This window comes from Rathayibacter sp. AY1A4, assembly GCF_002930955.1.
Taxonomy (GTDB): domain Bacteria; phylum Actinomycetota; class Actinomycetes; order Actinomycetales; family Microbacteriaceae; genus Rathayibacter.
This window is the reverse complement of the sequence record NZ_PSTN01000016.1, coordinates 1-55,352: the sequence shown is the minus strand read 5'-3', so window position 1 is coordinate 55,352 and position 55,352 is coordinate 1. Positions and strand designations below refer to the sequence as shown.

The following is a 55,352-nucleotide window of genomic DNA, read 5'->3' as shown; positions in this document are numbered from 1 at the left end:
GTGTCGGTGCGGGTCATGGTGTGGTCCTCTCAGCGATTCAGGAACGGGGCGACGCGGCGAATCGCTGCGCGGCGGGCGTGGGCGACGCAGTGACGGAACGAGCCGCTGGTGATGCCGTGCAGCTGGTCGGAGTGCCACGCCTCCCAGACGCCGGACTTGCGGCGGGTGACGTGCACCGAGGGCGTCGTCTTGGGGTCGGTGCCCACGACGCGGACGTCGACCGCGCGGGTGCCTCCGAGCGTGAGGTAGGTCTTCGCGGTGGTGTGCAAGTCGGTGGTGATCTGCATGGTGTGGGTGCTCCCTCTGGCTGATCGTTTTTCTTTGCCTCTCCGGCGGGGAAAACCGTTTGAGTGGAGGCGGCGCAGTGACGCCGATAGCGGGCGAAATAAGCCCGCAGGGCGCGTCCGATAGCGGTGGCACGGAGCCGGTGGAGCGAAATAGGTTGAAACCGCGGAGAGGTGAAGAAAACAGGTGGAACGGGCCGCCTCGCGGCCTCCGACCCGCGGCGCTCCGTCGCCGCTGCGCGAGTGCAGCTCGCGCCCCGGAACGGGATCCTGCACAGAAAACGACAATTGCCGATTAGAGCCGAAACTGTCGTTTATATATGCCCCTGCACTGGGGTCAAGACCTGGGCCATCGAGAGGCATTGCTGTTACGAAGTATGCAGACACATACTTCTCGACGACCGGAGCCCGCATGCTCGCCACCGCACGACCCCAGACCCGAGCCGCCGCTCCCGCCGTACTGCTCGATCACGCGACCCTGCCCGCGCTGCCGATGGATTCGGACCGGGTGCTCGTCATCCGCGCCGCGTCGGGTGATGACCGAGCTTTCGCGGCGATCGTGAACCGCTACTCGCGTCTGCTGCGAGCGATCGCGTCGCGAACCCTTGGGAGCTCCGCTGACGTCGATGACGTGGTGCAGGAGACGTTCCTTGCTGCATGGACGCACCTCGACAGCGTGATCGACGGGGACACGATCGCCGGCTGGCTGGCGACCACGACTCGCCGGCGCAGTATCGACCGCCTTCGCGCCCCCGCATCCGCGCGCCGGTCGGAGCTGGACGAAGAACTGCCGGCGCTCGAGAACGGCGACCCTGAAGCCGCCGGCCGATGCGCCGCTCTTGCAGCGGACGCTCGGCGGGTGCTCGAGAAGATGTCGGCGCTGCAACGTCGCTGCTGGGAGCTGCGGCAGCTGCACGAGCTCAGCTACGACGAGATCGCTCTCGACCTCGACCTGACCCCCGCTGCCGTGCGCGGGCTCCTCGCTCGCGCTCGACTGCTGATGGCGAGCGAACTCGCGCACTGGCGCTGACGAGCGCGAGGAAAGAACACGGCTGCTCCCTCGAGTATCCGCTTCAGGGGGAATGTGAGGGGATCGCCCCTCACGGGCCGGTGACCCCAACCCACTTGCTCGAGCAAGTCGTATCGGCGCAGTGCGCGGCGATCGCGGAAGTGCGCGCGTCGATTCCGGAGGATCACGTCATCCTCCACGTGCTCCGGATCGCGGACGGCTCGGAGTAGAGCACCCGGGCGGTTCCAAGCCACTAGCGTTGCCATCCAGTCCTGAAGGTGATGGTTCCGTGATGGCAACAGCGTTGAAGCTCGTCGGGAAGTCCGTAGCGTTCGTCGCCCGCGTCTTGGGCGCGGCGGTGTCCGCCGGACTGGCCTCACTCGGTGTGGGCAGTTTTCAGCAGCCGAATCCGGGGCCGCCGCCCTCGACCACGGACAATCGCGAGTATCGCCCGTAGAAGAAGATCAACGCGCTGACGTCGGCTTCGGCGATCGCGGAAGAACGCGCAGCGATCCTGGAGGATCACGTCATCTTCTACGTGCACCGGCTCGGCCGCGACCCGCGCTGACACTCACCACTCCTTGTGGTCACTCCTCGGCGTTTGCGCGCGCGAGCTGTCGCCGCGCAAGTATCAGGATCGAAGGAAGCATCACGACGGTGCCGATGGAGGCGCTGATCTTCCCCGATAGCTGACCGTCGGCGGGTAGCCACACCCCCGCCAAGCCGATGAGTACGGCGGTAAGGACGAGCCCGACACCCCAGAACACGGTGCGCTTCGCGCTTTCTCGTGATGGTCGGCGATGCGAGCGGCTGATAACCACGATGCCCACGATCAGCAGCGCGAACACCAGGACCAGAAGCAGAAGGAGGAGGAAGTCGGAGCCCACCGGTTGGATGTCTCTCTACTCGGACGCGACAGCGCTGCGGCGCGGCACGCGCTGGGTGGTGGTGGTGACGACGGCGGTCGCGCGGGTGAGATTGGGGCCGATGGCGTCGGCTTCGAGGACGCGGCCGGTGCGGCGGTTCTCCCCTTCGCCCCAGCTGACGGTGCGCTCGTAGCCGACGACGATCACGCCGTCTCCCTTGTGGAGGGAGGCGAGCACGTGCTCGCCCAGTTCGAACTTCGCTTCCACGTAGTGCGTGGTCGGGGCCTCGTGCGGGGTCCACTCCCCCGCGCGGTATTCGCCGGTGTTCTCGATGACGCGCAGCTTCACGATCTGCACGCGGCCCGCCTGCACGGCCTCGGGGTCGGCGGCGAGGTTGCCGGTGATGGTCCTGGTGCTCATCTGTCGTCTCCTGCTCGTGCGGTTGGTGGGTCCCGTCGACGTCGACGGGTTTTCGTTCGCGGCCGCGGCCGCCGGGGTGTCGGTCGGGGGTGTCTCGATGCCCCAGGACGCCAGAGCGTCGCGGCGGGTGACTTCCACGGGCGGCTCGGACAGCGCTCTGCGCTGTTCGAGCTCGGCACGCGTGACGGTGAGGTCCGGGACGCGGCGCTCGTCGCCGTAGGCGAGGCGGTAGAGCCGGTCGGCCTCGTTCTCCAGCCAGTCGACTTCGCCTTGCCGGTCGGCCTGTCCGGCGAGGTACCCGGCCCGGTAGTCGTCGCCGGTGACGTTCGGGCCGGTCATGCGGCGTGCTTCTCGATGAGGTCGGGGCGGAAGCCCGACCAGTGGTCCTGGTCGCTCGCGACGACCACGGGGGCGGCGGAGTAGCCCAGCTCCTCCGTGACGTACGCGAGCGCTGCGGGGTTGGTGGTGATGTCGACGGTGGTGTACTCGATGCCCTTCTTCTCGAGCACCCGGTAGGTCATGGTGCACTGCACGCATGACGGCTTCGAGTAGACGGTGAGCATCAGTCGTCCCACCGGTCGCCGCGGTGCGGGTCGTGCTCGTCGTTGACCGGGGACCAGGCGTGCAGCTCGGCCCACTTCTCGGCTGCGTCGGTGTGTCCGGCGTGGGTGAGGAGGTCGATGATGCCCGTCGCGCGCCAGCACGGCAGCGTCGGAGCGATCGCTTCCGTGACTGCCGGTACTGGCCACTGGACGCTCAACCCCGACCGACGATCCTCAATCGAGACGGCGTTCTCTTGCCATGAAGCTCGAAGGGCCTCGTGACTCGCACCGACGAGCAGGTGCGAGAAGGTCACTCATGAGCACTGACGAGGAGCGGTGGAACCACACGGGGCTGATTCGAGTGTTCACCATCACCGCGTGCGCCTCTCTCGCCGCCGCCATCGCGTTCATGATCCTCGAGCTCACGACGGACCTCGACGCCGCGACGGGCGCGTTCATCTTCCTGACGCTGTTTGTCCTGAATGTCGGGCTGATTCTCGCCAGGCGACGACAGGAGGTTGCAACGGACACACCGGTCGTTCCCTTCTGAAGCGCACTGCTCCGTATGGGGATCCTTCAGCGGAACGATCAGGCGTTCGGTGCGGGTGCGAGTGTTGCGCTTCCGGAGACGACCATCCAGCGCCCGGCGATTCGTCGCCATGCGCGGACGTAGTGAAGCCGAGCCTCGATCCGTGTGCCGTGGTCGATCACAACGACGTCTACGACGGACGTGGTCTGGGCGCCGCCGGCAGAGGCCAGCGTGCTGCGACTGATTTCATCGATCGACTCGAACTTCGTTGTGCCCGACGAATGTGCTCCGAGATCTTCGTCCCGGCTGATGATCGAGCCTTCGGGTGTCGTGAAGATCAGCTCGGGTGCGAGCAGTCGACCAAGCGCATCGACGTCACTTGCGCGCATCGCGTCCAGCAATCGATCCTCGGCAGCATCGACGGTTTCGTGGAGCATGGATGGGAACGACATCCGGAAAGAGTATCTCTGCTCGTTGCGCGGCCTGCGTCCGTAGGGGGATCGGGTGCCGGGACCCTCTTCTCTCAGGCAGGCGTGTCGGAGCTCGATACTGATGTCATGGCATCACCGCTCGTCTCCGACGTCGCTCACTCCGGTCTCACCGTGGCCGACCTCGACGACGCGCTGGTGCTGTGGTGCTCCGGTCTCGGGTTCGTGCTCGAGCGCACCTTCACGCTCGACGTCGACGTCACGGCGGCGACCACCGGCGTCCGTGGAGCCGTGATCCGCGCAGCGACGGTGGTACTCGGCCCCCACCGGGTGGAGCTGCTGCAGTACGACCCGCCCCGACAGCTCGACTCCGCCGGCTCGCCCGCACAGATCGGCACGGTGCACATCGCGCTCACGGTCTCGGACCTCGATCGTGTCCTCGAGCTCTGCGCTGGACACGGTTGGAGACCGGTCGGGACACCTCACCGGATGACCGCTGGCGCCCGAGCCGGCACGCGCATCATCTACCTCGAAGGTGCCCTCGGTGGATTCCTCGAACTGATCGCACCCCCGCAGCTCCCGTAGTCCGCATCGGCCCATCGCCGTGCGCGCCCGACCTCTCAGCCCGCCAACCTCGCCATCCACTCCTCCACCGCGTCGGGCGTGCGCGGCACCGCCGCCGAGAGCAGGATCGACGACGTCTCCGTGACCACGAGGTCGTCCTCGATCCGGATGCCCAGGCCCCGCAGCTCGGCGGGGACCGTCAGGTCGCCGGGCTGGAAGTAGAGGCCCGGTTCCACGGTGAGCGTGTGGCCGGCCGCGAGCACTCCGCCGAGGTACGTCTCGTGCGGAGCGTGGTTGCAGTCGTGCACGTCCATCCCGAGCATGTGCCCGGCGCGGGAGATGCTCCACCGGCGGTGGTACGACGCGGACGGGGCCATGGCCTCGTCGACGGAGCAGCGGATCAGGCCGAGGTCGATCAGCCCCTCGGTGAGGGCTCGCCCGCACGCGTCCTGGTAGTCCTGGAAGCGCACTCCCGCGCGCAGGGAGTCGATGCCGGCCTGCTGCGCGCGCAGCACGATCGAGTACACGTCCCGCTGCAGCGGGGTGAACTCCCCGCTGACCGGGAAGGTGCGGGTGATATCGGCGGCGTAGAGCGAGGGCAGCTCGACGCCCATGTCCATCAGGACGAGGTCGCCGTCGGCGAGGGGCCCGGTGTTCCGCGTGTAGTGGAGGGTCGTGGCGTGCGCTCCCGAGGCGACGACCGATCCGTAGGCCGGCCCCTGTCCCTCGACCAGGGCGCGGCGGGCGAAGGTGCCCTCGAGGTAGCGCTCGCCGCGGGGCATCGCGCGGGCGACCGGCCACGCCTCGAGGCAGTCGTCGAAGCCCCGCGCCGTGCCGTCGACGGCGAGCTGCAGCCGTCCGATCTCCCAGTCGTTCTTGATCAGGCGCAACTCGTCGAGCGTCGCCTTGAGCACGAGGTGCGGTCCGAGCTCCGGTCCGCAGATGCTCCGCACCAGCTCGTCGACGCTCTCGTCGAGGGTGGGCAGCACCCGGATGCGCCGGGCCCGCCGCGCGGCCCGCTCCACGTCGCGCGTGAAGTCGGCCAGCGGCCGGGTCTCGATGCCCAGCGCCGCCTGCGTCTCGGCGAGCGACGGCCGCGGCCCGACCCAGAGGTCGCCGAGCGCGTCGTTCTGCCAGAACTCGTCGCCGTCGCGGCCGGAGGGAGCACGCAGGTACAGGATCGAGCCGGCCTCCCCTCCCGTCGTGTCGACGACGAGCACGCTCTCGGCGACTCCGTTGCCCGTCAGCCACACGTGGTCGGTGCCCGGGCGGAAGCGGTGGTCGCTGTCGTTCGAGCGCACCCGCGGCAGGCCGGCGGGGATGATCAGCAGCTCGGCGGGCAGCGCCTGCGCCAGTCGCGACCGGCGCTCCGCGGTGTAGGCGAGCACCGGCTCGTCGGGGTCGATCACCGGCTCCGGATCGGCCCAGCCGGCGGTCATGAACGCGCCGTCCCCGGGGAGCGGGCTGCGGTTCACGGCCCTCGGCATGCTCCAGAGAGCGGACTCCTCGGCCCGGGCCTCCTCCACCGCGCTCACGCGCCCGTCCGCTCCAGCGCGTCGGGCAGCTCCTCGAGCCAGGCCGCCCGGTCGGCGTCGAGCGGGGCCAGCGGCAGCCGCCCCAGCCCGTCCGGCAGCGGGATCGCCGCGAGCAGCGCTCGCGTGTACGGATGCAGCGGGCTCTGCCACACCGTCTCGGTGTCCCCCGACTCCACGACCCGGCCGCGGTACATCACGAGCACCCGGTCGGCGATGCGCCGGACCACCGAGAGGTCGTGCGAGATGAACAGCATGCCCGCGCCGGCCTCGACGCTGAGCGAGCGCATCAGCGCGGCGACGCTCGTCTGGGTCGAGGCGTCGAGGGCCGAGATCGGCTCGTCAGCCACGAGCATCCGCGGCCTCGCCGCCAGTGCCCGCGCGATGGCGATGCGCTGCTTCTGGCCGCCGGAGAACTCGTGCGGGAACCGGCTCGCCATCGCCGGGTCGAGCCCGACGCGGCGCAGCCAGTCGGCCGGGTCCGAGCCCTCGGCGCCCCGGGCGAGCGCCGCCCGGACGCCGTCGCCGATCTGCTCGCCGATGCGGCGACGGGGGTTGAGCGAGGAGTTCGGATCCTGGAAGACCATCTGCATGCCGGTCATCACCGGACTGCGCCGACGGAGTCCGAGCGCGGGCACGTCGACGCCGTTCAGGCGCACGTCCCCGCCGCGGCGCTTCTCGATGCCGACCACCGCGCGTGCGAGGCTCGACTTCCCGCAGCCGCTCTCGCCGACCAGCGCGACGACCTCGCCCGCCGCCACCCGGAAGCCGACCCCGTCGACGGCACGCAGCGGCGGTCTCCGCCCGTACTCGACGACGATGCCGTCGGCCTCGAGAACCACTCCCGCGCTCATCGCGCACCCCTCTCGACGTCGCCTGCCGTGGCCGCGCCCGGATCGTCCGCGGCGGCGGCCCTCTCGTGCCCCTCGACGAGCTCGGCGACCAGCTCCTCCGGGCTCTCCTCGAAGCTCGAGCCGGGCAGAGCCGCGAGCAGCGCCCGGGTGTACTCGTCCTCGGGCGCGGTGAACAGCCGCTCCCGCGGAGCCGACTCGACGACGAGCCCCTGGCGCATCACCGTCACCTCGTCGGCCACGGCGCTCATCACGCCGAGATCGTGGGTGACGAGCAGGATGCTCAGCCCGCCGTCGTCGACCAGCTCCCGCAGCAGCTGCAGCACTCCGGCCTGCACGGTCACGTCGAGCGCGGTCGTCGGCTCGTCTGCGAGCAGCACCGAGGGCTCGCACGCGAGAGCCACCGCGATCGCGATGCGCTGCCGCTGACCCCCGGAGAACTGGTGGGGATAGCGCCCGAGGGAGGCCCGGGCGTCCGGGACCCGCACCCGCTCGAGCAGGGCCTCGGCCCTGGACCGCGCGGCCTCCTTGCCGAGACCGAGGTGGTGGCGCAGGTGGTCGGTGAGCTGGCGGCCCACGGTGAGCTGCGGGTGCAGGCTCGTCGACGGGTCCTGGAAGACCATGGCGACCCGGCGTCCGCGCACCGCGCCGAGCACCTGCCGGGACGCGCCGACGAGCTCCGTCGTGCCGTCGCCGGTGTCGTCGGCGAGGCGGATGCTCCCGCTGGCCGTCATCGCTCCGGGCAGCAGTCCGAGCACCGCCAGGGCGGTCATGGTCTTGCCCGAGCCCGACTCGCCGGCGAGACCGTGGATGCCGCCGCGGCGCAGCGCCAGATCGATGCCGTCGACGACGGCGTGGCTGCGGGTGCGGATGCGCAGCCCGCTGATGGTCAGTGCGTCGCTCACAGCGTGGCGCCTCCTCCGCGGATCGTCTGCGACCGCGGGTCCAGGGCGTCGCGCAGGGCGTCGCCGACGAAGTTGAACGCGATGACGACGGTGAGGATGGCCAGGCCCGGGAAGACCCCGATCCACCACGCGTCGAAGTTCTGGATGGCGTCCGACACCATCGAGCCCCACTCGGCGGTCGGCGGCTTCGCGCCGAGCCCGAGGAACGACAGGCCCGACAGCAGGAGGATGGCCGTGCCGATGTCGAGGCTCGCCAGGACGAGCACCGGGCCGACGATGTTGGGCGCGATGTCGCGGACGAGGGAGCGCAGCGGCGAGAAGCCGAGCAGCTGGCCAGACACGACGTAGTTCGACGAGCGGAGGCCGAGCACGAGACCGCGGGTCAGCCGGGCGTAGGACGGCCACGACACGATCAGCGCCGCGAGCACCGCGTTCAGGAGCGAGGCTCCGAGCGCGGCCGCGATCACCATCGCCAGGATGACCGTGGGGAACGCCATCACGAGGTCGGTGATGCGCATCGCGACCTCGTCGACCGCACGGCCGAGGAATCCGGCGACGGATCCGACGATCGCGCCGATCAGCACCGACATCACGACGAGCAGCAGGGCGAGCGGGATGGTGACCCGGGCACCCCAGATCACGCGCGAGAACACGTCCCGGCCGAGCGCGTCGGTCCCCATCAGCGTGCCCTCGCCGGGCGCCTGGAGGAGGGGCAGGTCCTGCGCGAGCGGATCGTGCGGAGCGATGACGGGGGCGAGCACGGCGATGAGGATCCAGAGCACGCCGACGGCGGCGCCGAGGAGTCCGAGCGGCGCCGACCAGCGGCCCAGGCGCAGGCGGGGGCGGCGCAGGCGGAGGCCGGGGGCGGCGACCGGGTCGAGGACTCCGGCACCGACGCCGTCGCGCGGACCGGCCGGAGCGCCGTCGCGCGGACCGGCCGGAGCGCCGTCGCGCGGGTCGGACCGGGTGGTTCGCGGATCCGTCACGAGGCCAGCCTCACTCTCGGGTCGAGCACGCCGTACAGCAGGTCGACGATCAGGTTCACGAGCAGGTACATCACGCCGATGAGCAGGCCGACGCCCATGATGCCGCGCAGGTCGAGGTGCGAGGCGGCCTGGTAGGCGTAGGAGCCGATCCCGGGCCAGCCGAAGACCGCCTCGACGAGCACGGTGCCGCTGAGCAGGCTGCCGAAGGCGAGGCCCACGACGGTGAGGATCGGGATGCTCGCCCCGCGCAGCACGTAGGAGAAGGTGACCGCGCGGTTCGGCAGCCCCTTCGCGCGGGCGGCCCGCACGTAGTCCTGGTCGAGGATCTCGAGCACCGCGGTGCGCACGAACCGGGTCAGCAGGCCCACCGTGTAGAGCGTCAGGACGAGGACGGGGAGGAAGAGGTGCGACGCCGCGTCGAGGAAGGTGTCGAGCTGGCCGGCGAGCAGGGCGTCGACCGTGTAGAGGCCCGTCACCGTCGGCGGCGTGGTGAAGTCGCTGCTCAGCCGGCCGGAACCCGGCGCGATCCGCAGCTGGAAGTAGAGGACGTAGTAGAGGACCAGCGCGAGCCAGAAGGTCGGCACGCTGAGGCCGGCCAGCGACACGACGCGCAGAACGTGGTCGGAGGCCTTGCCGCGCCGGTAGGCGGCGACGGTGCCGAACAGCACGCCGATGATCACGCTGAGCACGATGGCGCCGAAGGCGATCTCGAGGGTGGCCGGCAGCGCCTTCGCCAGGTCGGCGACCACCGGGTTGTGCGTGGTGGTGGAGACGCCGAGGTCGCCGTGCAGCAGGTTGCCGAGGTAGGTGAAGTACTGCACGACGAGCGGCTGGTCGAGACCGTACTGGGCGCGGAACTGCGCGACGATCTCCGGATCCTCCGCAGCGCGCTGGCCGAGGGCGGCCGCCACGGGGTCGCCCGGCACGAGGTTGGTCAGGATGAAGGTGACGAGGGTCACGCCCACCACCAGCAGCAGCGAGGTGAGCACGCGGCGGAGCGCGTAGCGGAGGAACGGGTGGGCCGCCCGGCCCCCGCGCTGACGCGGGGTCCGGACGGCCGTCGTGGTGGTGGACACGGGCTACTGCGCGGTGAGGGCCGCGATGTCGATGGTCCACACCGCGTTGTAGACGACACCCGAGACGTCCTTCGCCGCGGCGATGTTGTTGCCGGGCTGGAGCAGCGGGATGAAGGGGCCGTCGGCGTTCAGCGCGGTCTGCAGCTCCTCGAAGCGCGACTGGCGCTCGTCGTCGCTGCCGCCGGTGGCCGCGGCGTCGGCCAGCGCCGAGATCGCGGGGGCCGCACCGTCGGTCCAGCCGGAGCGGAGGCCCACGACGTCGCCCGGGGTGAAGACGAGGTAGTCGCTCGGGTCCGGGTAGTCCGGGCCCCAGTACCAGAGGCCCATGGTCTCGGTGCCGTTGCGGTAGGCGTCGAGCTCGGTGGCGACGGGGGCCGGGGCGAGCTCGACGGTGATGCCGGCGTCCTTCAGCTGCGACTGGATGCGCTGCGCGATGGTCGGGAAGTCGATGCCGTTCAGGCTGATGTCGCTCGGGAAGTTGAGCGTCACGGACTCGCCGGCGTAGCCGCTCTTCGCGAGGTCCGCCTTCGCGGCGTCGAGGTCCTGGGTGAGCGCGCCGCTCTCGGGCAGGGCGCCGAGCAGCATGCTCGGGATGACGCCGGACGCCTGGGCGGTGCCGTTGCCGGCGATCGAGACGAGGTCGTCGTAGTCGACGGCCTCCTTCACGGCCTTCACGAAGTCGGGGTTCGACGTGATCGCCGAGACGCTCGGGTTCTGGTTGAGCAGCAGGAAGATCACGTTCGCCGACGGGTCGCTGGTCACCGCGACCGAGTCGCCGAGCGCCTCCGCCTGAGTGCCCGAGAGGTCCAGCGCCACATCGGCGCTGCCGCCCTCGACGTTGATCTTCTGGGTCGCGCCCTCGACGTTCTGGATGACCACGCGGCCGTAGCCCGGGGCGTCGCCGTCGTAGTTCTCGTTCGCGGTCAGCACGACCTGCGAGGCGAGGTCGAGCGTGTCGAGCACGTACGGGCCGGAGCCGGCGGAGGTGGTGTTGAGGAACGTCTCGGCGGTGTCGGTCTCGTCGGTGGTGCCGCCGTTCTCCTTCACGACCTTCGAGTTCAGGATGCCGAGCGCCGGGTTCGCCAGGATCGCCGGCAGGGCGGGCGTGGGGTTCTCGGTGGTCAGCACCACCGTCGTGTCGTCCTTCTTCGTGACGGTGACGCCGTCGAGGAGGAACGAGGGGTTGCCCTTGAGGCCGATCACGCGCTGCAGCGAGAACACCACGTCGTCGGCGGTCATCGCGGTGCCGTCCGAGAAGGTGTGCTCGCCGTTCAGGGTGAGGGTGAAGGTCTTCGCGTCGTCGGACTGCTCGAGGCTCGCGAGGCCGTCGACGACCTGCGAGACGTCGCCGCCCTCGAAGGTGAGGAGGGTCTCGTAGAGCGCCTTGTCGACCATCTGGCCGGTCGGCTCGTACATGCGGCCCGGGTCGGCGGTCTTGAGGTCGAACGCCTTGTTGATGGTGAGCGTCGCGCTGCTGCCGTCGGCGGTGTCGACGCGGCCCGAGGAGCAGCCCGCCACCAGAAGGGCGAGGGAGACCGCCGCAGCGGCGATCACCACTCGCGTCGGGGCGGAGCGCGGGGTGCGGGTGGAGCGGACAACCATGGAGGCCTCCTGGCGAGGGTTCGGCTGGACGTGTTGCGAAACGATGGCACATCGCGACGCACTCCGTTTCCAGAGGGCCGCTATCGTGGACGAACTGCCGCCCGCAGCGACGAAGGAGCAGATTATGTCGATCACCGATCCGGCCGCCGGTGCGGTCGCTGGACAAAGCGCGGGCGGGCTCGACGACCTCAATCTGCGCATCCTCGCCGTCCTGCGCGAGAACGGGCGCATCTCGATGTCCGCCCTGGCCGAGCGGGTGAACGTCTCGCGGGCGAGCGTCTACAACCGGGTCGAGCAGCTCACCGCATCCGGCGTCATCACCGGATTCTCGGCCCTGGTCGATCCCGGCAAGGTGGGGCTCGACGTCTGCGCCCTGGTGTTCGTGACGGTGCACCCGCAGTCGTGGCACCGGTTCCGCGAGGGCATCCTCCAGATGCCCGACGTCGAGTACTGCTGCATCACGACCGGCGAGCACGACGCGATGCTCCTGGTCCGCTCGCTCGACATCGGCGGCGTGCACGACTTCGTCACCGGCGTGGTCGCGGCCCGGCCCGAGGTGAAGTCGGTGGTCTCGGTCGTCGTGCTCGACGAGGTGGTGCGCAAGGCCTACCTGCTGCCCTCCGACATCCCCGACCGCTCCGGATCGACGAACCGGCTCGGCATGACGCGGTTCACCACCGCGGGGAACGGCCGCGACGCGGCGCGCTGAGCGTCAGACCTCGACGCAGATGCTGACGTGGTCGTCGCCGTCGATCTCGAACTCCTCGACGAGCCGCAGCAGGCCCTCGCCGTCGAGCTCGACGCGGCTGCCGCCGGTGCCACTGACCACGGTCCCGCCGTCGATCAGCTGGTGCACGAACGAGACCTGCAGGGCGTCGCCGGTGCGCGTGCCCACGAACCGGCCGAAGGTCACGGTGTCGCCGACGTAGTCGCCCCAGACCACTCCGTCGCGCTCGGAGTAGTGGAACCGCGACGGCGACTCGGGATCGACCGCACTGTTGGTCGAGGAGGTCATCACGAACTCGCGGCCGTCGAGACTGGGGGCGGTGGTGGCGTCGTTCACGTCATGGAGTATGCCGGAGAGGTCGAGGTGTCCTGGCCGCACGCCGGATTCGTCTCGTCCTTCGGGTCCGCGGCCCCAGTGGCTGGACGAAAGCGCCGTCCGCACGTCCCTCGACGGTCCATTCGTCTGCGATCCGACGCCGTCCGTCCCGATCGACCGAGCGACTCCGGGATCGGACGGGCGATGTCCGCGGACAGGCGGCTGCGAGGCGTCCGGACTTCCCTTGCCGCCTCGATACTCCATCGACTCGTCCGTGATCGGAAACTTTCCCGTACTCTCAGGACCCGTACGGGGAATGAACCGGGGGCTCATTCGCATCCGGTTCGAATTCGACATCTTGGGGGCGCAATGGATCCGCAGCAATCGGTGAACAGTGATCGCGCCGTGTGCGCCCACGCGAGGAGCGGCGGATGACCGGGTCGAGTGCGACCGGCGCCGTGGTGAAGCGCCCCGAGTCGCGGGAGTGGATCGACTTCGCCAAGGGCGTCGCGATCAGCCTCGTCGTGCTCTACCACTCGTCGTTGTTCCTCGGATTCTTCGACCTCGCGGGGTACGTCCCGAAGCTCCGGACCGTGCTCCTCTACTTCCCCATGCCCGTGTTCTTCTTCATCGCGGGCCTCACGGCCGCCCGGATGCTGACGTGGACGTTCGCCGAACTGTGGCGCCGCCGAGTGCTCGCGCTGGTGTACCTCTACCTGCTGTGGTCGTTCATCCGGGTCGTCTTCTACCTCATCGTCCCGTTCTCACGGTCGGAGGCGACCTCGCCGACGGACCCGCTCAACGTGCTGGTGCTCCCCATCCTGCCGTCGAGCAGCTACTGGTTCATCTGGGCTCTCGCGATCTTCAGCATCCTCGCCTGGCTGATCCGCAAGGTGCCCCGATGGATCCAGCTCTCGGTGGCCGGGCTGCTGGCCGTCGCGGCGACGACCACCGGCCTGCTCGACACCGACAACATCGGCTGGGACCGGGTGCTCCAGAACTTCATCTTCTTCCTCGTGGCGATGTTCATCCCCCGCACGTTCTACCGCTTCGCCGCTCGCGTGAAGCTCTGGCAGGCGCTCGCGCTCGCGGTGGCCTACCTCGGCATCATCGCGGTGATCGTCGCCTTCGACGCCAACCGCATTCCGGGCGTCATCCTGATCGCCAGTTCGGTCGCGATCATCGCGGGCATCGCCGGCTCCCAGTACCTCGTCAAGGTCCGCGCACTGAAGATCTTCGTCACCATGGGGCAGCAGAGCTTCCAGATCTATCTCCTGCACCTCTTCGTGATCGCGGTCGTCGTCGCATTCGTCCCCCTGCTCGGCGAGACGAATGTCCCACCCCTTCCGGCGACGGTCTTCCCGGTCGCCCTGACGGTGTTCTCCCTCTGGGCGTCGCTGTTCATCTTCCAGTCGCTGCGGCGCTTCTCCTGGCTGTGGGTGAGCCCGTTCAGCACCGGCAAGTCCCAGAAGAAGCGCCTCGCCGCCAGGAATGCGAGATCAGCCGAGGTCCAGCCCACCGCGGTCGAGTCCGCAGCTCCTGTCGCCCCGGCCGATGAGCCCGCTGACGCGGGGACTGCGGGCAGACCGGAGAAGGACTGACCGGCGAGCACCTCCCGGGCGACTCCCCGGGCGACCCTTCTGCAGGCCCGAGTCGTCTCGGGCGCTGGTGAGTCCGCCTCAGACCGGGCCGGCCCGCGCTGCTCGGTCTCGGGCGAGCCGAGGGAGCAGTCGGACGAGGACGACCATGCCGACGAGTTCCACGAGAGTCTGCGTGACGACGACGACGGGCGCGAGCGACAGCGGTGCCGGGAGCGCGAGTGCGAGGGGCAGCACGACGAGCGAGTTGCGGGTCGCGCCGCTGAACACGAGGGCGCGCGTCGCGGGCACGTCGAGCCGGAAGACGCGTCCAGCACCCAGCCCCAGAGCGGTCATGACCACGAGGAATCCCGCGTAGAGCGGGACGAGGACGAGAAGCCGGCCGGCCGAGGCGCCCACGGCGCCGGCCTGGGAGGCGACGACGGTGAAGAGCGTGGCCGTCATGAGCGGCACCATGAGCCCGAGCATCGTGGACTCGACGATCCGGCCGGACACGTGTCGGCGCGCCAGGGCCTGCACCAGCCCGGCCGCAGACAACGGCACCACGATCAGCAGCAGGAACGCCCGCGCGAACGGACCGGCGTCGACCACCGCCACCCCCGCAGGACCGATGAAGAGCAGCAGATACACGGGGAGGAGGAGGATCTGCGCGAGCATCAGCAGCGGTGCGGCGGCGAGCAGCCGGTCGGACGCCCCTCCGGCGAGCCCGGCGAACACGATCACGTAGTCGATGCACGGCGTCAGGAGCACCAGGAGGACCCCGAACAGCAGCACCGGAGTGTCGGCGACGAATCGGGACAGCCCGTAGGCGACGAGCGGCACGACGACGAAGTTCAGCACCCCGACCGCGGCGAGGAAGCGGCCGTCGCGCAGAGACCGTCCGATCGCGGCGAACGGGACCCCGAGGAACGTGGCGAACAGCAGCAGCGCGAGCACCGGTTCGATCGCGACCTCGAGGTGGTGCGCGGCGGGCAGCAGCAGTCCGAGAGCGGCGCCGGCGGCGATCGCGGCGAGGTAGAGCGGGATCTGGCGGTGCTCGAGCCAGGCGACGAGTGCTCTCACGACAGCAGGTCGGCGAGAAGGAGGGGCACGGGTGCAACGGTAGAGGTCCGAACCGCTTGAGGGTCGCGGCTCTGCCGCTCGTCGCGGCGGAGGGGCTTCTCCCTCGACCCCGCCCCGGTGAACGGTCCGGGCCGAGACCTTGGACGATGCGGCCCAGCCAGGATCCGCTCCCGCACGGTCCTCCCCGTGAGACGCGCCCAGGACGAGACGCCGTCGACAGCTCTTTCCTGCGTCACTCGACGGTCCTCATAAGCTTTCGCAACTTCTGGTGCAGAGGTGTCGGAAAGATACGAACGCATCATGTCGCATCAGGCGCGAAAGGCTCGAAGAGCTCAGAGGTATTGAGGCCTCGGCCAGTTAATGCTTTAATCCACATCGAACCGGTTCGATGATCTATGCAGCACTGTGCGGACAGGTTCGACCAATCGCTCGATCAATGGAGATACAGCAGATGAACAGATCCATCGCTCTACGCGAGACGCCTCCCACGGATGCCGACCGGCGACAGCGCCGTCGGATCCGCGGGCGTCGTGTCCTCGCAGCAGTCGTCTCAGCGGCGGTCGTCGCAGCGGGGAGCGTCCTCGCCGTGGGCGCTCCCGCGGAAGCGGCACCCGGAGCCGCAGCCACGCTCGTCGTGGAGGCCGACCAGCCCTTCCGTCCCGTCACTCACATGGCCAGCGGGTCCCTGTACGGACTGGCGAGCGCCGGCGTCCCGTCCCTCGACAAGATCCTCCCCATCAAGCCGCACACCTTCGTGCAGAAGCCCGAGGGGGGCACCCAGCAGCCGACCGGTGACGCCCTGTCGGTCGCCGACACCGCGAAGTCGGCCGGTGCGGGCGTCGTCGTCCGCCTGGTGGACTACCTGCCCGGCTGGCCCTATCGATACGACAAGGCCTCCTGGCTCCCGGCCGTCGAGAAGATGGTCGAGGACACGCAGGCATCCGGCAAGACGAACATCGTCGCCTATGCCATCTGGAACGAGCCCGACATCACCTGGCAGGCGTCGAACGGCTCCTTCTTCGATCTCTGGACCGAGACCTACCGTCTGATCCGCACCCTCGACCCCGAGATGCCGATCCAGGGCCCTGCCTACTCCGACAACATCACGAACATGCGCGCGTTCTACGAGCACGCGAAGGCGACCGACACCCTCCCGGACGTCCTCGAGTGGCACGAGCTGATCCGCTCCTCGAAGATCAAGGGCGACGTCGAGAAGGTCCGGGCGATCCTCGACGACCTCGACCTCCCCGAGCCGCCCATCGACATCACCGAGTACGCGGCACCCGCCGAGGTCGGCCTGTCCGGCCCGCTGGTCGGGTACATCGCGAAGCTCGAGCGCTACGGGATCACCCGCGCCGAGCTCCCGTTCTGGAACCAGTCGGGCGCCCTGGGCGACCTCCTCACCGGACGGAACGGCGACCCCAACGGCGCGTACTGGCTCTACACCTGGTACGCCCAGATGAGCGGCCAGATGGTGACCACCACGCCGCCGTCGAACGAGAGCCCGCTCGACGGCGCCGCCTCCGTCAGCGACGAGGGCGACGAAGTGCGCGTCATCGCCGGTGGCAACACCGGAGCCACGTCCATCAAGGTCAACGGGCTCGACGAGCTGTCGCTCGGCTCGAAGGTCGACGTCCAGGTGGACTTCACCGCCTCCTACGGCCGCACGGTGAAGACCGACGGCCCGGTCACCATCTCGAACACGACCTACGAGGTCGCCGCCGACGGATCGATCACGGTGCCCATCGTGATGAACCCGACCTACGGCTACCAGGTGATCGTCACCCCGGAGAAGAGCCCGACCAGCCTGGCGGGCGACTACACCGTGGGCAACGCGAACTCCGGTCTGCAGCTCGCCACGCAGGGCGGCGCGACCGCGAACGGGACGCCGGTCGTCCAGGCCGACACCGCGACCGCGACCGGACAGGCGTGGAGGATCACGGCAGCGGGCCAGGGCCTCTACCGCGTCGTCCACACGCCCAGCGGACGCGCCCTGACCATCGCCGGCGCCGCGACGTCCAACGGCGCAGCCGCGGTGATCGCCGACGCGAACGGCGGAGACGAGCAGCTCTGGCAGCTCATCCCCGACGGGAAGGGGAAGGTCCGCCTCGCGAACTACGCGACGGGCAAGACGCTCGGGGTCCTCAATCTGAGCAAGGACGCGGGCGCTGCGGTCATCCAGTGGTCCGACGGCGCACCGACCTCCAACTGCCAGGTCAGCGGAGCCCGCCAGCCGGGCAGGTTCGGCACGGCACTGGACTTCTGCAAGACGGCGTCGTACGGGTCGCTCCCCAACGGAATCGTCAGCGGACTCACCGGCGACTGGTCCGTCTCGACCTGGATCAAGCCGGCGTCGCTGACGAACTACTCCCGCGTCTTCGACTTCGGCACGGGCCAGAACGTCAACATGTTCCTCACTCTCAACGCCGGGGGTGCCGGACCGCGGTTCGCCATCACGAACACCGGCGCCGGAGGCGAGCAGCGACTGACCTACGGCGGTCAGAACTTCCCGCTCAACCAGTGGTCGAACGTGGTCGTCACCGTCTCGGGCACGCAGGGCACGATGTACCTCAACGGCACGGTCGTCGCCACGAACCCGAACATGACGGTGAAGCCGTCGGCTCTCGGGAACACCAACCGGAACTACCTGGGCAAGTCGCAGTACGGGGACCCGGCCTACGACGGCGCGATCGACGACTTCGCCGTCTACGACCGGGCGCTGTCCGCGGCCGACGTGGCCGCTCTGGCCGGCGGCCGGGCCGCGGCGGGCACCGTCGCGCAGTACGCGTTCGACGAGGCGTCCGGAGCCGCGCTCCAGGACTCCTCGGGGAACAACCGGAACGGGACCATCGTGCTCGGAACCGACGGGGCCACGACCAGCACCGCGACCGACGCCCAGACCGCCGACCGGTTCTGGACGCTCACGCCGGTCGCCGTCGCCGACACGACCAAGCCGGCGGTCACACTGGTGTCGCCCACCACGGCGGGCCCCTTCTCCGCACTGGCCGTCCAGGTCGACGCGACGGACGACCGCGGACTGAAGCGCATCGTGGCCAACATCTACAAGGACGGCAAGCTCGTCAAGAGCACGCAGTCCCCGGTCGCCGGTGGAGCGAGGACCGGATCGCACTCGGCCACGGTGCAGCTGCCCGACGGGAACTACACCGTCAAGTACAACGCGGAGGATCTCGCGGGCAACATCGCGCCCACGAAGACCTTCGCGGTGACGCTGGACAGCACGGCGCCGACGGCCACGGTCAAGACCGAGCCCTCCTTCACCACCGGTGAGAAGGGCGTCTACGACCAGGTGAGCTTCAAGCTGTACGACGCGGGCAGGATCGACAGGGCGGTCATCAACGGTCGCGTGAAGGATCTCACCGACAACGCGTGGTCAGACGTGAACTTCATCAAGCCGGGTGTCTTCGGCGCGGTCAAGGGTGCCAACACCATGGTCGTCCACGACGTCGCCGGGAACACCACCACCGTCCAGTTCACCCTGAACTGACCCGGACCTCGAGGCGCCCCGTATCCGTACGGGGCGCCTCGAGCGTGTGCGGGGCATGCCACGGCAGGCTGGGCGCAGGTGGGGCGCCCCCCACCCGGACCGGCAGCGGCCCCTGGATGCAGGAGCATGAGGTGCGACCGCCGCGTGCTCTCCTGCACCTGAGCGGAGAGCCGGCAGCAGTCCGACCGGTCCTCGCCGTCCGACAGCCTCCGAGGAGAACGACAGTGGCCACCATCGCAGACGTCGCCCGCGAAGCGGGCGTCTCCCGCAGCACCGCGTCCTACGCGTTCTCGGGCAACCGCCCGATCTCGGCCGAGGTGCGCCGGCGAGTGCTCGCTGCGGCTCGTCGCCTGGAGTTCACGCCCAACGCGGGCGCGCGATCGCTGGCGACCTCGCAGACCCGGGTCATCGGCCTGCTGGCGCAGTTCCTCGAGGACGAGTTCGCCCCCGCGATGCTGCAGTACACCCTCGGCGTCTCGAACATGGCCCGCGAGCTCGGATACGACATCCTGCTGGTCACCGACGCCGACGGCACGAGCGCACTGCGACGCATCAGCGACTCGCGCATGGTCGACGGGATCGTCCTGCTCAACGTCGCCGTGGACGATCCGCGGCTGGACATCCTGCGCAACGCCCGGCAGCCGGGCGCCCTCGTCGGCCTGCCGAGGGACTGCTCCGGCGTCGACGTCTTCGACCTCGACTTCGAGGAGACCGGTCGCGCGATGATCGAGCACTTCCACGCCCTCGGGCATCGGGAGCTCGTGCTCGTCTCCCCGCCCCAGCACGTCGTCGATCGCGGCGGCGCCTACGTCTGGCGCCTGCAGGACGCCGCTCTCGAGGCCGCCGATGCCCACGGCATCCGACTGCACACGTCGTTCGCGCCCTCCACGCAGCCGGACGTCGGCCGGGCGCTCGGAGATCTGCTCGACGCGCACCCGCGGGCGACGGGGCTGCTCGTCAACAACGAAGCGGCCGCAGCGGCACTTCCGAGCGTTCTGGGAGCGCGGAGCACGAGGAGCCCGGAGGACGTCTCCGTGCTCGGCCGGTTCTCGGAGGAGTTCGCGCGCACCTTCTCGCTCCCCTACTCCTTCGTGGAGAGCGCACCCGACCGGCTCGGGAGCATGGCGGTGCGTCAGCTCGTCCGCCGGATCGAAGGCGCGACCGACACCGAGGAGGCGTACGTCGTGCGCCTCCTCGGCCCTGAGATCGTCGAACGCGGCAGCACGGCGCCTCCGCGTCCGGCTTCCGCGACCTGAGCGGACGACCTCGCCCGGGGGCCCTCCATCCACCCGGGACCACGACCACGAGGCGCACGACGGTCGCCTTCGCCGCCGCTGCTGTCGTGACGGCAGCCGCCGGAATCACCCGCCGCCAGAAGTCGCCGAATGATCGGCTGTCGGCACGGTCGTCCGGTTCGTCGTGTCGGACGCAGGGATCCGCGACCGCTTCCCGCCGTCGGCGCCCCGGCCACGCGTGCGCTCGAGGACGCGGGCGTGCGCGATGTGGACGACGTGAGGCGGGTGGGTCTCGACCGTCTCGCAACCCTCCACGGAGTCGGGCCGAAGGCGCTCCGGCTCCTCCAGCAGGCCCTCGACGCAGACGATCCCGCTCCGTAGCGATCCCTTCCCCACACGGTCGCCTCGACCCGGAATGGTCGGAGACTCGGCGCGCCGGTTCCCGGGGGCGATCCGACCGCGGAGGCGGCCGCCGGGGGAACGGTGGTCGGATGGACCAGGAGGCGCGATGAAGATCATGCTCGTGATGCGGTCCGACGGCAGCTACGCCGGGGGAGATGCCCCCGAGGACTACGCGGCCTGGGCGGACTACGACGCGTCGCTGAAGGCGGACGGCGTCCTCGTCGACTCCGGACGCTTCGCCGACGCCTCCGGGGACGTCTCCGTCGAGACGGATCTGACCGCGGCGCGAAGAGAAGGCGGCACTCCGGCCCCTTCCCGAGCGGAGGAGCGGTCAGCCCTCGTCGGCTACTACCTGCTCGACTGCCCGACCCGGGACGACGCCGTGCGGTACGCCCGCCGCGCCCCCCTCTACGGCTCGGTCGAGGTGCACGAGCCGGCGCAGTACTGAGCCGCGGTCGCCGGTCGGGCGGCTGTCCCGGTCACCGCCGAGCGGGACCGACCGCTTCACCCGAGGGATGCGAATCGGGCGTCCGGGATCGGGGCGGCGGGAGGGAAGTGGTGTACCGTCATCGCCTGACCGATTCTCATCGGAGTGGTCGACCCGTCTCACCGGCGGTGTCGATCCGGGGCTGAAAACCTCCGGCGTCCTCGAAGCCCGGAGGTCCTCCCATGTCAGTGTCCCCACGAAGCACCACCGTCGACGGTGACGCGTCCCCCTTCGTCGTCGTGGTCAGCGCAGAAGCGCACCCGAGCGGCGCGGGGTCGAAACGGTCCGATCCGGCCACCTCGCCGGCAGCGCTCGCACGTCCGAGGACGGGGTACGGCGGAGCGATCCGGCTGGCGCAGGGCCGCGTGCTCGGCCCGCCCTCCTCCCCCGGCACCGAGCTCCTCTTAGGGCTGCTCTTCTGGCGCAGCCGCCGCGACGCCGAGGATTTCGCGGCGGAACTGAGCCGCGCTGAATCGTCGTGGGTCGTGGACGAGGGGATCTACCGGTTCACCACCTCGGCGACGGCGAGCCCGGACGACGCGACTCCCGTCGATCCGGTGCGCGCTGCCCCGACGGCGGCCCACGAGATCATCCGACTGGCGCCCGTCGCGGGCAAGCAGGCATGGATGGCCGAGTACAACGAGAGCGAGACGCGCGGTCACATCAGAACGCTCGAGGGCTTCGTCTCGACGAGCTTCTTCCGCGACCTCCGGAGCGATCGGATCATCGAGTACGTGCAGTGGCGCTCGGCCGACGACCTGACAGCGGCGTTCGGGGACGAGCGCTTCGCCGAGCACTTGAGCGTGAACAGCCATTACTCCGACGGCGAGGCCTTCCTCTTCGGAGAACGGTCGACCGATGCGGCACCCGCCGATGAACCGCCCGACGGCTCGTCCACCCCCTCCGGGACCGACGGTCCTGCCGCCGCTCAGAGCCCCGAGGCCCGACCGTGACTCGACTCGAGACCGTTCACGAGATCCTCGGGCCCTGGTCGTTGGCCACCACCCAGCGGTTCTGGGAGGGCTTCACCCCGAACCGGCTCGCGTCGCAGCCGCAGGCCGCGGGCATCCGCTCCGCCCTCCTCTGCGATGCCGACTGGCAGCGAGTGGACGTCGTGGTCACCCAGGACGGGCCGTCCGCCCGCATCGTGGTCGAGGGCCCGGGCGACCTGGACGCCGCGACCGAGCAGGTCCGTCGGCTGCTGTCCATCGACATCGACGGGCGCAGCTGGCCCGACGTCGCGGCGCGCGACGAGGTCATCGCGGACGCGCAGGCTCGGCTCCCCGGGTTCCGGCCGTGCGGCTTCTTCTCGCCCTACGAGGCGGCGGTCTGGACGGTCCTGTCGCGTCGGCTGCAGATCCGGCAGGCGGCGGTGGTCAGGACGCGTCTCGCGCAGCAGCTCGGTGATGACGGAGCCTTCCCGTCCCCGGCCGTCCTGCGTGCGGCGTCCCTCGACCTGCCCGACCGCAAGGCGGAGTACCTGCAGGCGATCGCCGAGGCCGCCCTCGACGGACAGCTCTCCGGCTCCCACCTGCGCTCGCTCCAGCCGGCCGAGGCCTTCGTCCAGGTGCAGAGCATCCTGGGGATGGGGCCGTTCTCGGCCGAGCTCGTCGTGATCCGCGGCGCGAACTTCCCCGACGTCCTGCCGCGCAACGAGGGCAGGCTGAGCGACGAAGTCGCGAAGCGCTACTGCGACGACCGGTCGATCGACGAGATCTCCGAGACGTGGACGCCGTTCCGCTCCTGGGCGGCGGTGCACCTGCGCGCGCTCGCGGAGTAGACGGGCGACTCCCAGGGCGGCCCACCGTCAGGACGGCTCCTCCCGCAGGCGCCCCGCGGCGGCCGCTGCCGCGGAGATCTCTCCGCAGTGAGTCCGGCGACGGACGCCACCCCGAAGGCCCGGGCGGATGATGGTCGGGTGAACCGCACCGATCGTCTGTACGGGCTCGTCGAGGAGTTGCGGGCGGTCTCGCCCCGGCCGCGGAGCGCGCGCCGTCTCGCCGAGCGGTTCGAGGTGTCGGTGCGGACCATCGAGCGGGACCTGTCCGCGCTGCAGCAGGCGGGTCTGCCGATCTGGGCGGAGCCCGGCCGCACGGGCGGCTACGTCATCGACGCGTCCGCGACCCTCGGTCCGGCCGGGTTCACGGTGGAGGAGGCCGTTGCGGTGCTGATCGGCCTCAGCGCGCTGCAGCGCAGTCCGTTCCGGCAGGCGGCCCTGACCGCCGCCCGGAAGACGCTCGCGGTCCTGCCGGACGACGTGGCCGCCCGCGCCGGCGCGGTCGCATCCCGGGTGCACTTCCTCGAGAGCGAGGAGGAGGCGGTCGTCCCGGCGGAGTTCGCGACGGCCTTCCGACCGGATCGTGTCGTCCGGCTGCGCTACCGCGACAGCAGCGGCGCGGAGTCGGTCCGCGACGTCGAACCGCTCGGCTCGATCGGGAAGGAGGAGCACTGGTACCTGATCGCGTGGTGCCGGCTGCGGGAGGGGGTCCGGGCGTTCCGCGGCGACCGGATGCTGTCGGTCGAGGTGACCGACGAGCGGCCTCCGCAGCGCACCCTGCGAGCCGAGGACCTCGCGCTCCAGTACGGACGGCTGCGGTCCGTCGTCGACGACTGACCCGCTCCGGGGACGGCCGCCGCGGACCTCGCGGAGTCCCGGACGATCTTCGGAAACACCGACAGGACGGTGTCGCGACGACCGGCGAGCCTGGTGCCATCACCTCATCCCGGCCCTGAAGGAGCCCCATGTCGTTCACCTCCCTCCGCATCGTCACCGACGACCTCGACGGCCTCGTCGCCTTCTACGAGCAGGTTGTCGGCCGACCGGCCGAGCGCCCGGCGCCGGTCTTCGCGCAGTTCACGGAAGCGGGTGCGACCCTCGCGATCGCCCGCACCTCGACGGTCGCGATGCTCGACGGCGCCGTCGTCCCCGCGTCGAACCGCTCCGTCCTGCTCGAGTTCGAGGTGGCCGACGTCGACCGCGCCTTCGCCGAGCTCGCACCCCGGAGCGAGGACGTGGTGCTCCCGCCGAGCACCATGCCGTGGGGCAACCGCTCCACCCTCGTCCGCGACCCGGACGGGAACGTCGTCAATCTGTTCAGCAGGCCCGCCGGCTGATCGGGCGCACTCCGTCGGTCCGAGCACGCCCATGCCTGGCCGGTGGGACCCGACGGGGATCGCGGAGACCACCGGGGATCCTCTCTCTCGCGACGCGATCCTCCCGAGCGGGCGTGGCGTCGGGCCGAGCGCGACCGGTCTGCGGTTCGCAGGCGGGAGCACGGCGACTCCGTCCAGCGTGACGTCCCGACCGCACTCCGACCGGCGAGACGGCCACCCGCCGCCGGTGTCCTCGGCGGTACCCTCGCGGCATGACCTTCGTGAACGTCGGCACCCTCGGGGCCGTCCCCGGCAGACGCGACGAGCTCGTCGCCGTCCTCACCGAGCACAACGACGACCTCGTCGACGCCGGCTGCCTGCTCTACGAGGTCGGGGTCGACGACGAGCAGCCCGACACCGTCTTCGTCGTCGAGCTGTGGGAGAGCGCCGAGGCGCATCGGGCCTCCCTCGCCCTCCCCCGGGTCCAGGCCGCGATCGCGACGGCGCGCCCGCTGCTCAGCGGCGCCTTCGGCGGCTACCGCTTCGACGCAGCAGGCTCTCCCCTCCGGAGCTGACTCGCGCCGAAGGCCTGCCGGCCGTCGGCACAGGCCGACCTGGAGTGAGCGGGCCGTCCGTCAACGGAAGACCTCTTCCTCTCCCGCCACCCCGACACCTCGAAGCGGAGCACCGTGATCAGCACGTTCCTCGTCGACCACGCCGCGCTCGTCCCGATCGCCTTCTGGATCGCGGTCGCGGTGGTCACGGCGATCGCCTGGCTGCTGCACCGGCGCGGCGCGGGAAGGTCTCTTCTCGTCCTCGCCGCGCTCGCCTTCGTCGTGGGGATCGCGCTGACCGTGTATCCGCCCGACGGGACGCCGCGGGTCTTCTGCACCGTGCAGTTCTCGGTGCCGTTCGACGGCATCGAGACCCTCGCGAACATCGCGCTCCTGCTCCCCGGGGCCCTGCTGCTCGCGGTCGCGGTCGGCCGGCCCCTGCTCGTCGCCGCCGCCGTCTCCGGCCTGTCCGCCCTGATCGAGCTGGTCCAGGCGGGCGTTCCGGCGATCGGCCGCTCCTGCGACACGAACGACTGGTTCATGAACACCATCGGCGCACTCCTCGCCGCGCTCCTCGCCGCCCTGATCCTCACAGGGGAGAAGCGGCGCGGGCGTCGGCGAATGGTCCGCTGACACCGCCTGTCACGTCGCCCTGCTCTCGGCCGGGTGTCTCGGCGGCCGACATCAGCCCGGGTCCGTCGATCCACGTCCCTGTGACGCGGACCTGCTCAGAGGACGGCCGACGCCACGGGTGCCGTCTCGGCGACGCCGAGGACGACCGGGCGCGACCGGGCGTCACCGGGTGCCGCGGTCGCGTCTGTCGACCGCCCCAGGAGCTGTCAAGTCTCTCCCCCGTCGGCGCCGGCGCTGCGCACGCTGGGGGCATGAAGCATCTCCTCTTCGCGAACAAGACGATGCTGGTCGGAGACGACGCGGCGGACGCTCTGATCGAGTACGGCGTCGCCCTCGCCGTGAGCAGCACGGCGGACCGTGTGGAGTACACCGGCATCGGCGGCGACGGCGGCACCGTGCAGGCGGTGTTCCTGCTCAACGCCGGCGCCGCCCTGGTCGCCGAGACCACTCCCTCCGATCTCCCGGAGCCGGACAACACGGCCGAGGTCGCCCGCATCCGCGAACGCACCAGGACGCTCACGGGAGTGTTCCCCGTGCAGCCGAGCGAGGACGACGTCACCTTCGACGTCGAGCTCGAGCACGGCTTCGGGTACTGACCGGCCCGCCCATGCCCTCCCTCCACGCCTCCTGGCCGACGCTCTGACCGAGGACACGGACGACGCCGAGGTCCGTCGCTGGGCGGCGTCCCGCGCCCCGCTCACGCCGGGGACGATCGCCGTGCTGCAGGCCGTCGGCTTCATCAGCGCAGCGCAGCGGGTCCCCGCCGACACGGCCCTCGCTCTCCTGCTGACGGCGGCGGAGGACGACCGGCGCGATCCGCCCGACGTGGCTCGCGATGTCCTCGCGCGCCGCCATCCCCTGGCCGATCCCGGTGACGATCGCGGCGCGTCGGGGACCCCGTGATCACCGCCCTTCGGGAGCCGTGGTCGGTCCGCCGTCGGCGGCGCTGTCTCCCGCGTCCGCGACGTGAAGCGCACCTCGCGCCGCCCGCCCCGCCCGCTGGATGCGCGCCCGCACCAGCCGCTGCAGCAGCGCGGGGTAGAGCTGGACGGCGATCGTGGACCCGAGCAGCCAGGCCGCGCCGCCCGTCGCACCCGTGACCGTCGCGAAGAGGGCGAGCGCGACTCCGACGGCCGTGCACGCGAGATGCACCGCCTCGGAGCGGCGGGTGTGCTGATCGAGAGCGGTCAGTCCCGCGCGCGTGCCGTCGAAGCCGCGCTCGCGGGTGACGAGGCGGTTCCACCCGACGATGTCGAGCAGCCGGCCGAAGACGCCGACCCCGAGCGCCCGCAGCAGCGCCGGCTCGCGGCGACCCACGTCGAACCAGGGCTGCTCGAGCGGACGCGTGCGCGCACCGAAGGTCAGGGCCGCCCAGCTGGTGAGGACCATCTGCGCGACCGCGGCGAAGACCGGATGCGAGGGTCCGATCGCGGTCCAGCCGGCCGCGAGGAGGGCGGCCGCGAGGACGGTGGGAACGAGGGTCCGGATCATCTCCGCTCCCTCCTGCTCGTGCTGCGGTGCTCGAGGCCAGTCCAGCAGATCCGCGGCATCCGTGCGCCGCGTCCTCCTCCGGACGCCCCGCGCCGGGCATCCACCGCCTTCTCGACGGCGCTTCCTTGACACCGCCGCCGGCCGGTCATCATCATGCAGTCACGACCGGCGGCGGCGCGCCACCGGCGTCCCGACAGGAACGGTGCTCCGATGCCCACCATGCTCTTCGTCAACCTGGCCGTCGCCGATCTCGCCCGGGCGAGGGCCTTCTACGAGTCGCTCGGCTACTCGATCAACGAGGGCTTCAGCGACGAGAACGCCGTCAGCGTGGTGATCAGCGACACCATCACCGCGATGCTGCTCACGAGGGAGTTCTTCGCCGAGTTCACCAGCAAGCCGATCATCGACGCCACCACCTCGACCGAGGTGCAGCTCGCCCTCAGCGCCGACAGCAGGGAGGAGGTCGACACCCTCCACGGGAAGGCCCTCGCCGCGGGCGCGACCCCGGCCGGCGAGCAGGACCACGGGTTCATGTACTCGAAGAGCTTCGACGACCTCGACGGCCACCACTGGGACTTCGTCTGGATGGACCCGGCGGCCGCGGCAGGCGGTGCGCCGGAGCTGTCCGTCGAGGAGATCCGGGCGAACACGACGCACAGCTGAGTCACGACCCGCGGACTCCGAGCGGTCGACGTCCACGACCCGCGACGGCGCGCCCTCGCAGTCACACTCCGTCACGATCCGACGCGCACTCCCCTCGGCCTGACAGGCTCCCGGCATCCGCCTTCCGGGCGTCTGGACAGGAGCACACCGTGACGATCACTGCACCGGCGACCACCGCGACCACTGCTGCGGCGAGCGCCGCGACCACGACCGCGGCGCCCGCACCCCGTGCCTCCGCGGCGGCAGGCTTCACCACGCGCCAGGTGCACGCCGGTGCCGCGCCCGACGGCGCCCACGGGGCGCGCGTCACTCCCGTGCACCTCAGCGCCGGCTTCGTGTTCGACAGCTTCGAGCACGCCCGCGAGAGGTTCGCCGGGGAGGACGAGGGCTACTTGTACACCCGCAACGGGAACCCGACCACCGAGGAGGTCGAGCGCCGGCTCGCCGATCTCGAGGGCGGTGCCGAGGCGATCCTGGTGGCGAGCGGCCAGGCGGCCACCGCCTCCGCTCTCCTGGGGATCCTGCAGGCCGGTGACCGGGTGCTCTCGTCGCGCCGCTTGTACGAGGGCAACCGCGGGCTGCTGGTGCAGAACTTCGGACGGCTCGGGATCGGCGTGGACTTCGTCGACGACGCGTCGGACCTCGGCGAGTGGGAACGGCGGATCGGGCCCGACACCCGGGTCCTCTTCGGCGAGCCGATCCCGAACCCGAAGAACGATCTGCTGGACCTCCCGGCGCTGGCCGCGATCGCGCACCGGCACGGGCTGCCGTTCGTGGTCGACAACACGCTCGCGACCCCGTACCTCCTCCGCCCGATCGAGCACGGGGCCGACGTGGTCGTGCACTCGACCAGCAAGTTCCTCGCCGGACACGGCTCCGCCCTCGGCGGCGTGATCGTCGACGCCGGCACGTTCGACTGGGCGGCGCGCCCCGCGCTCTTCCCGCACCTCAACCAGGAGGAGCGGTCGTTCGGCGGGCGCAGCTGGACCGAGCAGCACGGCCGGCGCGCCTTCGTCTCGTACACGCGGGACATCGTGGTCTCCCGCCTGGGACCGACGCCGTCACCGTTGAACTCCTTCCTGCTGCGGCAGGGCGTCGAGACGCTGTCGCTCCGGGTCGAGCGGCACTCGGCGAACGCCCTCGCCGTCGCCCGCTTCCTCGAGGAGCGGCCCGAGGTCGTGTCGGTCGACTACTCCGGCCTGGAGTCGAGCCCGTCGTTCGCCCTCGCGCAGCGGCTGCTCCCCCGCGGGCAGGGCTCCGTCTTCTCCTTCACCGTGGCCGGAGGCGAGGCGGGCGCGGCCGCCTTCATCGACGCCGTCGAGCTGTTCAGCCACATGACTCACCTCGGCGACGTGCGCTCCCTGGTGCTGCACCCCGCGTCGACCACCCACGCCGGACGCACCCCCGCCGAGCGCGCCGCCGCCGGGATCCACCCCGGGCTCCTCCGGCTGTCGATCGGGATCGAGGACGTCGACGACCTCCTCCGCGACCTCGAGCGCGGGCTCGCCGCGGTGCGCGCTCGCGCCCTGCCCGTGCTCGCGGAGGTGTGAGCGTGGCGCGCCGTCAGCACTTCGGCTGGTTCTTCTCCCGCGGCTTCGGACCGCAGGGCTGGGGGCACCCCTACCGGGAGTGGAACCACGACTGGACGAAGCCCGGCCTCTACCAGCAGTCGGCCCGCGAGCTGGAGCAGGCCGGCTTCGAGCTGATCGTGATGGAGGACGCCGTCTCGCTCGGCTCCCCGGAGACGCTCGACCTGCGGGTGCGGGGAGCGTACGGCGGGCCGAAGCACGATCCGCTCCTCCTGGCGCCGTACCTGTTCGCGGCGACCGAGCGGATCGGGCTGGCCCCGACGATCAACGCCGGCATCACGCCCCCGTACCTCGCCGCCCGGCAGGCGGCGACGCTGCAGCACCTCAGCTCCGACCGCTTCGGGATCAACCTGGTCACCGACGTCGGCAGCGCCCGTCACGTGGGCCTGGAGCCGCTGTCGCACGACGCGGCCTACGACCGAGCCGACGAGTGGATGGCGGTCGTCCGCCGGCTCTGGCACAGCTGGGGCGAGGGCGCGCTGGTCGCCGACCCCGAGTCGGGCCGCTACGCCGATGGCACCCGGATCGACGCGTTCCGCCACCGCGGGGAGCACTTCCGCGTGGACGGACCCCTGAACGCCGTCCCCTTCGAGAACGGCGACCCGATCGTCGTCTCCCCCGGCGGGTCTCCGCGCGGCCTGGCCTTCGCCGGCACGCAGTCGGACGTGCAGCTCGCCCTCGCGCCGCTGGAGGCCCGGGCGGTCCGCGACTACCGGGCGCGCGTGCTCGCCGCGGCCGAGCAGCACGGGCGGACGGCGGACGACCTCCGCGTGCTCTTCGTCGTGAAGCCCGAGATCGTGTCGAGCCCGGAGGAGGCCGCGCGCGTCGTCGAGGCGTCGCGCCACCCCGACGAGGACGCGCTGCGGCGGATCGCGCTCGGCTGGTCGAGCGACCTGGAGACCGACCTCACCGGGCTGGACCTGGACCTCCCCGTCCCGCGGTCGGTGTTCGGCGAGCACGTCTCGCACGGCACCATCGCCGGCCTGTACGGCGGCACGGAGGACGCTCCGCTGCGGGAGCTGCTGACCAGGAAGGCGCGCAAGGGCCGCGTCGCCGAGCGCGCCGGCTTCGTCGGCACCGCGGAGGAGTTCGCCGACTTCGTCGAGGAGCTCGGCGACGACGGCGGCAGCGACGGGCTCCTCCTCTCCGGGGACCTGCACCCGGTCACCCTGCACCGGATGCTCGACGACCTCGTCCCCGTCCTGCGCCGCCGCGGGATCCTCCGCGACGAGCTCGCTCCCGGCGGGACCCGCGCCAACCTCTTCGGGACGTAGGGGACCCGCCCCGCCCCAGTCCCTCCTACCGATCGGCCGATCATGACGAACGAACCCGCCTTCAGCATCACCCTCACCCCCTTCGACGAGGACTACTCGCCGGCCCGGAGCTCCCGGATCACCACCAACTTCGCGAATCTTGCCCGCGGCGAGCGCCGCCGGGAGAACCTCCGGACCGCGCTGCGGATGATCGACGACCGGTTGAACGATCTCGTGCCGGGCGACGATCCGAGCCGCGGCCGCTACACGGTCGGGCTCGACATCGTCTCCGTCGGGCTGCGGCTCACCACGGACGGCGAGGACCGGGAGTTCCCCCTGCTGGAGGTCCTGCGCACCCGGATCCTCGACCGCCGCACCGGCCGATGTCAGCCGGGGACACTGGGGAACAACTTCTCCTCCTACCTCCGCGACCACGACTTCAGCGTGCGGCTGCCGGCGGTCAACGCCGCGCAGGCCGGCTTCACCGTCCCCGACGACTTCGGCGTCCTGCACGGCGCGCTCTTCCAGCACTTCCGGGACTCCGCGCAGTACGCGGAGCTCTCGTCGACGCCGCCCGTCATCTGCATCAGCGTCTCGACGAGCAGGACGTACCGGCGCACCGGGACCCTCCATCCGATCCTCGGCGTCGAGTACCGGCAGGACGAGCTCTCGCTGACCGACCGGTACTTCGCGGAGATGGGCCTCGGGGTCCGCTTCTTCATGCCGCCCGGCAGCACGGCGCCGCTCGCGTTCTACTGCGGCGGCGACCTGCTGGAGGACTACTCGGACCTCCAGCTCATCGCCACGATCAGCACGATGGAGACGTTCCAGAGGATCTACCGGCCCGAGATCTACGGCGCGCGCTCGGCCGCCGCCGACGTCTACCGGCCGGACCTGGAGCAGCAGGACTACGTGCGGCCCGCGGTCTCCTACGACCGCGAGGAGCGCGGCCGGCTCGCGGTCGAGCAGGGGCGGTTCGCGGAGGAGCACCTCATGAAGCCGCACGGGGAGCGGCTGCGGCAGTGGGCCGCCGGGTACGCGGGAGCGGTCCGATGAGCGCGCGCGGAGCCTCGACGTCCCTCCCGCTCCTGCCCACCTCGATCGCCGGCAGCCTGCCGAAGCCGTCGTGGCTCGCGCAGCCGGAGACCCTGTGGTCCCCGTGGCGGCTGACCGGCGACGCCCTGGCCGAAGGCAAGCAGGACGCCCTGCGCGCCGCCGTCCACGAGCAGCACCACCGGGGCCTGGACATCGTCAGCGACGGGGAGCAGACCCGCCAGCACTTCGTCACGACGTTCATCGAGCACCTCACGGGCGTCGACTTCGAGCGGCGCGAGACGGTCCGCATCCGCGACCGGTACGACGCGAGCGTGCCGACCGTCGTCGGCGCCGTGGGCCTCGAGAGGCCCGTGTTCGCCGACGACGCCCGGTTCCTGCGCGAGCAGACCGATCAGCCCATCAAGTGGGCGCTGCCCGGCCCGATGACGATGATCGACACCCTCTCCGACCGGCACTACGGGAGCCGCGAGAAGCTGGCGTGGGAGTTCGCGACCATCCTCAACGAGGAGGCGCGAGCCCTCCAGGACGCCGGAGTCGACATCGTCCAGTTCGACGAGCCCGCCTTCACCGTCTTCTTCGACGAGGTGCACGACTGGGGTGTGGCCGCGCTGGAGAGGGCGGCGCAGGGACTCCGCATCGAGACCGCGGTGCACATCTGCTACGGCTACGGGATCAAGGCGAACACCGACTGGAAGGCGACCCTCGGGTCGGAGTGGCGGCAGTACGAGGAGTCGTTGCCGCTCCTCCAGCAGTCCTCTCTCGACATCGTCTCGCTGGAGAGCCACCACTCCCATGTGCCGATGGAGCTGATCGAGCTCGTCCGCGGCAAGAAGGTCATGCTCGGAGCGATCGACGTGGCGAGCGGGACCGTCGAGACGCCCGAGGAGGTCGCCGACACCCTGCGCCGCGCCCTCCGGTTCGTCGACGCGGACCTGCTCCTCCCGAGCACGAACTGCGGCATGGCACCGCTGCCCCGCGACCTCGCCTGGGGGAAGCTCAGCGCGCTGAGCGCGGGAGCAGCGATCGTCCGCGAGGAGCTCGCGCCCTGACCGGCCTCCGGGGGAGACGGGTCACGGCCGGCCCGTCTCCCCGGAGGTCCCGCCCGCCTCACCCCTCCGCTCGCGCCTCCTGCGCCGCGATGTCCTTCATCGCCAGGTCCGCCCGGCGGAACTGGTCCGTCTCCGGGAGCGCGAGGTGCAGTCCGGCGACGGTCGTGAGCGAGACCGTCACCTCGGCCACGGTCACGTCGAGGACGTGCCCGCCCTTCTCGCGGGCGTCGTCGACGTAGTGCAGGTGGTACCCGGGGACCGACACGGCCTGCTCGAACTGCGGAGTGCGGAAGCCCGCGATCGTGCCGCGGGTGTCGGCGATGCCGGTGACGCTCTGGTGGGCGGTCGCCTCGATCAGGGGCGGGTACGGCTCCGTCTGCTCGCCGACGGTCCGGGTGCGGACCTCGGTGAACCGGCCGTCGATCCGCAGGGCGACGGGGATGTTCCCGCCGTCGACCGCGTCGTCGATCAGCCGGGTGAGTCCGGCGAGACCGGTCGGCTCCTCGACCGTGAACGTCGTGGTCGCGTGGAAGGGCAGCACGGCCGCGAAGGGCGTCCGGTCGTCGCCGTCCGCGACCTGGACGGAGCCGTCGCTGCGCAGGTGGTAGCAGACGCCGTCGACGATCACCATCTCGCCGTCCAGGTGGTTGAAGGTGCCCAGCCCGAGGTCGCCGTGGGTGAGCAGCTCGCGGATCGTCAGGTCCCCGTCATACACCCCGGCCAGCAGCGCGGCCATGGTCGAGCTCTGGTAGATCGCGTAGTCGTCGGTCGAGTCGACCGTGTGCGTGCTCATTCGAAGGCGTCCTCGACCAGGTGAGCGGCGATGTCGACGTTGCGGCTGTAGTCCACCGCGACGTCGATGATCGAGACGCCCGGCTCGGCCAGGGACGCCCGGAACGCCTCCTCGAACTCGGCGAGGCCGCTCACCCGCCTGCCCGTGGCGCCGAACGCCGCCGCGAACTTCTCGATGTCGTAGTCGCCGAGCTGGACCCCGGACTTGCGGCCGTACTTCAGCAGCTGCTGGAAGCCGACCATGTCGTAGGTGTCGTCCCGCATGATCACGTGCGTGAACGAGAGGCCGAGCCGCGTCGCCGTCTCGATCTCCGTCGCGGAGAACAGGAACCCTCCGTCACCCGAGACGGAGACCACCGGGGTCCCGGGGCGCAGGAGGCTCGCCGCCATGCCCCACGGGAAGGAGACGCCGAGGGTCTGCTGCCCGTTCGAGAAGAGCAGGTGCTTGGGCTCGTACACCCGGAAGTGCCGGGCCATGAAGATGTAGTTCGAGCCGATGTCGCAGGCCACGGTGGCGTCGTCCGAGAGCAGGTCGCGCATCAGGAGCACGAGGCGGGCGGGATCGACGGTCCCGGGAGCCGCCTCGGCCGTCCGCGCCGCGTCGTCGATCCGCTCCAGCTCGCTCCGGTGCCGGGCGACCCGGTCGGCCGCGTCCTCGTCGAGCTGCAGGCCGGAGACGAGGGGCGTGAGGGCCGCGACCGTCTGCGCGAGATCGCCCTTCAGCTCCAGCGCCGGCAGGTAGTGGTTGTCCAGCGGGGCGTCGACGGAGTCGATGTGGACGATCCGGCGGTCGACGTCGCTGTTCCAGATCACCGGGTCGTACTCGACGGCGTCGTAGCCGATCGCGACGACGAGGTCGGACTCGGCGAGGGCGAGGTCGGCGGGCTGGTTCTTGAAGAGGCCGACGCGGCCCAGGTAGTGGTCCTCGAGCTCGCGGGAGACGAGGCCGGCCGCCTGGAACGTCTCGATCACCGGCAGCTCCGTCTCGCTGATCAGGGCCCGCAGGGCCGCGACGGTCTCCGGCTCCGACGCGCGGAGGCCCACGAGGAGGACGGGCCGCTCCGCGGTGTTGATCAGGTCGGCGGCGTGCGTGAGGTCCTCGGCGCGCGCCGGACCGCTCGTCGGCCCCGTGGCCGCCCGGGTGATGACCTGCGAGGTCGGCGCGGCCATCACGCTGGCCGACAGGACGACCGCCGCGGCGCCGCGGGGCTCGGTGACCGCGGCGCGGAAGGCGTTGCTGACCGCCTCCGAGACGTCGTCCGGATCCGTCGACTCGACCGTGTACTTCGTCACGGTGGTGAGGAAGGCGGCCGCGTCCATCGACTGGTGCGTGCGCTTGAGGCGGTCGGAGAGCTGCACGGCCCCGGCGAGCGCGACGACCGGGTCCTGCTCCGTGTTGGCCGTGAGCAGGCCGGTGGCGAGGTTGGTCGTGCCGGGGCCGGAGGTCACGAGGACGACCCCCGGGCTGCCCGTGAGCCGTCCCACCGCGGCGGCCATGAAGGCGGCGTTCTGCTCGTGCCGGCAGACGATCAGCTCCGGCCCCTCGTCGGCGAGGACGTCGAAGACCGCGTCGATCTTCGCTCCCGGGATCCCGAAGACGTACTTCACGCCGTTGGCGGTCAGGGTCTCGATCACCCGCCGTGCACTGCGCGTCTCGACGTTCGGCTGCTCCATGGTCGGCTCCGCTCTCTCCTCGGTTGTACCGACGAGCGTAGGAACGGGGGCACCCGGAGCGACCCGGTCAGATGACTCGTTCCCACCGGTGCATCTCCGGCGGCGTACCGATCTCAGTGACGGAGCGCTCGGGCGGGACACGCCCGGCTCCCCCGCCGACGGTCTGCTCCGAGAGTCGTCCGACGCTCGCCGCGACGTCCTCGGCCGTGATGGACTTGCGCGCATGATGATCTCTCCGCGCGAGTCCGCGCACGACACGAAGGCAGGCGTCTGATGGCCGAGGAGCGCGCGATCCTCGCGGGCGGATGCTTCTGGGGGCTCCAGGAGCTCATCCGCGACATGCCGGGCGTCTTCAGCACCCGCGCCGGGTACGCCGGCGGCAGCACGCCGAACGCGACCTACCGCCACCACGGCGACCACGCGGAGGCGGTCGAGATCGAGTTCGATCCCGAGCATCTCTCCTACCGCGACCTGCTCGAGTTCTTCTTCCAGGTGCACGACCCGACGACGAAGAACCGTCAGGGCAACGACATCGGCACGGCCTACCGCTCCGTGATCCTCTTCCTCTCGCCTGAGCAGGAGAGGGTCGCGCGCCAGACGATCACCGAGATCGACGCGTCGGGCCGCTGGCCCGGACCGGTCGTCACCGAGGTCGAGCCCGCCGGCGAGTTCTGGGACGCCGAGGAGGAGCACCAGGACTACCTGCGCAAGCACCCCGGCGGCTACACCTGCCACTGGGTCCGGCCGAAGTGGGCGCTCGACGCCTGATCCCGGTCACGCGGGACGCGGGGCCCCGGGCTCCGCTCCCGCGGGCACGGCTCGCGCGCGGTGCGCGAAGAGAAGCACGACGGCGACCGCCGAGAGCACCAGGGCCGGCGTCGGGGCCCAGGCCGGAGCGAGCGTCACGGTCGCCGCTCCGACGACGGCCCCGCCCGCGAGGCTCGCGACGATGAGCGCCTGGAGGGTCCTCGACCCGGACGAGCGCTCGGCGAGCTCCTGCATCAGGCTCGTGAGCGTGCCCGTGACGAACGTGGTCGTCAGGCCGGCGGCGCCGGAGATGCGCTTCGCGAGCACGGTCTGCAGCCCCAGCGCCGCCGCGCTGGTCGCGATGAACGCGCAGTCCACGAGCAGCGACGTGCCGCCCTGCACCGTCGGCCAGGCGACCGCGACGGCGAGCTGCAGGACGACCCCCACGAGCGCGATCGCGCGGAGCGGACGTCTCCCGTCGCCGGTCGACGGCGTGCGCGCCCGGGTCGTGCGGAACCCGGCGTAGACCGCTCCGGCGAAGAAGACGATCGCCGTGACCGCTCCGGCCGCGGTCGTCAGCCAGGCGGAGCGGGGGTACAGCCCCAGCAGCACCAGGTTGCCCGTCATGTTCGCGGTGAAGATGCCGCCGAGCAGGAGGAACGCGAACGCGTCGGTCGCGCCCGAGGCGATGGCCAGCAGCACCAGGGCGAGCCTGAGGCGCGCGGGGCCGGTCACCGCCGTCACGCGAGGCCCTCAGCCATGGAGCTGCCGCCAGGTGACGATCTGCTCGCCGCGGAGCTCGTAGCTCCCGAAGCAGCGGAGCCAGTGGCCCTCCCCCGTGTCCGAGCGGAGGTGCAGGGCGTGCTCGGTGAGGACGACGCTGCCGGCGACGGCGATCGTGACGAGGGCGATCCGGATCTCGGTGAACGCCCGGTGGACCTCGTCGCACATCTCGAGGACCCGCGCCCGCCCCGCGATCTCCTGCGAACTCGACGCGCTGTAGACGACCTCCGGATGCAGGAACGGGATGAGCTGGCGGCTGTCGCGAGCGCCCCACACCTCGAGGAAGTCGCGCACGACCAGCTCGTTCTCGATCATCGCGACGCCCCGCACCGACGCGTCCTGCCAGCTCTCGGCCATGGGTCCTCCCGCCGTCCCCGCACCGACACTCGTCGATGGCGACGAGCCTGCCCGAGAGCGCCCCGGGCGCCTACGCGTCGGATGACCCGATCTCCCCGCCGGCGGGCTCACCGCGCGTGGGCCGTCGCCAGCTCGCCCCAGTGCGTCGTCGCCCGGAGCGAGAGGGCGTCGCGCTTCATCGTCCACACCGGCCCCGTGCGGATGCCTGCCAGCCCGAGGCCGACCGCGGACCGGCCGTGGCGCTTCGTCACGGCGTCGATGGTGGCGCCGAGGCCCTTCGTGTCGAAGGCGGTGTCGAAGATCTCGAGCAGTGCGTGGGAGTTCCGAGGCGACAGGTTCGTGAGGATGACGCCGGCCCGCACGTAGCGCGCGCCCTCCCGCAGCCGCGGGCGCAGGGTGCCGATCGCGGCCCTCACCATCGCCACCGGGTCGTCCGTGGGGACGGGGAAGCCGGCCAGGCCGCCGGCGGACTCGTAGGGCGCGTCCGCGAACGGCGACGTCGACGCGAACGCGCTCATCGTCCTGGTGACCGACTCCTGAGCGCGGAGGCGGTGGGCGGCGCGCTGCGCGTAGACGGAGAGCACCTGCTCCATGTCCGCGATCGTCGTCACGGGAGTGGCGAACGACCGGGAGAAGATCAGCTGGTCACGGACGGTGCGAGCGGCCTCGAGGGGGATGCAGTCGACGCCGCGCAGCTCGTAGACGGAGCGCTGCAGGACGACCGAGAACTTCTTGCGGATCAGCGCGGGGTCCGCGTCGCGGAGGTCGCGGACGGTGTGGATGGACAGCTCCGCGAGGCGCTTCCCGGTGCGGCCGGCGACTCCCCACAGCTCGGTGACGTGCTGGGAGGCCATCAGCGCGTCGAGCTGCTCGGGTGTGTACCAGTCGGTGTCGCAGACGCCCCCCAGGCGCGGGTGCTTCTTCGCTCCGCCCTTGTTGACGAACTTCGCGAGCGTCTTGCTCGGGCCGAAGCCGACGCAGACGGGCAGCCCGACGTTCTTCGCGACGGCCGCCCGCATCGCCCGGCCGACCTTCGCCCGCTCCGCCACGTCGCCGTCGACGCCGAGGAAGGACTCGTCGATCGAGTACACCTCCTGCCAGGCGGAGTAGCGGCCCAGCAGCTCCATCACGCGCGCGGACAGCTCGCCGTACAGCTCGTAGTTGCTGGAGCGGGCGATCACGTCCGGGAGGCGACCGGAGCGGATGAGCGGCTCGATCTGGAACCAGGGCGTGCCGTTCTCGATCCCGAGCCTCTTCACCTCGTCGGAGCGGGCGACCACGCAGCCGTCGTTGTTCGAGAGGACGACGACCGGTCGGCCCGCGAGCCTCGGATCGAACAGCCGCTCGCAGGAGACGTAGAACGAGTTCACGTCGACCAGGGCGATGCGCCGCTCAGAGCGCACGGTGCAGCCGGTGGAGGCAGACGGTGACGACGCCCCACACCTGGAGGTCGCTCAGCTCGGCGACGTGGATCGGCGGGTACTCCGGGTTCTCGTCCCGCAGGACCACTCCCCCGGAGTGCAGCTCGAGGCGCTTGACGGTCAGCTCGCCGTCGAGGATCGCGATGACGACGCTCCCGTGCGTCGGCGTGATCGACCGGTCGACCACGAGCTCGTCGCCGTCGCTGATGCCCGCGCCGACCATGCTCTCGCCCGAGACACGGACGATGAACGTCGACGTCTTGTCGCGGATCAGGTGGTCGTTGAGGTCGAGGGACCCGTCGAAGTAGTCCTGCGCCGGCGACGGGAATCCCGCCGCCACGGCCTCGCTGGTGACGAGGAAGGTGACGGCGACGGCGTCCGAGGCCGGAGTCGCGATGCGCTCCACGACAGTCACGCTCATGGTCGGCTCCCTCCTCATCGCATCGAACGTGTGTTCGAACGCGTCCGAGTGTAGGTCGGGGGCACCGACATTCGGGAGGCGCTCGGCGCCGTCCTCGACCGCTCCCGGGGACGATCACCGGCGACGCCGCTGGGCGCCCGGAGGAGTGGCGCGTCGGCCGACGCGAGTCCAGCCTCCCTGGAGCCTTCTCCGGCACGATCCGACCTCATCCCCTCGGAAGGAGCTCCTCTCATGCGCGCATCCCGTCCTCTTCCCGGCGACCCCTGGCCGTCGGAGATGGTCATCACGGTCGAGGACAACCCCGCGGCGCTGCTCGAGCTCCTCTGGATCCGCGAAGCGTGGGGCTTCACTCCGGCGGGCGACGGGCCGCCGCCGCTCGAGCGGTCCCCGGAACGGGTCGGGTCGGCGGAGCCCGGCGCCGACGAGCAGCGCGCCTGGCCTCAGCTGTGGCAGGACTGCGTCGAGCATCTGGCGGTCGAGACCGGCCCGCTCCTCCGGCAGCTCTCCAGCACCTCCGACGGATCGCTCGAGCGCGCACGCCTCCTCGACCTCGCTCGCGGGCCCGGCTGGCGCGAGCGCTTCCGCGACGACTCCCTCGGAGCCCCATTCCGCGCCTGGCACGACGAGCTGCGGTCCGCCCGGATGGACGCGCGGGACGTCCCGCTGGACGCCGCCCCGGAGCGGCGCTGCCTCGGCTCCCTCGTCCCCGCCTGGGAGGCCGGACTGAGGACGGTGGTCACCCTCCCCTGCCGCGGCGAGTACACGCGCGCCGTCTCCGGCTCGGTGCTGCTCCTGACCGACAGCGACCACCGGGACCCGGACCGCTACGCGGCCGCGCTCCGCCGGTTCGCCGACGGCTCGCCGGAGTGACGGGGCACGGATCTCCGGATCGGATGAACGCTCGCGCGCTCCGGACGGTATCCCCCTCCGAGCCGCCGATCTCCGGCGACCGCAAGTCTCGAGGAGTGCACGATGACCAGGAACATCAGAGTCGGTATCGCAGCTGTCGCCGTCGCGGGCGTGATGGCGGTGGCACCCGTGCTCGCCGGAGCGAGCAGCGTCGCTCCCGCCGCGGCGACCAGCGACTCCAGCAGCGCGTCGGACAGGAACCTGATCAACGCGGTCCGCTCCGTGGCGGCGAAGCTGCGGGTCGTCGGACTCTCCGACGGCGGCACGAAGCTCGTGCAGTTCAACCCGACCAAGCCCGGCAAGGTCACCAACCGCGTCGCCGTCAGCGGCCTCACCGGCGGCGACACCGCGCTCATCGGCATCGACTACCGGGTCCAGGACGGCGCCCTCTACGGCGTCGGGGACAACGCGGCGAGCGCCGGCGTCTACTCCATCAACCCGTCCACCGGCGCGGCCACCCAGGTGACCCGTCTCACCGTGGCGCTGAGCGGCACCTCCTTCGGCGTCGACTTCAACCCCGCCGCCAACGCGCTCCGCGTGGTCAGCGACACGGGCCAGAACCTCCGTCAGCCGTTCGCCACCGCGGGCGCCGCGACGGTCGCCGACGGCACGCTCAGCTACGCCGCGCCCGCCGTGGCCACCGGTGTCGCCGGGGCCGCGTACACGAACAACGACCTCGACGCGAACAGCGCGACCACCCTGTTCGTCCTCGACACGGCCCTCGACCAGATCGCGATCCAGTCCCCGGCCAACGCCGGCACCCTGGCGCCGACCGGGAAGCTCGGCCTCGACGCAGCGGGTGCGACCGGCTTCGACATCTACTCCGTCCTCCGCAACGGCAGCTCCATCGGCTCGGTCGGCCTCGCCGCCGTCAACGGGTCGCTCTACGAGATCGGACTGCTGAACGGCACGGCGACTCCGCTCGGCGCCATCGGCGCGAACGTCACGGACATCGCCGTCCCGCTCGTCCAGCGCTGACCCGAAAGGCTCCCGGCGACCGCGCCCCTGCCGACCGACGCTCCCGGTGAGCGCCGGTCGGCAGGACGCCGGTCGGCAGGACGCTCCGGCGGGCCGCCGGGGCCGAGAGCCCTCGTCGGAAAGTTCACTCAGCTATGCATCACCGTTCACCCACCGACGCGGCGATCAGGAGTGAGATGAGCGTGCCCCTTTCCGGGGTCTCACCTCTCAAGGAGTCCACGACGTGACACGACTGTTCCGCTCCGCGAACCGCGGACGCTCCGCTCTGGCCCTCTCGGCCGCTGCTCTGGTCTGCGCCGCCGCCCTGGCCGCACCCGGCGCCGCCACTGCCGTCGGTGCCGCCGACCTCTCCGCCACCGGCGGAGCGGCCCGCATCTCCCCGGTCGACGCCGACCTCTCCGACTCGCTGCGCGCAGCGGTGAAGGAGCAGGACGCGAAGAACGTCATCCTCCTCATCGGGGACGGCATGGGCGATTCGGAGATCACCGTCGCCCGCAACTACCAGTACGGAGCGGCCGGCCGCTTCCCCGGGATCGACGCCCTGCCGATCACCGGCCAGTACACGACCTACTCGCTCTCCCGCGCGGACGACCCGGCGACGGGCGCCGTCAAGGGCGCCCCGGACTACGTGCCCGACTCCGCCGCCACCGGCAGCGCCTGGGCCACCGGCACCAAGACCTACGACAACGCCATCTCGGTCGACATCGACCAGCAGCGCAAGGACACCCTCCTCGAGATCGCGAAGGCGAACGGCCTGAAGACCGGCAACGTCACCACCGCCGAGATCCAGGACGCCACCCCGGCCGTGCAGGCCGCTCACGTCGACGCCCGCAGCTGCTACGGACCCGACAGCGCGAGCTGCGGCGACGACGCGCTGGAGAACGGCGGACTCGGCTCGATCAGCGAGCAGATCCTCGACACCCGCGCCGACCTGACCCTCGGCGGAGGCTCGGCCAGCTTCGCGCAGGTCGCCCGCGCCGGCGACTGGAGCGGCGAGCCGCTGTTCCAGCAGGCCGCGGAGCGCGGCTTCCAGGTGCTCGGGGACGCCACGACTGCCGCCACCGCCGCGCAGCTCGACGCGCTGACCGTCGCCGACCAGGACGCGCCCGTGCTCGGACTGTTCAACTCCGGCAACCTGCCCGTCCGCTACGCGCCCACCCCGGCGACGGTCGGCGGAGCGGACGCCGCCCCGCAGACCTGCGTCGCGAACCCCGACCGTCCGGCCGAGCAGCCGACGCTCCGCTCCATGACCGAGAAGGCGATCGACCTCCTCGACACCGGCGACAAGGGCTTCTTCCTCCAGGTCGAGGGCGCGAGCATCGACAAGCAGGACCACGCCGCGAACGCGTGCGGCCAGATCGGCGAGACCGTCGACCTCGACGAGGCCGTCCAGGCCGCGCTCGCGTTCGCCGAGGCGGACGGGAACACCCTCGTCATCGTCACCGCCGACCACGCCCACTCCAGCCAGATCGTCGACTCGACCCCGCCGACCTCGCTCAGCACCGCGCTGAAGACCGCCGACGGCAGCACCATGAAGGTGTCGTACGGCACCGCCGCCGAGGGCGGATCGCAGCAGCACACCGGAACGCAGCTGCGCATCGCCGCCTACGGGCCGGGCGCGGCGAACGTCGCCGGGCTCACCGACCAGACCGACACGTTCTTCACCATCACGAACGCGCTCGGAGTGGACCGCGACATCCGCTCGATGAGCTTCGGAGCCACCGCCGAGCTCTCCGGCTCGTCGTTCGCCCCCGGAGCCGACGTCACCCTCACCGCGAAGGGCTTCAACGGGGACACGCAGCTGATCGGCTCCGCGCCCCTCTTCACGGACCGCACCGCGACCCGCGACCTCGCCGGCGGCGGCCTCACCGTCACGGCGAAGGCGCCCACCACGCCCGGCGACTACAGCGTCACGGTGACCGGCGACCAGACCGGCAAGGCGATCACCCTGCCGTTCACCGTCACCGAGCGCCCGAAGTCGAGCACCCCCATCACCGACAAGGTCAAGGACCTCGGCGGGAAGCTGATCGACAAGATCCGCCAGCACTGAGCACTCGTCGGCCCGGCTCCTCTGGAGGAGCGCGGGCCGACGGAGTCGCAGGAAGGGCCGTCCCTCGGGGCGGCCCTTCCTCGCGTCCGGAGGGATCGGCACGACCGAGCGGGCCGGGTGAGCCCGCCGTTCGATCAGGACGCGTCGGCTCCCGGCGACTCGCGACGCGGCACGGCCCCCGCGCGATGCACGATCGAGCGGATCAGCGCCTCGAGCAGGAGCGCCGCCCCGGCGAGCGCAACCGAGGCGGCGACCACCGACTCCGTCCAGGGCGTGGTGTCGTACGACTGGTAGCCGACGAGCGCGGGAGCGATCGCGAACGTCGCGACGAGGTAGCCGGGCAGCGTCGATCCGATCAGGAGGACGAAGGACGCGGCGCGGAGGGGCGACGTCCTCGCCATGAGGACCGCGAGCGCGAGAAGAGCGGTGGGCGCGACCAGTCCCAGCACGACCGCCGGGAGCATCGCCTGCAGGATCGTCGGTGCGCCGAGGATCCCGGACAGGACCGCGTGCAGGCCGAGGCAGCCGAACGCCGCGGCGACCACGATCCGCATCACCGCGACCGGGCGCCGCCGTCCCGGACCGACCGCGGCGAGGACGGCGAGAGCGACGAGGAGGTCCCCGATCCCGAGCAGCTGCGCTGCCGATCCGACGTTCTCCCACGGATCGGCGGGCCACGAGTAGTCGTACCGGTGGTCCTCGATCGCCTGCTCGCCCAGGATCGGCCCGGCGACGGCCCAGCGCTGGACGGCTGCGAGCTGCTGCAGCCCGGCCGAGGCGAGCAGCAGGGCGCCGGCCGCGATAATCCCGCTCGAGCCCCGCTCACGGGCTCCGGGACGTCCTGACTCCGCTGCTGTCATGCGGCCACGGCAGGGGCCGGGGCGTCCGGCACGGGTGGCCGGGAGGAGAACGTCTCGCCGCGATCGGTCTGCGCGAGACGCCTGCGCGCGATCCGTCGGGACCGGCCCCGGCACCGGTGGGGGATGCTCCGCGGGCCCGTTCCGAGGCCGACGCATCCTCCGCGCACCGGCCCCTGCCCTGTTGCGGACATGTCCGCTAGAGGCTGTTGTCGGCGGTGGGACCGGGTGCCACTGTTCGGAGACGGCCGCCCACGGTCGACCCGATCGAAGGCTCCAGCATGCGCTCTCCCTCCGCCTCCCGCCCGACCGACCCGGACGCCGGTACGGCCCGCTCGACCCCTGAGCGGAGGACGAGGCCTCGGCCGGCGCTCGGCCTGCTCGCACTGACGGCGACCGTCGCGCTCCTCCTCGGGACCACGGCTCCCCTGTCCGCGGTCGCCGCGGCTCCCGCTGCGACCGGTGTCGTCGGCTGGGGTGACGACTCCAGCGGGCAGGTCGCTGCGCCGGCCGGGCTCACCGACGCGACGGCGATCGCCGCGGGCGGCTCCCACAGCCTCGCCCTGCGCAGCGACGGCACCGTCGCCGCCTGGGGCGAGGACAGCAGCGGGCAGGCCACCGTGCCGACCGGTCTGGACGACGTCGTCGCCGTCGACGCCGGCGTGAACCACAGCCTCGCCCTGCGGAGGGACGGGACCGTCACCGCCTGGGGCGACGACGGCGACGGGCAGGCCACGGTGCCGGACGGGCTCGCCGGCGTCACCGCCATCGCCGCCGGCGGCTACCACAACCTCGCCCTGCACGGGGACGGGACCGTCACCGCCTGGGGATACGACTTCTCCGGACAGGCGACCGTGCCGGACGGGCTCAGCGGAGTCGTCGCCATCGCCGCCGGCCGCTTCCACGACCTCGCGCTGCACCGCGACGGCACCGTCACCGCCTGGGGAGACGACGCCTTCGGGCAGACCGACGTGCCCGCGGGACTCACCGGCGTCACCGCCGTCTCCGCCGGAGCCTCCCACAGCCTCGCGCTGCGCTCGGACGGGACCGTCGTCGCCTGGGGCAGCGACAGCGACGGCCAGTCCGACGTCCCCGACGGCCTCGCGGACGTCACCGCCGTCGCCGCCGGCGGGTACCACAGCCTCGCTGTGCGCCGCGACGGCACCGTCACCGCCTGGGGCTACGACGGCTTCGGCGAGGCCTCCGTGCCGGCGGGACTCACCGGCGCCACCGCCGTGTCCGGCGGCAGCTTCCACAGCCTCGCCCTCGGCGCTCGGCCCGTCTTCACGGCCGACGCCCCTCCGGCGACGGCGCCTCTCGGAACGCCCTTCTCCTACACGTTCGCCACCGGCGGCGCGTCGACGTTCGAGCTCGCCTCCGGGTCCCTTCCGGCCGGCCTGACCCTCACCTCCGCGGGCGTCCTCTCCGGCACCCCGACCGTCGAGGGAGCGTCCTCCTTCAGTGTGTCCGCCCGCACCACCTTCGGCACCACCACCGGCGCGCCCCACACCCTCACCGTCGGACCGGCGGCGACCGCTCCGACCCTCTCGGGGACGGCCGCGGCCGGCGTGGTCGGCTCCGCCTACGACTTCACGTACACGGCGACCGGATCCCCGGCGCCGGTCGTCACCGTCGCGTCGGGCACTCTGCCTCCCGGGCTCGCCCTCGACGGCTCAGGCCGCCTCACCGGCACCCCGACCACCGCGGGGACGTACGGCTTCACCCTCCGCGCGGTGAACCCGGCGGGCACCGTCGAGGCGGCGAGCACGCTGACCGTCTCTCCGCAGAAGGCGACCACGAGGGCCGACCTGCGCGTCGACGTCTCCGCTCCGACCACCGCGGTGAAGGGGAGGACGTTCACGTACACGCTCATCACGAAGAACGCCGGACCCTCCGCGTCGACGTCCGTCTTCTCGAAGGTGGTCCTCCCCCCGACCGTGCAGTTCGTCTCCGCCACGGGCTCGTACAGCCGCATCGGGAGCATCGTGATCTTCCCGCGCTCGAGTCTCGCGAACGGGCGGACCGTCACCGAGAGGATCACCGTCACGGCCACCGGCACCGGCACCGCGACCGCCTTCGCCGCCGCGTTCTCGGTCAGGACGCCGGACCCGTCGATCCGCAGCAACACCGACACCGCCGCGACGACCGTCCGCTGACGGCGGGCGCAGGAGGACGGCGGGCGGGCCTCCGGGATCGCCCGCCGTCTCGATCCGCGGGTACGGATGCATCCGGGGAATTCCCGCCCACCGGCGCCCGACCCGCGGAGGGGCGCGCCTAGAGCACGTCGACGATCGCGGCGAACGTCCGGTCCGGATCTTCGAGCTGCATGTCGTGGTGCACGCCCGAGAGCCGGCGCACCTGCCAGCCCCGCTGCTCGAGCCGCGCGGCCAGGGCGTCCGGCAGCACCGCCGGCGACTGGTCGGAGAGCACGATCGTCGACGGGACCGCCGGCGCCTCGACCGGGACCGGGTGGAAGGCGACGTCCCGGAACACGCCGACAGCCATCCGAGAGTCGAACCGCTTCTTCGCGTCGTCGAGGAGCGCGCGGGTCCGAGGGCTGTAGGCGGCGCGGACCGCGGCGCCCGCCCGCGCCTGTCCGAGCTGGGCGAGGCCGAGCGACAGGAGCGGCACCGCCCAGAACAGCCGTCCGGCGAGGCCGCTCGTCGGCAGCGACAGGGCGAACCCGGGATCGAGGTAGACGGCCCGGCCGGGCGCGAGTCCGGCGACGGCGCGCTGCAGCACCGCGCCGCCGAGCGAGTGGCCGACCACGCTGTCGAGTCCCGCCGGCAGCGACTCGACCAGATCGGCGGCCATGTCGTCGATCCGGTAGGACTCCGCCCGCGGGCTCGCGCCGTGCCCGCGCAGATCGACGGCCGTGACCGTGTAGCGGCCGGTCGCGACGAGCCGCTCGACGAACGGCCCCCAGGTCGTCGCCGACGCGCCGAGGCCGTGCACCAGCCCGACGTGTCGCGGTCCGGATCCGGTGGTGATCGTCTGCAGGAGCATCCCCTGATCCTGCCCGAGACGGCGGTGCCGAGTGCAGGGAGAGACGAGGCCGACCGGGACCGCGGGCCGGGCCGACGGGGACGCTCGAGCGCCTCCGCTCACTCGTCGTCGTCGACGAACGGTGGGAACGGTCCGATGTCGCCGGTGCGGAGGTTCCCGTAGTAGCTCGGCACCCAGGCCTCCTCGGGGACCCGCCCGACCACCGGCGACACGATGACGACGTGATCGAGGAACTCCTGCTCCCACACGAGGCAGTCCCGGTAGATGTGCCCGCGCAGCGGCCCGTCCACATCACGGGCCGGCAGCTCCCTCGCGTGGACGGGGAGGAAGAGCGCGTTGACCGGCGTCATCGTGATCGTGTGGTCGATGTGGGGCTGCTCCGCCTCGACCTTGTCGAGCATCGCGTCGACGAGCTGCTGAACGCCGTTGCTCACCGTGTCCTCGCTTCCTCGTCCGGGGCCCTCCGCGTCCGCGAGGCCGGCTCGCGACGACCGTACCCATCCCGCGCCGCCCGGCTGAAGCCCGTGGCGCAAGCATCGGGGGCCGCGTCGCGAACCGCTCGGACGGCGTCGACGGGCGACCGGAGGACCGGGCCGGTCGACTGCGCACCCAGCGCCGATCCTCCTTCGGAATGCCCACCGGACAGGGGCCTCCACAGGGGGTCCGCCCGGGTGCGGTCCGGGCCTACGCTCGCCCCATGCATCTCCGCACTGTCGCGATGAGGCCTGGCGCCGCCGCTCTCGGGCCGGTCGGCGCGCCCCCACGGACCGCGCTGGACGACGTGCTCGCCCACCTGGTCGCGGCGCTCGCGATCGGATCCGGCCTGCTGCTGGTGCCGGCGGGCGTCGGCGGAGTGCCGCTCCTCGCCACCGGATCGACCGGAGCGAGCGCCTTCGAGGCGTGGGCGCTGATCCGGACGACGGTGGCCCTGCAGATCGGCATCGCCGTGCTCGCGATCGGGCTCGGCGCCGTGGCGCGGACGCGCGGAGCCGCAGGGACACGAGCGGAGCGCTGGTGCGTGGTGGCCGCGGTGAGCGCCGCGATCGGCGTGGTCCTGCTGGTCGTGCCGCCGGTCTGAGGAGCCTCCGGAGAGCGACGACCACCGGCCCGTCGGAATCGCCGCGCCCGGCCGTGACCGAACCGTCACCTCGCGCCGCGCGGCGTGATCGGATCGTTGCAGGATCCGGCACAGGCTGAGGTTCCGCATAGGACACACTCGGCCACAGGGGGCGATCGTCCCCCGCTCATGGGGAAGCCGACCGCGATCAGCGGCTCGGAGAAAGCAGGAATCGTGCGTTCTGCGCGACGACGCCACGGCGTCACCATCATCACCACTGCGGCACTGCTGGGGGCGCTCGCGTTCCCGTCCGTCGCCCTGGCCACCGAGGTCGTCCCTGACGCCGCCTCGAGCCCCGCACCGGCCGAGCCGGCTCCCACCGCGGAGCCCACCGCCACTCCGGAGCCGACCGCGACTCCGGAGCCGACTCCGACCCCGGCGCCCACTCCGGCTCCGACCACCGCGCCCGTCGAGAGCGCGCAGTCGCCCCTGGCGATCGCCCTCGACCGCACCACCTACGAAGCGGGCTCGGCGTTCTCCGCGATCCCGTCGGCGGAGGGCTGGGCCGGCGGCCTGGACGTGTCCGGGACCGGTTTCCAGCCCGGCACCGTCGCCGTCGTCGTGCTCCGCGACGGCGACTCGGAGGAGGCCGTCACCACCAGCGTGATCACCGCCTCCGGCGAGCTCCGCCTCCGGGACTGGCTCCCCACCGACGCGGACGGCGTCGCGGTGGACCCCCATCTCCCGCTCCCCGGCGAGACGATCTCCGTCATCGCGGAGGGACTCGACGCCTCCGGCGCCCGTGTCGCCTCCGATGCCGTCGAGCTGACCGTGACGCAGCCCGACACGAGCGTCGTCTTCCAGAACCGGGAGGACGGCGGGGTGCTCCCGGCCGGTGCGGACATCCAGGTCGGAGAGTTCCGGATCCACGGCGTCGTCGCCTCGTTCCGCGGATTCGACCGCGGCGAGGACGTGTCCGTCACGCTCACCGCGCCCGACGGCAGCACCTCCGCCCTCGTGCCCCCCGCGCCGACCCCGCTCTCGGGCGAGGCCTTCGTCCTGCTCGACGCCGACACCATGGCGGACCAGCTGGGCACCTTCTCCGTGACCGCCACGGGAGAGACCAGCGGACGCTCCGTGACGTCGTCGCTCGAGCAGGTTCCCTCGCGCACCGCGATCCAGATCTGGCCCCAGGGGGCTTCGCCCGAGCCCGCCCCGGCGGACGGACAGCCCACCAGCGGTGGCGCTCTCCTCGGCTTCGGCGCGGACGAGACCGTCTCGATCGGCGTCTTCTCGACCTCGGGTGCGCGCCAGACGCTCACGGGCGGCGGCTCGAGCCTCGAGGTCGGCGTCGACGCGCTCGGCTGGAGCCTGATCTCCCTCGGCGAGTACCCGCTGCAGGACCCGGCGAGCGAGATCTACTGCGTCATCGCCCGCGGCACGTCGAGCGGTCTCGTGGCGAGCACCTCCTACGACTACACGCTGACGGAGGAGGACCCGATCGTCGGAGAGGCCGACTGCTCCGCCGCGGTCGCCGCCGTCACGGCGCACCCTGCCGGCGCCGGGCCCGCAGTGCACCCGGCCGGCTCCGGACCCGCTGCGCAGACGGGCGGCCACCGCCCTGTCCTCGCCTCGACCGGCGTCTCGACGACCGCGCCGCTCGCCCTGGCCGCCTTCGGCATCCTCGGTGGCCTCGCCCTGACGGTGCGCCGCCGCCGCGCGTAGACGGCCGCGCACCGCGCACGACGAAGGCGCCCGGGCACACCGCCCGGGCGCCTTCGTCGTCGCGAGACCCGTCGGGTCAGTCGGACGGCACCGCGCAGGTCTCCTCCGCCGCGGTCTGGCCAGGAGCGTCGACGGCGACGGGAGCGGGATCCGTCGGAGCCGAGCCGCCGTCCGCGGGCGCCTCCTCCGCGGGCGCCTCCTCCGCGGGCGCCTCCTCCGCCGGAGCGTCGGATGCGAGGGTCACCGGCTGGTCGTTCAGGACGCGGTTCATCAGCTCGGCCCCGACCTCGGCGTTCGGCACGACCTTGCCCGGATAGTCCGGGTCGTCGAGCGCCGGGTACTGCACGAACACCATCTTCGAGAGGTCGACGTCCTTCAGTGCGAGGGCGAGCGAGATCATCGTCGCCGGGCTCGTGAGCGACGTCGACAGGTGCACGTTCGACGAGGTCGCCTGCGCGAGTCCGTAGAGGGCGGGGATGTTCGAGAGGGTGTCGGCCGAGCGGACGGTGCGCATCAGGGAGGCCAGGTACTGCTGCTGCGACGAGATGCGGCTGAGGTCGCTCTGGTCGCCGACGCCGTGGCGGCTGCGGAGGAACGAGAGGGCCATCGACCCGGAGACGGTGGAGGTGCCGGCGGGCAGGTCGAGGCCCGAGTCGGTGTCGAGGATCGGACCCGTGAGGCAGATCGGGACGCCGCCGACGGCGTTGCTCATCTCGATGACGCCGTTGAAGGACACCCAGCCGGCGTAGGGCACCGTCAGGCCGGTGAACTGCTGCAGGGTGTCGTTGACGCAGGCGAGCCCGCCGTACTGGAACGCGGAGTTGAGCGGGACGCCGGCGGCGGCCTCGGTGACGACGCCCGTCTCGGGGTCGGTGCAGGCGGGACGGTCCAGGATCAGGTCGCGCGGGAAGCTGATCACCGTCGCGCTGCGGTGGTCGGCCGAGACGTGGAGCAGGATGTTCACATCGTTCAGCGTGTCGTCGCGGACGCCGAAGGAGTCGCCCTGCGTGGCGTCGTTGTCGGTGCCGACCACCAGGACGTCGAAGCCGCCCTCGACCGCGCCCATCTGCACGTTCCCGGCGGTGGGAGGAGCGACGCCCAGATCGACCGCGTTGTCGGCGACGTTCCGGCTGATGCTCACCGTCGCGATCGCCACGAGCGAGGTGGCGCTGACGGCGAGGACGCCGACCACCGCCGCGATCCCGACCACCACTGTCCGCACCCCGGACCGCCGCCGGAGCCGCCCGTGCCGCACCGCGCGCTCGTGAACCCTCATGCGCTCCCACCCCTCGCCCCGCCCGCCCGTTCGCGGACGCAGTCGCTCGCCAGTGTAGGCAGGCCCCCTCCGATGCGGCGCGGAACGGCCCTGCTACCGTCGTGCGCGCATCGAGGAGCGGAGGAGGAGCCGTGGAACGCCGAGTCGTCGATCCCGTCACGCAGATCGAGTGGATCGTCCCGCCGTTCGCGACCGAGGAGGACACCCTCGCCCGCGCGCGGGCCGATCGGGAGGGGCGGCTCGCCGACCTCCGCCTGTACCCGGACCACTGCGCGGAGTATCCGCTCTGGGCGGTCGACGGCCCGATCGACGATCCGGGTGCGATCGGCGTCCCGGAGGCCCTGCACGGACCACTGCTCCGCTGGCAGGAGCTCTGGGCGTCCGGATGCGACGTGTTCGAGGGCTGGAGGAGCGCCGAGGCGGAGGAGCGCTGGCTCGCCCTCGGCCGGGAGCTGCACACCGAGCTCGAGGCCGCCCTCTGGCTGACGACCCGGGTGCTCGCCTGCTTCTGAGGGCTGCTGCCCGGGCATCCGCGCAGAAGCCGCCGGCGCAACCCGTCCCCGGACCGGCCCCCGCGTGCCTACCCTGGACGGTGCGCTCTCCTCGTCTTCTGCAGCAGGTCGTCGGCAAGCTCGGCGGGCAGCGGCCCGCGGCCCCGGTGAGCCGTCGAGCGCAGCGCGCGCTCCTCGCCGAGCAGACGATCCGCGGAGTGCTCGAGCTGGCCGTGCGGCTGGGCGAGACGCTGCTCTCGCTGGGGTCCGCGGCCGCCGAGGTGACCGAGACGATCCAGCGGGTGTGCCGCGCCTACGGCATCGAGTGCCAGGTCGACCTCACCTTCACGTCGATCCTGGTCGTGCACGACGGAGGCGACGACTCCCCCAGCGTGAGCGTGCTGCGCGTCGTCCCCTCCCGCAGCGCCGACTACGAGCGGCTCGCCCGCGTGACGGCGCTCGTCACCGCCATCACCGAGGGCTCGCCGGAGGTGCGCGTCGCCGACGCCGTCGACTCCGCCGAGGCCCGCGAGGAGGCCCGCCACCAGTTCGAGGCCGCGCACGATCGGCTCGACGCGATCCTCGTCCAGCCGCACCGCTACCGCCGCGGAGTCGTCACCCTCACGCTCGCGCTGATGGCCGCGGGCGTCGCGCTCCTGCTCGGGGGCGGCCCGCTCGTCGTGCTCCTCGCCGCCGCGACGGCCGCCGCGATCGACCTGGTCAACCAGCTGCTCGCCCGCTGGGGCCTGCCCGCCTTCTTCCAGCAGATCGCCGGCGCCGCGCTGGCGACCGGAGTGGCGGTGGTGCTGCTCGCGGTCGTGCCGCGGCTGCCCGTGGAGCTGGCGGTGCTGCCGCCCGCGCTCGTCGTCGCGTCGGGGGTGGTCGTGCTCCTCGCCGGGCTCTCGTTCGTGGGAGCGGCGGACGACGCGATCAACGGGTTCCCGATCACCGCGGGCGGCCGGCTGCTCGAGGTCGGGCTGCTGACGCTGGGCATCGTCGTCGGCATCGCCGTGGTGCTCGACGGCGCGCGCTCGCTCGGGGTCGAGCTGGTGCTGGTCGACTCCTACGCCCGCCCCTGGCCGGCCGCCGTGCAGGTGCTCGGCGCCGGGGTCGCGGCCGGCGCCTGGGCGCTCTCGTCGCACACCCCGCCGCGGCCCGCGCTCATCGCCGCCCTCACCGGAGCCGGCGCGTTCCTCGTCTCCGACTCGCTGACCACCTCGGGCTTCGCGCCGCTCATGGCCAACGCCCTCCCGGCGCTGGCGATCGGCCTGCTCGGCGAGATGCTGGCCGAGCGGATGCGGGTGCCCGCCGTGGTGACGACCGCGTGCGCGATCGTCCCCCTCCTGCCCGGCCTCACCCTCTACCGCGGCGTCCTCGGCCTCACCTCGAACGCCGGCCCGAGCGCCGGGATCGAGCTCCTGCTCCAGGCGGGCATGATCGCGCTGGGCCTCGCCGGCGGAGTCACGCTCGGCCGGATCGCCTACCGCCGCCTGCGCACCCCGATCGTGCGCGCGGTGGCGCCGGTCCGCGCCCGGACCCGCCGGGACCGCGGGATCGAGCAGGCCCTCGCCGCCGACGTCCTCTATCCCGACGGCGCCGAGGCCGGGCAGGCGGACACCGCGCAGGTCGTCACGGCGCCGAGCAGCGGATCCGGCCTCACGGCGTCCGACCCGTCGGCGCCGGCCGCGGTCGACCCCGCGCCGCTGCCCGATGAGCCGGCGCCGGCCGCCGAGGAGCCGTTCACCCGCACCGGGATCGTCCCGATCGTCAGCACGATCGGCGTGACGGAGCCGGTGCCGATCGTCACCGGGGAGGATCCGGCCGACCGGGGCTGACGACAGGGCCTGCTCCCGCGGTCGGCTCCTCGCCGCAGAGGCAGGCGCCGCGCCGGTCAGTCCGCGCCGCCCCGCACGACCGCGGTCCGGCGGGTGTCGATCACGATCACCGAGCCGAGCACGATCAGGGCGAGCGACACCGAGGCGAGCGTGTCGGTCAACCAGTGGTAGCCGAGGTAGAGCCGGGCGACGATCTGGCCGGCGATCATCCCGAGCGAGAGCGCGAAGCCCCCGATCATCCAGCTCCGGGAGGAGCGGCGGGAGGCGAGGAGGAACGTGGTGATCAGGAAGAAGTCGCTCACGCCGGTGACGTGGCCGGAGGGGAACGAGAACGTGCCGTCGGGCCCGAGCAGCATGTACTCGACCGGCGGGCGCATCCGCATCACGAGGTGAGCGGCCAGCTGCACGCTGAGCATCCCGACGAGCATGCCGCCGGCCAGGAGGATCGGCCGCCAGAGGTGGCGGGCGAGGACGAACCAGAGCACGAGCACCGCCAGGATGATGACCGGCAGGTAGACCGGCCCGAAGACGGTGGCGAGCGCGTCCATCACGACCGTGCCCTCGGCGGAGCGCTTCTCGCGGAACCACTCGGCGACGACCGGATCGAGGACGGTGAGGCCGGTGCCGCTCGCGACCTGCGCGGTGAAGGCCGCGAAGAGGACGACGCCGACACCGATGAGGCCGAAGCCGGCCCGGTCGAGGCCGCGGCGCTCCTCCAGGGCCATCACGCGCTCCTCCACGAGGAACCGCTGGTGGAAGCGGGCGCGGCGCGAGAGGGCGGGGGCGGTCATCCGCTCACCCTAGGGCTGCGGAGGCGCCGCCGACCGGGCCTTTCGCTCAGCGTCCTGCCGCGTAGTGCGTCTGGATCTGCTCCGGCGTGAGGACCGTCGAGTACACCGCGGCGTAGCGCAGGCTCCCGCCGAAGTACGAGGAGCCGACGTTCGGCCACTGGCCGCCCAGGCTGTCGTATCCGATCTTCCAGGTGCCCGTCGTGTTCTCGGCCGTGCGGTACGTGCTGTTCGAGGCGACCTTCACGCCGTCGACCCAGAGCGCGATGCCCGCCGTCGGCGAGAGCGTGGAGACGACGTGGTGCCAGAGCCCGTCGTTGACGGCTCGGGTGCTCGTGATGGTCTGCGCGGCGCCGTTGTAGACGCCGAAGACGAGCTTGCCGTCGGCGCCGATGTAGGTGTGGCGGTCGTACTGGCCGCCGGGAGCGGTGGCGCCTGCGCTGAAGCTGAAGAGCTTGCCGCCGGCGTTCGTGGTCTTGAACCAGATCTCGGTGCTGAAGGTGCCGGGGTTCCTGATCTCCAGCGGCGTGCTCAGGTACTGGTTGGTGCCGTTCGGCGTCCACGAGCCGCCCGCGTCGCGCGGGCAGGCCTTGGGCGTCGCGGCGGAGCTGACCATCGCGGTCGGGAAGAGGCTGGTGGAGCGGTAGGTGCCCGGGTACTGGCCGGAGTCCGTGTCGGGCGCGGTCGTCGATCCGCTCGGCTGCGCGAGCGTGTAGGCGAAGAGCGCGGCCCCGCGGTCGGCGGCGAGGGCGCCGTCGCAGGTGAAGAACGCGGCGGCGCTGCCGACCGTGTTGGTCGAGTTCAGGATCGACGCGGTGTACGCGCCGGAGGTGGCGGGGGCGGTGAGCAGCACGGCGGCCAGGGCGGCGGCGGCGAGGGCGGCGACGACAGACCTCGGGCGGGCGAGGAGGGTGCGCAGCCGCGCGGCCGGCGAGGCGGCGGAGAGGCGGTGCCGGCTCATGCCGTCTCCTCCTCGCGGGCGGCGCGGCGGCCGCGCTCGGCGGTCCGCTCCGGCTCGCCGGGGAGGCCGACGAAGACCGTGTAGAGCACCGGGATCGCGCAGAGCAGGACGAAGAGGACCCAGCCCCAGAACGGCAGGTGCAGAGCGGAGGAGAGGGCGTAGGCGTCTCCGTCGTGCGCCGGGATCTGCAGGCGGCCGACCTGTCCGGAGACCAGGTCGACGGGGTCGGCGCCCTCGGCGCTCACGCGGATGGGGAGGACGCCCGTCGAGACGAGCGTGGCGTTCGTCGTGCCGCTGTCGACCGTGGCCTCGAGGACGACGATGCCGACCAGCGGGCGGAGCACGAAGACGGTGACGGACGCGACGAGCGAGAGGCCGAGGATCCGCATCGACGCCCGCTGGGTGGGCGAGGCGATGAAGCGGGTGAGCAGCTGCACGAGGACGGCGCCGATGATCAGCAGCGGCAGGCCGCGCACGAGCCAGCCGAGCACCGGCAGCGCCGTGGTGACGACTCCGATGAGCTGGTCCTGGCCGGTGGCCCACGGATCGACGGCTCCGTTGATGTCGCCCTGGGTGCGGAGCGTGCCGTCGTCCGCGATCTCGACGACCCGGTGGGTGTAGGTCTCGTCGGGCGTGGTGGTGGGGTGGAAGCTGACCGCGTCGCCGACCCGGACGTCCTCGAGGGCCGTCGGCTCGGTGAGGACGAGGGTGCCGACCGGGGCGGCCGTGCCCATGGAGGGCGTCTGCACGATGAACCAGCGTCCGCCGGACGCGTGGAACAGGAGCGCCGCCGCGACCAGGACGGCCAGCAGAGCGGTCGTCGTCCCGATCCGGGTGCTGAGCGAGGTCGGCGGGGTCGAGTCGACGATCTGGCTGGAGTGGGCGTGGTCGGCGGTGACGATGACGAGGGTGTTCCCG

The 55,352-nt window shown here is 71.8% G+C and carries 59 protein-coding genes (1 of these 59 running past the window's edge); 30 read left to right on the top strand and 29 right to left on the bottom strand.

The annotated features are described in order from the left end of the window. Together C5B92_RS10885 and C5B92_RS10880 are read right to left on the bottom strand one after the other, a co-directional pair. Positions 1 to 17, bottom strand: the beginning of a protein-coding gene (locus C5B92_RS10885) for a hypothetical protein (RefSeq protein WP_104247873.1). It extends 214 nt beyond the left edge of the window; only the first 17 of its 231 coding nucleotides appear in the window; the start codon lies at positions 15 to 17; its stop codon lies off the left edge, out of view. Positions 18 to 29: 12 nt separating this feature from the next. After that, a complete protein-coding gene (locus tag C5B92_RS10880; RefSeq protein ID WP_104350373.1) occupies positions 30 to 287 on the bottom strand; it encodes a hypothetical protein in 258 nt (85 codons plus the stop codon). A 409-nt stretch (positions 288 to 696) separates the two neighbouring features. On the opposite strand from C5B92_RS10880, the gene C5B92_RS10875 reads away from it, so the two are divergent. Beyond that, the gene (locus C5B92_RS10875; protein ID WP_104350372.1) at positions 697 to 1,314 is read left to right on the top strand and encodes an RNA polymerase sigma factor; all 618 of its coding nucleotides are present in this window, start codon (positions 697 to 699) and stop codon (positions 1,312 to 1,314) included. A gap of 566 nt (positions 1,315 to 1,880) precedes the next feature. Here the strand turns inward: C5B92_RS10875 and C5B92_RS10870 are convergent. Genes C5B92_RS10870 through C5B92_RS10855 form a run of 4 tightly spaced genes read right to left on the bottom strand, consistent with a single transcriptional unit; the run spans position 1,881 to position 3,339 of the window. Next, a complete protein-coding gene (locus tag C5B92_RS10870; protein WP_104350371.1) occupies positions 1,881 to 2,180 on the bottom strand; it encodes a hypothetical protein in 300 nt (99 codons plus the stop codon). A 15-nt stretch (positions 2,181 to 2,195) separates the two neighbouring features. Further along, positions 2,196 to 2,918, bottom strand: a complete 723-nt coding sequence (locus C5B92_RS10865) for a single-stranded DNA-binding protein (RefSeq protein ID WP_104350370.1) — start codon at positions 2,916 to 2,918, stop codon at positions 2,196 to 2,198. Continuing rightward, on the bottom strand, positions 2,915 to 3,145 hold the full coding sequence (gene nrdH / locus C5B92_RS10860; RefSeq protein ID WP_056045893.1) for a glutaredoxin-like protein NrdH: 231 nt from the start codon (positions 3,143 to 3,145) through the stop codon (positions 2,915 to 2,917). The genes C5B92_RS10865 and nrdH overlap by 4 nt, the downstream gene beginning before the upstream one ends. After that, complete coding sequence (locus C5B92_RS10855) at positions 3,142 to 3,339, bottom strand: hypothetical protein (protein ID WP_104350369.1); 198 nt, start codon at positions 3,337 to 3,339, stop codon at positions 3,142 to 3,144. The genes nrdH and C5B92_RS10855 overlap by 4 nt, the downstream gene beginning before the upstream one ends. Positions 3,340 to 3,437: 98 nt before the next feature. On the opposite strand from C5B92_RS10855, the gene C5B92_RS10850 reads away from it, so the two are divergent. Then, positions 3,438 to 3,671: a hypothetical protein gene (locus tag C5B92_RS10850; protein WP_104233966.1), complete on the top strand. Its 234-nt coding sequence runs from the start codon at positions 3,438 to 3,440 to the stop codon at positions 3,669 to 3,671. A gap of 38 nt (positions 3,672 to 3,709) precedes the next feature. On the opposite strand, the gene C5B92_RS10845 is transcribed toward C5B92_RS10850, so the two are convergent. Beyond that, complete coding sequence (locus C5B92_RS10845; RefSeq protein WP_104233967.1) at positions 3,710 to 4,102, bottom strand: nuclear transport factor 2 family protein; 393 nt, start codon at positions 4,100 to 4,102, stop codon at positions 3,710 to 3,712. Positions 4,103 to 4,207: 105 nt separating this feature from the next. Between C5B92_RS10845 and C5B92_RS10840 the strand changes: the two genes are divergently transcribed. Next, the gene (locus tag C5B92_RS10840; RefSeq protein WP_104350368.1) at positions 4,208 to 4,663 is read left to right on the top strand and encodes a VOC family protein; all 456 of its coding nucleotides are present in this window, start codon (positions 4,208 to 4,210) and stop codon (positions 4,661 to 4,663) included. Between the two features lie 35 nt (positions 4,664 to 4,698). Here the strand turns inward: C5B92_RS10840 and C5B92_RS10835 are convergent, their stop codons facing one another. From C5B92_RS10835 to C5B92_RS10810, 6 genes are read right to left on the bottom strand one after another with little or no spacing between them, the layout of a single operon-like run. Further along, positions 4,699 to 6,177 (bottom strand): aminopeptidase P family protein, encoded by a 1,479-nt coding sequence (locus C5B92_RS10835; protein WP_219814348.1) that lies wholly within the window; start codon positions 6,175 to 6,177, stop codon positions 4,699 to 4,701. Further along, positions 6,174 to 7,028, bottom strand: coding sequence for an ATP-binding cassette domain-containing protein (locus C5B92_RS10830; RefSeq protein ID WP_104317058.1), 855 nt, complete (start codon positions 7,026 to 7,028; stop codon positions 6,174 to 6,176). Before C5B92_RS10830 ends, C5B92_RS10835 begins: the two co-directional genes overlap by 4 nt. Continuing rightward, entirely contained in the window at positions 7,025 to 7,930 is a 906-nt protein-coding gene (locus C5B92_RS10825; RefSeq protein ID WP_104326934.1) for an ABC transporter ATP-binding protein, read from the bottom strand. Before C5B92_RS10825 ends, C5B92_RS10830 begins: the two co-directional genes overlap by 4 nt. Beyond that, positions 7,927 to 8,916 carry an ABC transporter permease gene (locus C5B92_RS10820; RefSeq protein ID WP_258061348.1) on the bottom strand — a complete coding sequence of 330 codons (990 nt, stop codon included), beginning with the start codon at positions 8,914 to 8,916 and terminating at the stop codon, positions 7,927 to 7,929. Before C5B92_RS10820 ends, C5B92_RS10825 begins: the two co-directional genes overlap by 4 nt. Next, the gene (locus C5B92_RS10815) at positions 8,913 to 9,992 is read right to left on the bottom strand and encodes an ABC transporter permease (RefSeq protein ID WP_104239498.1); all 1,080 of its coding nucleotides are present in this window, start codon (positions 9,990 to 9,992) and stop codon (positions 8,913 to 8,915) included. The genes C5B92_RS10820 and C5B92_RS10815 overlap by 4 nt, the downstream gene beginning before the upstream one ends. A 3-nt stretch (positions 9,993 to 9,995) precedes the next feature. Next, complete coding sequence (locus C5B92_RS10810) at positions 9,996 to 11,594, bottom strand: ABC transporter substrate-binding protein (RefSeq protein WP_104223258.1); 1,599 nt, start codon at positions 11,592 to 11,594, stop codon at positions 9,996 to 9,998. Between the two features lie 124 nt (positions 11,595 to 11,718). Here C5B92_RS10810 and C5B92_RS10805 point away from each other — a divergent pair, with 124 nt between their 5' ends. Next, positions 11,719 to 12,303 (top strand): Lrp/AsnC family transcriptional regulator, encoded by a 585-nt coding sequence (locus C5B92_RS10805; protein WP_104223259.1) that lies wholly within the window; start codon positions 11,719 to 11,721, stop codon positions 12,301 to 12,303. A gap of 3 nt (positions 12,304 to 12,306) precedes the next feature. On the opposite strand, the gene C5B92_RS10800 is transcribed toward C5B92_RS10805, so the two are convergent. After that, on the bottom strand, positions 12,307 to 12,657 hold the full coding sequence (locus C5B92_RS10800; RefSeq protein ID WP_258060307.1) for a hypothetical protein: 351 nt from the start codon (positions 12,655 to 12,657) through the stop codon (positions 12,307 to 12,309). 410 nt (positions 12,658 to 13,067) lie between these two features. On the opposite strand from C5B92_RS10800, the gene C5B92_RS10795 reads away from it, so the two are divergent. Further along, complete coding sequence (locus tag C5B92_RS10795; RefSeq protein WP_104260246.1) at positions 13,068 to 14,237, top strand: acyltransferase; 1,170 nt, start codon at positions 13,068 to 13,070, stop codon at positions 14,235 to 14,237. Positions 14,238 to 14,315: 78 nt separating this feature from the next. On the opposite strand, the gene C5B92_RS10790 is transcribed toward C5B92_RS10795, so the two are convergent. Beyond that, on the bottom strand, positions 14,316 to 15,296 hold the full coding sequence (locus tag C5B92_RS10790; protein ID WP_104326933.1) for an arsenic resistance protein: 981 nt from the start codon (positions 15,294 to 15,296) through the stop codon (positions 14,316 to 14,318). Between the two features lie 670 nt (positions 15,297 to 15,966). On the opposite strand from C5B92_RS10790, the gene C5B92_RS10785 reads away from it, so the two are divergent. The 11 genes from C5B92_RS10785 (at position 15,967) to C5B92_RS10725 (ending at position 26,108) form a co-directional block, all read left to right on the top strand. Continuing rightward, positions 15,967 to 18,801, top strand: a complete 2,835-nt coding sequence (locus tag C5B92_RS10785; RefSeq protein ID WP_219814347.1) for a LamG-like jellyroll fold domain-containing protein — start codon at positions 15,967 to 15,969, stop codon at positions 18,799 to 18,801. Positions 18,802 to 19,025: 224 nt separating this feature from the next. Further along, positions 19,026 to 20,057: a LacI family DNA-binding transcriptional regulator gene (locus C5B92_RS10780; RefSeq protein WP_104255903.1), complete on the top strand. Its 1,032-nt coding sequence runs from the start codon at positions 19,026 to 19,028 to the stop codon at positions 20,055 to 20,057. Positions 20,058 to 20,544: 487 nt separating this feature from the next. Continuing rightward, positions 20,545 to 20,886 (top strand): YciI family protein, encoded by a 342-nt coding sequence (locus C5B92_RS10770; RefSeq protein ID WP_181028805.1) that lies wholly within the window; start codon positions 20,545 to 20,547, stop codon positions 20,884 to 20,886. 227 nt (positions 20,887 to 21,113) lie between these two features. Continuing rightward, positions 21,114 to 21,878 (top strand): hypothetical protein, encoded by a 765-nt coding sequence (locus C5B92_RS17335; RefSeq protein WP_181028804.1) that lies wholly within the window; start codon positions 21,114 to 21,116, stop codon positions 21,876 to 21,878. Further along, positions 21,875 to 22,705, top strand: a complete 831-nt coding sequence (locus C5B92_RS10755; protein ID WP_104274629.1) for a DNA-3-methyladenine glycosylase — start codon at positions 21,875 to 21,877, stop codon at positions 22,703 to 22,705. The genes C5B92_RS17335 and C5B92_RS10755 overlap by 4 nt, the downstream gene beginning before the upstream one ends. Positions 22,706 to 22,843: 138 nt before the next feature. Further along, positions 22,844 to 23,539, top strand: coding sequence for a YafY family protein (locus C5B92_RS10750; RefSeq protein WP_104255909.1), 696 nt, complete (start codon positions 22,844 to 22,846; stop codon positions 23,537 to 23,539). A 128-nt stretch (positions 23,540 to 23,667) separates the two neighbouring features. Beyond that, entirely contained in the window at positions 23,668 to 24,039 is a 372-nt protein-coding gene (locus tag C5B92_RS10745) for a VOC family protein (RefSeq protein ID WP_104255910.1), read from the top strand. 251 nt (positions 24,040 to 24,290) lie between these two features. Then, complete coding sequence (locus tag C5B92_RS10740) at positions 24,291 to 24,593, top strand: putative quinol monooxygenase (RefSeq protein ID WP_104226533.1); 303 nt, start codon at positions 24,291 to 24,293, stop codon at positions 24,591 to 24,593. Between the two features lie 114 nt (positions 24,594 to 24,707). After that, complete coding sequence (locus C5B92_RS10735) at positions 24,708 to 25,205, top strand: VanZ family protein (protein WP_104255911.1); 498 nt, start codon at positions 24,708 to 24,710, stop codon at positions 25,203 to 25,205. A 251-nt stretch (positions 25,206 to 25,456) separates the two neighbouring features. After that, positions 25,457 to 25,801 carry a hypothetical protein gene (locus C5B92_RS10730; protein ID WP_104255912.1) on the top strand — a complete coding sequence of 115 codons (345 nt, stop codon included), beginning with the start codon at positions 25,457 to 25,459 and terminating at the stop codon, positions 25,799 to 25,801. Between the two features lie 121 nt (positions 25,802 to 25,922). Continuing rightward, a complete protein-coding gene (locus C5B92_RS10725) occupies positions 25,923 to 26,108 on the top strand; it encodes a hypothetical protein (RefSeq protein WP_104233977.1) in 186 nt (61 codons plus the stop codon). Here the strand turns inward: C5B92_RS10725 and C5B92_RS17330 are convergent, their stop codons facing one another. After that, entirely contained in the window at positions 26,109 to 26,696 is a 588-nt protein-coding gene (locus C5B92_RS17330; protein WP_104255913.1) for a hypothetical protein, read from the bottom strand. Between the two features lie 210 nt (positions 26,697 to 26,906). Here C5B92_RS17330 and C5B92_RS10715 point away from each other — a divergent pair, with 210 nt between their 5' ends. The 5 genes from C5B92_RS10715 (at position 26,907) to C5B92_RS10695 (ending at position 32,306) form a co-directional block, all read left to right on the top strand. Continuing rightward, on the top strand, positions 26,907 to 27,359 hold the full coding sequence (locus tag C5B92_RS10715) for a VOC family protein (RefSeq protein WP_104250854.1): 453 nt from the start codon (positions 26,907 to 26,909) through the stop codon (positions 27,357 to 27,359). A gap of 149 nt (positions 27,360 to 27,508) precedes the next feature. Then, positions 27,509 to 28,909: an O-acetylhomoserine aminocarboxypropyltransferase/cysteine synthase family protein gene (locus C5B92_RS10710; protein ID WP_258061345.1), complete on the top strand. Its 1,401-nt coding sequence runs from the start codon at positions 27,509 to 27,511 to the stop codon at positions 28,907 to 28,909. Between the two features lie 2 nt (positions 28,910 to 28,911). Then, positions 28,912 to 30,222, top strand: a complete 1,311-nt coding sequence (locus C5B92_RS10705) for an LLM class flavin-dependent oxidoreductase (protein ID WP_104255914.1) — start codon at positions 28,912 to 28,914, stop codon at positions 30,220 to 30,222. 42 nt (positions 30,223 to 30,264) lie between these two features. Beyond that, positions 30,265 to 31,257, top strand: a complete 993-nt coding sequence (locus C5B92_RS10700; RefSeq protein WP_104238886.1) for a putative oxygenase MesX — start codon at positions 30,265 to 30,267, stop codon at positions 31,255 to 31,257. After that, the gene (locus C5B92_RS10695; RefSeq protein WP_104255915.1) at positions 31,254 to 32,306 is read left to right on the top strand and encodes a methionine synthase; all 1,053 of its coding nucleotides are present in this window, start codon (positions 31,254 to 31,256) and stop codon (positions 32,304 to 32,306) included. The genes C5B92_RS10700 and C5B92_RS10695 overlap by 4 nt, the downstream gene beginning before the upstream one ends. Positions 32,307 to 32,364: 58 nt before the next feature. On the opposite strand, the gene budA is transcribed toward C5B92_RS10695, so the two are convergent. Together budA and alsS are read right to left on the bottom strand one after the other, a co-directional pair. Next, entirely contained in the window at positions 32,365 to 33,099 is a 735-nt protein-coding gene (gene budA, locus C5B92_RS10690; RefSeq protein ID WP_104255916.1) for an acetolactate decarboxylase, read from the bottom strand. Continuing rightward, positions 33,096 to 34,772 (bottom strand): acetolactate synthase AlsS, encoded by a 1,677-nt coding sequence (gene alsS, locus C5B92_RS10685; RefSeq protein ID WP_104255917.1) that lies wholly within the window; start codon positions 34,770 to 34,772, stop codon positions 33,096 to 33,098. The genes budA and alsS overlap by 4 nt, the downstream gene beginning before the upstream one ends. Before the next feature lie 273 nt (positions 34,773 to 35,045). Here alsS and msrA point away from each other — a divergent pair, with 273 nt between their 5' ends. Beyond that, positions 35,046 to 35,540, top strand: coding sequence for a peptide-methionine (S)-S-oxide reductase MsrA (msrA, locus tag C5B92_RS10680; protein WP_104255918.1), 495 nt, complete (start codon positions 35,046 to 35,048; stop codon positions 35,538 to 35,540). A gap of 6 nt (positions 35,541 to 35,546) precedes the next feature. On the opposite strand, the gene C5B92_RS10675 is transcribed toward msrA, so the two are convergent. From C5B92_RS10675 to C5B92_RS10660, 4 genes are all read right to left on the bottom strand, one after another. Beyond that, entirely contained in the window at positions 35,547 to 36,263 is a 717-nt protein-coding gene (locus tag C5B92_RS10675; RefSeq protein ID WP_104274393.1) for a YoaK family protein, read from the bottom strand. A 9-nt stretch (positions 36,264 to 36,272) separates the two neighbouring features. Next, complete coding sequence (locus C5B92_RS10670; protein WP_104255920.1) at positions 36,273 to 36,659, bottom strand: nuclear transport factor 2 family protein; 387 nt, start codon at positions 36,657 to 36,659, stop codon at positions 36,273 to 36,275. Between the two features lie 107 nt (positions 36,660 to 36,766). Beyond that, positions 36,767 to 38,062, bottom strand: coding sequence for a Y-family DNA polymerase (locus C5B92_RS10665; protein WP_104255921.1), 1,296 nt, complete (start codon positions 38,060 to 38,062; stop codon positions 36,767 to 36,769). Continuing rightward, positions 38,052 to 38,501, bottom strand: coding sequence for a LexA family transcriptional regulator (locus tag C5B92_RS10660; RefSeq protein WP_104255922.1), 450 nt, complete (start codon positions 38,499 to 38,501; stop codon positions 38,052 to 38,054). The genes C5B92_RS10665 and C5B92_RS10660 overlap by 11 nt, the downstream gene beginning before the upstream one ends. Positions 38,502 to 38,732: 231 nt before the next feature. Here C5B92_RS10660 and C5B92_RS10655 point away from each other — a divergent pair, with 231 nt between their 5' ends. The 3 genes from C5B92_RS10655 (at position 38,733) to phoA (ending at position 42,438) form a co-directional block, all read left to right on the top strand. Next, complete coding sequence (locus tag C5B92_RS10655; RefSeq protein WP_104255923.1) at positions 38,733 to 39,371, top strand: hypothetical protein; 639 nt, start codon at positions 38,733 to 38,735, stop codon at positions 39,369 to 39,371. Between the two features lie 102 nt (positions 39,372 to 39,473). Continuing rightward, the gene (locus C5B92_RS10650) at positions 39,474 to 40,388 is read left to right on the top strand and encodes a DUF4394 domain-containing protein (RefSeq protein WP_219812916.1); all 915 of its coding nucleotides are present in this window, start codon (positions 39,474 to 39,476) and stop codon (positions 40,386 to 40,388) included. A gap of 223 nt (positions 40,389 to 40,611) precedes the next feature. Then, entirely contained in the window at positions 40,612 to 42,438 is a 1,827-nt protein-coding gene (gene phoA / locus C5B92_RS10645; protein ID WP_258061344.1) for an alkaline phosphatase, read from the top strand. Between the two features lie 134 nt (positions 42,439 to 42,572). Here the strand turns inward: phoA and C5B92_RS10640 are convergent, their stop codons facing one another. Further along, positions 42,573 to 43,298 carry a hypothetical protein gene (locus C5B92_RS10640; protein WP_104255924.1) on the bottom strand — a complete coding sequence of 242 codons (726 nt, stop codon included), beginning with the start codon at positions 43,296 to 43,298 and terminating at the stop codon, positions 42,573 to 42,575. 278 nt (positions 43,299 to 43,576) lie between these two features. Between C5B92_RS10640 and C5B92_RS16915 the strand changes: the two genes are divergently transcribed. Further along, positions 43,577 to 45,451, top strand: coding sequence for a DUF11 domain-containing protein (locus tag C5B92_RS16915; protein WP_146079293.1), 1,875 nt, complete (start codon positions 43,577 to 43,579; stop codon positions 45,449 to 45,451). 118 nt (positions 45,452 to 45,569) lie between these two features. Here C5B92_RS16915 and C5B92_RS10630 read toward each other — a convergent pair whose 3' ends face one another. Together C5B92_RS10630 and C5B92_RS10625 are read right to left on the bottom strand one after the other, a co-directional pair. Beyond that, positions 45,570 to 46,301 carry an alpha/beta fold hydrolase gene (locus C5B92_RS10630; protein ID WP_104255925.1) on the bottom strand — a complete coding sequence of 244 codons (732 nt, stop codon included), beginning with the start codon at positions 46,299 to 46,301 and terminating at the stop codon, positions 45,570 to 45,572. Between the two features lie 98 nt (positions 46,302 to 46,399). Beyond that, entirely contained in the window at positions 46,400 to 46,735 is a 336-nt protein-coding gene (locus C5B92_RS10625; protein WP_104255926.1) for a hypothetical protein, read from the bottom strand. Between the two features lie 263 nt (positions 46,736 to 46,998). Between C5B92_RS10625 and C5B92_RS10620 the strand changes: the two genes are divergently transcribed. Together C5B92_RS10620 and C5B92_RS17325 are read left to right on the top strand one after the other, a co-directional pair. Beyond that, positions 46,999 to 47,379 (top strand): hypothetical protein, encoded by a 381-nt coding sequence (locus C5B92_RS10620; protein WP_146078433.1) that lies wholly within the window; start codon positions 46,999 to 47,001, stop codon positions 47,377 to 47,379. A 213-nt stretch (positions 47,380 to 47,592) separates the two neighbouring features. Further along, positions 47,593 to 49,083: a hypothetical protein gene (locus C5B92_RS17325; RefSeq protein ID WP_181028803.1), complete on the top strand. Its 1,491-nt coding sequence runs from the start codon at positions 47,593 to 47,595 to the stop codon at positions 49,081 to 49,083. A 76-nt stretch (positions 49,084 to 49,159) separates the two neighbouring features. Here C5B92_RS17325 and C5B92_RS10610 read toward each other — a convergent pair whose 3' ends face one another. Beyond that, positions 49,160 to 50,359 (bottom strand): LCP family protein, encoded by a 1,200-nt coding sequence (locus C5B92_RS10610; protein WP_104274396.1) that lies wholly within the window; start codon positions 50,357 to 50,359, stop codon positions 49,160 to 49,162. A gap of 131 nt (positions 50,360 to 50,490) precedes the next feature. On the opposite strand from C5B92_RS10610, the gene C5B92_RS17320 reads away from it, so the two are divergent. Together C5B92_RS17320 and C5B92_RS10605 are read left to right on the top strand one after the other, a co-directional pair. After that, positions 50,491 to 50,871: a hypothetical protein gene (locus C5B92_RS17320; protein WP_104324363.1), complete on the top strand. Its 381-nt coding sequence runs from the start codon at positions 50,491 to 50,493 to the stop codon at positions 50,869 to 50,871. Positions 50,872 to 50,951: 80 nt separating this feature from the next. Then, the gene (locus C5B92_RS10605) at positions 50,952 to 52,685 is read left to right on the top strand and encodes a threonine/serine exporter ThrE family protein (RefSeq protein ID WP_181028802.1); all 1,734 of its coding nucleotides are present in this window, start codon (positions 50,952 to 50,954) and stop codon (positions 52,683 to 52,685) included. Positions 52,686 to 52,741: 56 nt separating this feature from the next. On the opposite strand, the gene C5B92_RS10600 is transcribed toward C5B92_RS10605, so the two are convergent. The 3 genes from C5B92_RS10600 to C5B92_RS17315 all read right to left on the bottom strand — a co-directional run. Beyond that, on the bottom strand, positions 52,742 to 53,476 hold the full coding sequence (locus C5B92_RS10600; RefSeq protein ID WP_104255932.1) for a phosphatase PAP2 family protein: 735 nt from the start codon (positions 53,474 to 53,476) through the stop codon (positions 52,742 to 52,744). Positions 53,477 to 53,522: 46 nt separating this feature from the next. Beyond that, positions 53,523 to 54,434, bottom strand: coding sequence for a LamG domain-containing protein (locus tag C5B92_RS10595; RefSeq protein WP_104247132.1), 912 nt, complete (start codon positions 54,432 to 54,434; stop codon positions 53,523 to 53,525). Then, on the bottom strand, positions 54,431 to 55,352 hold a 922-nt coding region (locus tag C5B92_RS17315; protein WP_104350366.1), incomplete at its 5' end, for a S26 family signal peptidase. The genes C5B92_RS10595 and C5B92_RS17315, both read right to left, overlap by 4 nt.

Bases quoted from the DNA above. Each gene is read 5' to 3' on its own strand.
- C5B92_RS10880 (WP_104350373.1), bottom strand. From the start codon at position 287: ATGCAGATCACCACCGACTTGCACACCACCGCGAAGACCTACCTCACG.
- C5B92_RS10875 (WP_104350372.1), top strand. From the start codon at position 697: ATGCTCGCCACCGCACGACCCCAGACCCGAGCCGCCGCTCCCGCCGTA.
- C5B92_RS10865 (WP_104350370.1), bottom strand. From the start codon at position 2,918: ATGACCGGCCCGAACGTCACCGGCGACGACTACCGGGCCGGGTACCTC.
- C5B92_RS10850 (WP_104233966.1), top strand. From the start codon at position 3,438: ATGAGCACTGACGAGGAGCGGTGGAACCACACGGGGCTGATTCGAGTG.
- C5B92_RS10845 (WP_104233967.1), bottom strand. From the start codon at position 4,102: ATGTCGTTCCCATCCATGCTCCACGAAACCGTCGATGCTGCCGAGGAT.
- C5B92_RS10840 (WP_104350368.1), top strand. From the start codon at position 4,208: ATGGCATCACCGCTCGTCTCCGACGTCGCTCACTCCGGTCTCACCGTG.
- C5B92_RS10830 (WP_104317058.1), bottom strand. From the start codon at position 7,028: ATGAGCGCGGGAGTGGTTCTCGAGGCCGACGGCATCGTCGTCGAGTAC.
- C5B92_RS10810 (WP_104223258.1), bottom strand. From the start codon at position 11,594: ATGGTTGTCCGCTCCACCCGCACCCCGCGCTCCGCCCCGACGCGAGTG.
- C5B92_RS10805 (WP_104223259.1), top strand. From the start codon at position 11,719: ATGTCGATCACCGATCCGGCCGCCGGTGCGGTCGCTGGACAAAGCGCG.
- C5B92_RS10795 (WP_104260246.1), top strand. From the start codon at position 13,068: ATGACCGGGTCGAGTGCGACCGGCGCCGTGGTGAAGCGCCCCGAGTCG.
- C5B92_RS10785 (WP_219814347.1), top strand. From the start codon at position 15,967: ATGGCCAGCGGGTCCCTGTACGGACTGGCGAGCGCCGGCGTCCCGTCC.
- C5B92_RS10770 (WP_181028805.1), top strand. From the start codon at position 20,545: ATGAAGATCATGCTCGTGATGCGGTCCGACGGCAGCTACGCCGGGGGA.
- C5B92_RS10745 (WP_104255910.1), top strand. From the start codon at position 23,668: ATGTCGTTCACCTCCCTCCGCATCGTCACCGACGACCTCGACGGCCTC.
- C5B92_RS10740 (WP_104226533.1), top strand. From the start codon at position 24,291: ATGACCTTCGTGAACGTCGGCACCCTCGGGGCCGTCCCCGGCAGACGC.
- C5B92_RS10730 (WP_104255912.1), top strand. From the start codon at position 25,457: ATGAAGCATCTCCTCTTCGCGAACAAGACGATGCTGGTCGGAGACGAC.
- C5B92_RS17330 (WP_104255913.1), bottom strand. From the start codon at position 26,696: ATGATCCGGACCCTCGTTCCCACCGTCCTCGCGGCCGCCCTCCTCGCG.
- C5B92_RS10715 (WP_104250854.1), top strand. From the start codon at position 26,907: ATGCCCACCATGCTCTTCGTCAACCTGGCCGTCGCCGATCTCGCCCGG.
- C5B92_RS10700 (WP_104238886.1), top strand. From the start codon at position 30,265: ATGACGAACGAACCCGCCTTCAGCATCACCCTCACCCCCTTCGACGAG.
- C5B92_RS10695 (WP_104255915.1), top strand. From the start codon at position 31,254: ATGAGCGCGCGCGGAGCCTCGACGTCCCTCCCGCTCCTGCCCACCTCG.
- budA (WP_104255916.1), bottom strand. From the start codon at position 33,099: ATGAGCACGCACACGGTCGACTCGACCGACGACTACGCGATCTACCAG.
- alsS (WP_104255917.1), bottom strand. From the start codon at position 34,772: ATGGAGCAGCCGAACGTCGAGACGCGCAGTGCACGGCGGGTGATCGAG.
- msrA (WP_104255918.1), top strand. From the start codon at position 35,046: ATGGCCGAGGAGCGCGCGATCCTCGCGGGCGGATGCTTCTGGGGGCTC.
- C5B92_RS10670 (WP_104255920.1), bottom strand. From the start codon at position 36,659: ATGGCCGAGAGCTGGCAGGACGCGTCGGTGCGGGGCGTCGCGATGATC.
- C5B92_RS10660 (WP_104255922.1), bottom strand. From the start codon at position 38,501: ATGAGCGTGACTGTCGTGGAGCGCATCGCGACTCCGGCCTCGGACGCC.
- C5B92_RS10655 (WP_104255923.1), top strand. From the start codon at position 38,733: ATGCGCGCATCCCGTCCTCTTCCCGGCGACCCCTGGCCGTCGGAGATG.
- C5B92_RS10650 (WP_219812916.1), top strand. From the start codon at position 39,474: ATGACCAGGAACATCAGAGTCGGTATCGCAGCTGTCGCCGTCGCGGGC.
- C5B92_RS10640 (WP_104255924.1), bottom strand. From the start codon at position 43,298: ATGACAGCAGCGGAGTCAGGACGTCCCGGAGCCCGTGAGCGGGGCTCG.
- C5B92_RS16915 (WP_146079293.1), top strand. From the start codon at position 43,577: ATGCGCTCTCCCTCCGCCTCCCGCCCGACCGACCCGGACGCCGGTACG.
- C5B92_RS10630 (WP_104255925.1), bottom strand. From the start codon at position 46,301: ATGCTCCTGCAGACGATCACCACCGGATCCGGACCGCGACACGTCGGG.
- C5B92_RS10620 (WP_146078433.1), top strand. From the start codon at position 46,999: ATGCATCTCCGCACTGTCGCGATGAGGCCTGGCGCCGCCGCTCTCGGG.
- C5B92_RS10610 (WP_104274396.1), bottom strand. From the start codon at position 50,359: ATGAGGGTTCACGAGCGCGCGGTGCGGCACGGGCGGCTCCGGCGGCGG.
- C5B92_RS10600 (WP_104255932.1), bottom strand. From the start codon at position 53,476: ATGACCGCCCCCGCCCTCTCGCGCCGCGCCCGCTTCCACCAGCGGTTC.
- C5B92_RS10595 (WP_104247132.1), bottom strand. From the start codon at position 54,434: ATGAGCCGGCACCGCCTCTCCGCCGCCTCGCCGGCCGCGCGGCTGCGC.